This is a genomic window from Pontivivens marinum (assembly GCF_900231835.1).
Classification (GTDB): Bacteria; Pseudomonadota; Alphaproteobacteria; order Rhodobacterales; family Rhodobacteraceae; genus Pontivivens; species Pontivivens marinum.
Genome location: NZ_OCTN01000013.1, coordinates 1 through 41,086, shown reverse-complemented (window position 1 = coordinate 41,086; position 41,086 = coordinate 1). Strand labels below are relative to the sequence as shown.

Here is a 41,086-nt window from a genome sequence, read left to right as displayed (position 1 = left end):
GCTTCATTGAAAGCTTCAATGGCAAGCTGCGAGATGAATGCCTTAACGAAACGCTGTTTGGTAGGTTAGGCGATGCACGGAAAATCCTGGAAGAATGGCAAGAGGATTACAATTGGCGCAGACCACATTCAGCCTTGGGCAACCTGACTCCCACGGAATTCTTGCAGAGAAAGGCAATGGACAAAATGGCCGCCTGAGGTCACAGATTTAACCCCAAGGACTCCGCGCAAGCTGGGGGGAACTTGGGGCACAGGTCAAATCCCGAATGACCACAGATCTCGCTTTGCAAGCACTGTTAGCTGCTGTTTGGCGGCGCAAACCAAAGCAGAAAGTACTGATCCATTCTGATCAAGGCTCCCAGTTCACCAGCGCAGAGTGGCAATCGTTCCTTGATAAGCACAATCTGGATGCCAGCATGAGCAGGCGTGGGAACTGCCATGACAATGCAGCCGCAGAAAGCTTCTTCCACCTATTGAAGCGCGAACGGATCAGGCGGCAGACCTACCTCACACGCGACGCAGCAAGGCAGGACGTGTTCGATTACATCGAGATGTTCTACAACCCAACACGCAAGCATACGAACAACGGTATGCTGTCACCGGTTGACTATGAAATGAAACAGCAAAAAATGAACGAGGCAGGCGTCTGGTAAACTAGGGGCACCTCAACACCCCTTTCATACATTCGGCGGCTTGGAGCATAAGTTCGCGGAACACGTCGTCTGGTTTGTTACCCTTAGCAAAGTTTACCCACTTACAGACGATTTGAACTTTGCCGTCTGCGTATTCGCGATCATCGCTATCGAGCCGATCAGGTGATGGCGCGTTCCACCCACTTGGCTCGAACGGAATGTTTGTGATTTTGCACCGGTGACTTTGTTCATGTGCGAGCCGCTTGATTAAGGTTCCAATATCGCAACCCGCCTTCAACGCGACTGCCTTAACGGTCTTTTGAACTTGAACCTCGCGGTCGCTATCGTGCTTGGTACGATACTTTACACCTGCGGCGATTTTCTCGTACGCGTCGGACAACAAGTCATCCTGCGTTGTGTGCTTTGCAATCCGCTTCTGGTTCATATTGCACCACTGCGACCACGCGCGCGCACCGGTACCCCATTCCACCTCTACGCGACCGACAAACTCCTCGAATTCAGGCAAGCGCTCCAAGTCAAACCGAGAGTGCGGATGATCGTCGTTCTCGCCGAACTCCGCGCGATAGAGAATGTGTTGACGTTGATCTTCAGGGAACTTCCATTGTTCTAGCACCCGATATGCACCAACGAATAAGGCAGTCGCAGAGTTTTCGCTTGGGATGAATTGAAACACGACTTCCGCGTTATGATACGGGTTGGCATTGTCGTCACGCTGATACCCAAAATAATGTTCAAGGTTGGCCCGTGACTTTTTCCAAAGACCGACCGATTTTGGGGAGTGACGAACAAAACGACAGGTGGAGAGAGCATAGCCGGAAGTTTCTTCGATCAGTGCGTTGAAAGTACCGGATTCTGCTTTCTGTATTGGCTCAAGGACCGTGTTGGGATCATCTTGCAGGACCAACCACATCAGGTGATCGAGTTCCCATTGGGTGACGTTCAGTTGCTCCCCTAAATCGCGCAGAATGTCGCTCACGACCTGGTAGCGACCACCAATGGTTAGACCCCGTTCGAAGCTCGGCCAAAGCCCGATTTTTTTCAATGCAGCTTCCGTTGTGCCGTTCCATACTCCCCAACGGCCGTCCATCGTGCAGAGCAGCGCGGACGCGGTCCCAATGCCCACACCCGGAACCTCAGTTGCTTCGTCAATGCGGGCGACAACATCTACTTCGTCGGTAGTAAGCGCGGCCAGAGCGAGACGAAAGTTATCGTTGTCCAGTGAAAGTGCGACCTGCCGATACAACGTGGTCCAATGCTGGTTCACGTCGAAATCCAAGAACCTGCGGTACTGCTGTGGCGTGATCCTTTCGTAATCACGCAGAATAGGTCCCCACGTTTCCTGGACATGTCCAGAATTCTGGCACGCAACCCGATAGGGTTGAGTTCCGGTCAAGTCTTTAAGTATCTCTGTTGCATTCTGCACGTGAGGTTCCTTGTGCCGGATTGGAAAACCGCATTGTTTACTTTCAGAGCTATATTTGCAGAAATTTGCCCCCTAATACAGGCGTTGACCCACTTGGAAACGGCCCACAGCCACCGTTCGCGCCAAGATTGATGCCGCATCGCAGCTTCCCTAGAGCCGCTGTTGACTCGCCAAAAGGAATGCTATACGCAGGCTCGGTCCGTTGATGTTGTCTGGTGATAAAATAGCTCCATCAGCCCAAGTGTGTCCTCGATACTCCTTAAGAACGTTCACATTTTACTAACCTCTCTTGTCTAACGTAAGCTCCGTGTGCATGTATTGTTCACACAAAGGAACCGAAGCAGTGACTTACAATCCACGAAAAGCGGCGCAAACGATTGCATATTTTGCTCTTCAGTCGGGTGGATCAGCTGTATCGGTCTTGAAGGCAGTGAAGTTAGTTTATCTCGCTGATCGTGAAAGTGTGAAGCGCAGGGGGCACCCGATTCAAGATGAAGCCCGGGTATCCATGCCGCATGGTCCAGTAAACTCTATCACCTATGACTACCTTAGCGGCGCATATGATCCCGAGGGCGTGGGATGGGCTGATTTTCTCAAGGACCGCGAAGATCACAACGTGGGCTTGGCCAACACCAACATATCTGTTGATGACCTTGATGAACTCAGCCAAGCGGAGCTGGCTATCCTTGCGGACATCTGGATCCAGTTTGGCAGCATGAACAAGTGGGCTTTGCGTGACTGGACGCATGTGGCCAAGAATGTGCCGGAATGGAAAGATCCTAAAGGATCATCCCGCAAAATCAGTCTGCAAGAGATCATGAAGGCAGTGGGTGTGAACGAATCTGAAAAACGCGCTCGTGAATATCAGAGCCTTCAGAATGCCCAAGATATCCTGGCGTCGCTTTAGAGTTGGTTTATCGGAGAGGAACCCTGCTGGTCCCCTCTGGGCCAGACAAACATCTGTTCATTGTGTGCAATGACACATGTCAGCACGGCCTGAACCTTCTTGTAAATATCAGTTCATTCTATGATGGCTGCGATCGGACGTGTCTCTTGGACGTTGGTGATCATCCGTTTGTGAAGCACTTATCTTATGTCTTTTATGCCCAAGCCAAGATCAGCAAAGCGGACCGAATTCAACGCGGATTTAATAATAATGTCTTAATTCCACAGCCGGACATGGCTATTCAAGTGTTTAACCGCGTTGAGGCTGGCATCACGGTTTCTCCAGACACTCCTGGAAACGTTTTGAAGTATTTCCGGCAACTGTGAACGTTGCGCCTTTTTGTGCGTGTTCCCTTTTACTTCGGCCTCCACCGAATTGCGCAACGGCAGTGAATGGCCGCTCGCCGCCCTACCTGTAGGTGGCCTAGGGTTTCGCGGCGCGATTCTGGCCGAGTGTCCGCTTCCTTCATCTGGCCGAGCTCGGTTCGCACGCGCGGAGAAGGTCCGGAATCCGCCCTTGGTGTCGTCCGACGCGAACGGCCCGAAGCTGGCGTTTAGTCGTGACTAGAGATGTTGCAGCGCGTCTCGCCGAACCGGACATTCGCCGCATGTGTTAATTTAATGCGTTGCTTGAGGTCGGCTCTGCGGACCAAGCCGCCATTTCGCTGCGGCTACCCCTGTAATCCCTCCATTTTCAATGGGGTGCAGAGGTAGAACTTACGTAGATCAGCATCCCTCCGTCTACTTGAGAAGCGCTGGTCACGGCGCAACTGTGGATGAATAACGGCCGATCGATGGAGATATGGGGCTTGCAGCCGGCATCAATTCCTTGGCTAGGGTCAAGGCGTGATCGACAAGCGTGCTACGCTTTGATCGTGGGCGGGCCGCGAGGAGGGGGAGGTCCATCGGCTTGGTTTCCACCTCCACGATGACCAGCGCGCCACTTGCCAGTTCGTTTGCGATTGCGGCGTGGGGTAACAGGGCCAAGCCAGCGCCATCTATGACGAGCCGGATCATCATAAACAGGCTGTCAGTGTGCAGAAAACGGCGATGCCGGGCGACGCTAAATGCAGGCGCATGCGTGTGATCGTGGATCGGCGATTGCCATCCATAGCTGATGATTGGGCTGGCCATCAGTTCGGCATCGGACAGATGGCTGCTTGATAGGCCCGGTTTCGCAACCCAAACCATTTTATAAACGCCGATACGTTCGACACGCAGGCGCGGATCGTGCGGGTCTTCGGACAGAAATCCGAGGTCGAGCTGATCTGTCGCGAGGTGTTGCAGCAATGTGGCCGATTGGTTGACTTCGATTTCAAGGCGCAGGCCCGGTTGGGTTTCCTCCAAGCGAGTGGTCAGCGGCATCAGCCATGTCGCAGTAACTGGTCCGTTCGCGCCGATCCTCAGCCGTGCCTCAGCCGGTTGCGTTCCTTTGTGAAAGGATAGGTCCTCGGTCAGGCGTAAAACCTTGCGAGCATAGTCGAGTAGTTCGTGCCCCTGTTCGGTTAATGTCAGGCTTTGATCCCTGTGCAGCAAGGTCACGCCCAGTTCCTTTTCCAACCCCTGAATGCGTGCAGATACGGTTGGCTGTGAGATGTTGAGCTGTTCAGCCGCGCGTCGAAAACTGGACAAGCGCGAGACCCAGAAGAATGTCTCAAGGCTGTGTGTTTGCATATGTGCGTCCTGCAATCAATATTTTCTATCGCAATGATCAAGTAAATCATGTGGACGGGCAAGCCTATACGGTTGCGTAATAGAGAAAATAAAACTGGATGACGATATGACCTATGCCCTCGACCCGATGCCTGCTGCTATCTCTGCCTCGCTATTGTCGCGGCTTGGCGCGTTTGAAACTGTGCTGTTTGGGCATTTTCTGGATCGTGGAGTGCTTGATCCAAGTGTGGCGCCGGTATTCCCTGTGGGCACCGTCGTGGGAACGGCTGTCACGTTGAGCCTGCCAGCGCTGGATTCAACATTACTGCACCACGCTGCCGGATTATTGCGCCCCAGGGATGTTCTGATGATCGACCGGCGCGGGGACCGCACGGCGGCCTGTCTTGGCGGCGGTGTGGCACGCGCGCTCCTGAATGCGGGTGCCGCCGCTGTAGTCATTGATGGCCGTCACACTGATACGGGTGAGCTTTCTGCAATAGGGTTGCCTGTGTTTAGCCGTGGTCCCTCGATTTTGACCACGCGTTTGCAGGGGCAAGGGGGTGCACTCAATCGCCCCGTATCGGTTGGCGGTGTTCCAATCCTTGCCGGTGATGCGATTCTAGCCGATGCGCTGGGAGTTGTGGCAATCCACGCGGCGGAACTGGAGAGCACATTGACGCGGGCGGATGCCTTATTGGCACTGACCGAGCGTACGATAGTTGGTGTTGAGGCGGGTCAACGCATTGGTGATCTGTCTGGGGCCAGCGCAATTGTGGCCAGCAACATGTCCGCAGAGGGGTAATCGATGGCGCCAGTCTCACAGCTTGTCGATGCGGCTTTTGCTGCCTGCCCCGAGGGCGCATTGGGCCTGATCTATGATTACTCGACGACGCCATTTTCCTCTGATCCTGAGAGATTCACCCTGCCTGATGTGATTGAGGCACGGGGCGCGGCAGAACGATTGGTTGCGGATTGGTGCGGGCGGGCACTGTATCGCACGGATCCGGTTCAAAGCATGGCTGCGGGTATAACGTGTCCTTTTTCATGGAGCTATCACCCGCAGGAACCATCGGTCATTGCAGATGATTTGCAGCGGGGGGAGGTCGGGGACGTAGCCGAACGTCTGCTGGGCTGGGCCCTTGCGCGCGGGATCACGGTGCCGCTGCATTTGCCGGCGCAGGGGTTTGCCACAGTCACCGTCTTTCTGCCCGATAATATGTGTGCGCAAACGATCCTTGCCGATTTTGCCCTTGCGGCGCATCGGTTGCAGGATCAACTTTCTCCCGCTTTGCCACATTTGCGAAATCCGTTGAGCCCGCGTGAGGCACAGTGCCTGTCTCTGACCGCGAACGGTCTCTCAGCCAAGCAGATCGCCTATGCGCTGGATCGGTCCGAGAGCATGGTGGTCAAGCACTTACAGGCAGCAGGTGCGAAGTTGGAGGCGCGGAACCGCAGTCACGCGGTCGCCATCGCCACACGTCGGCGTTGGATTTCCTGATAGGCCTGCGCGGCTGCGTCCCGCATCAACCCCACATCCGAGGTCGCGCTGACCAACGCATAACCACGCGCAAACAGGTCTGCCGGATCCTGATCTGGCAATGCTGCGCCGCCTAACAATTTGTCCGTTGCGAGAATGGCTTGCTCTGCGGTTTGCAACGCTTCTGACAGTTCCGGCGCGCCTAGCTCGCCAAAGGTGCCATAATCAGTTGTGAGATCGAGTGGCCCCAGAAACAGCATGTCGATGCCGGGCGTTGCGGCAATATCGGTGATGGCCTCTAGTCCTGCACGGCTTTCAATCATGACCGCCACTAGCAGGCTGTTATTTGCATGTTCCGAGTGATTTTTATCCGCACCATAACGTGCCGCCCGTGATACGGTGAATTGCGCACCACGCCGACCGATTGGCGCATAGCGTGCGGCCTGTGCAATGGCGCGCGCCTCGTCAGCGGAGCGGACATCCGGCACCATGATCCCGTCAAAACCCGCATCGAGTAGCGGTTTGATTGCAGCAGGCGTGCCGTCCTGCGCACGGGCCATCACAAAAGCATTCGATGTGCTGCGGATCGCGCGCAAACTGTGCAGCGCATTGCCAAGGTCGGTGGCGGCATGTTCACGATCAACAATCATCAAGGGAAAGCCGGCCAACCCGATGATTTCGGCTATGTCGGGCTGATCTAGGAAAAGGAAAGCGGCGGGCAGCGTTTCCCCGGAAAAAAGAGTTTGGCGCAGAGGTTTCATGTGCAGGCTCCATTTTGCAGCCAGCTTAAAACGGCTTCGTATGATCGGCAGGGTGTAAAATGTTGCATCTTATGTGGAGCCTGACCTTGCGGCAAAGTGAAGTGATACTGACGACCGAGGACGCCCAATATGCTCGCTGCCCCCGACATCCAGAATAGGCCTGCTCAACAGGGCTTTTGCCCCTTTGGGGATCACGTGACCTGGTATCGGGTAGTGGGAGACCTGCGCGGCGGACTTGCACCTCTGGTGGTGGCACATGGCGGTCCGGGATGTACGCATGACTATGTAGATGCCTATAAATCAATTGCGAAAACCGGGCGCGCAGTAGTGTTTTACGATCAAATCGGGAATGGGCGATCAACGCATTTGCCGGACGCAGCCGCTGATTTCTGGACTGTTGATCTGTTTCTGGAGGAGCTGGATGGTCTTTTGCGTCATCTGGAGATTCAGGACGACTATTGCCTGCTAGGGCAAAGCTGGGGCGGAATGCTTGCCGCAGAACATGCTGTTTTACGCCCCAACGGGTTAAAGGCGCTGATCATTGCCAATTCGCCCAGCTGCTTTCGCACATGGGTTGAGGAGGCCCTGCGCCTGCGTCGCGATTTGCCGGACGGTTTGCATGAAACGCTGCTGACCTATGAAGAGAAAAGCGCGTTTGAGCATCCTGACTACCTTGCCGCGACGGACGTGTTCTATCGCAATCACGTTTGCCGAATGGACCCGTGGCCAGCGGAGGTGGTGGCGACATTTGATGCAATTGCGGCCTATCCGACAGTTTATCATACGATGAACGGGCCGACAGAATTCCATGTTATCGGCACGCTAAAGGATTGGACCATCGAGGCACGGTTGCACCTTATTGAGGCCCCGACCTTGGTTTTGACAGGGCGCTTTGATGAGGCGACCCCGCGCGCGGCCGAGGCTTATGCCAACAACATCCCCTGTGCGCAGTGGGTGATCCTGGGGAAATCAAGCCATATGCCGCATGTCGAAGAGCACGATTTATGCATGTCTGTCGTCGCTGACTTCCTGAAACGGAGTGCCAAGTGACTGTTTTTGCTGCACTCCAATTATGTACAGCCGACGATGTGGCGCAGAATAACGCTATGATTGAGGCGCTTGTGCGTGATGCGGCCCGGCAGGGCGCGCAGGTCGTCAGCTTACCCGAGGCCGCCAATATTTTGTTGAAAGATCAGATGGCCTATCCGCACCTGTGCCTGCCTGAGGCCGAAGATACGACGTTGGCGTTATGTATCGCGCTGGCTGCGGAATTGGGTATTTGGCTGCACACAGGTTCCTTGCTGGTGCGCACTAAGGATGGAGCGCGGGTTTGGAACCGGGCACATGTAATCTCACCCGAGGGTCGTGTCATTGCTTGCTATGACAAGTTGCACACCTTCGATGTGGCGCTTGGCGGAGCGGGCGATTTTATTGAGAGCCGCGCCGTATCCCCCGGTGAAAGGGGCGCTGTGATTTGTGACGCGGCGGGTCATACGCTGGGCCTGTCGATTTGTTATGATTTGCGGTTTGCCTATCTTTTCCATGCATTGGCGACGGCGGGTGCCGATGTTCTGATGATCCCCGCCTCCTTCTCGCCAATTACAGGCCCCTTGCATTGGGAGGTGCTGCTTAAGGCACGTGCGATTGAAACGGGAAGCTATGTTGTGGCTGCCGCGCAGTGCGGCACGCGCGATGGTGTGGCGACTTACGGGCAGTCGCGGATTATTTCACCGATGGGTGAGGTTCTGGCTACCGCTGAGGATGATCCCTGCGTGATCCTTGCCGATATTGATGTACAGACCGTTGCCAACACGCGCTGCCGTCTGCCCGTATTGTCGCAAACACGTCAGATCGGGCAGGTTACTCATGCTCGCTAAGTGGCCGGTGACGGGAGCAGGAATGCCGCAAAATACTCCATGCCTAAAATTGGCGCCAATTTTAGCGCCGATTGTGGTGCAACTTGCAACCACGAGCTATGGTTCGCAAAAACCGAAGGATTCGCGATGACCTCCGATACATGCGCGCGCGGCAAAAACAGCCCTGAACCTTCGATAGATCCATTGGATGGTCTGCCCACATTTACCTTGTCAAAAACCGATTGGCGCTACGCGTTGCAGCCCGCTACGGCAGAGGAGTCACCATTGCTTATCGCGGTCCATGGCAGCGACAGGCATGTGCGTGGCTTGCTGTCAGGCTTGAATCTGGACGGGGGTGTGTCGCTACTTGCACCGCTATTTCCGGCAAAGATTGGCGACCACGACGCGAGCGATGATTACAAGTTCTTGAACGGCGGCGGCACCGATTACCTGCGCCTGATGGATTGTATCCTTGCCGAGGCATTGGAACATCTGGGTCACAGGCCGCGCCGTATTTGGCTGTTCGGCTTTTCCGGCGGGGCACAATTTGCCCAGCGTTACGCCCTGTTTCGCGCCGCCCAATTGGATGGTCTGGTCCTTGCCGCACCGGGTGGTGTGACCCTGTTGCGTGACGATGTTACGTGGTGGCCGGGTCTAAGCGGTGCAGAGGCGGCAACCGGTGCAACGCTTGACAGGCACGCTATCACCACACTGCGCACCGCGATTTTAGTCGGTAGCGAGGATCGCGCAAAGGGCGTCGTCAATCGTGGTCCCGGAACCCGCTTTGGTTCTGCGCAGGCAGACCTCGCGGGAGAGACGCGCATCGATAAGGTTCATGCACTGCACGATAGCCTGACGGCACTGGGTGCAGACGTGACGCTAACCCTAATTCCAGGTGCGGGACATACGCTTGCTCCCTGCACCAAAGCAGCTTCGCATGTCTTGCGAGGTTGGCTTGATCAAAAACAAGCAAGCACCGTTAAAACACTCAACAGGAGTTCCCAATGAAAAATCTATGGATTGCCAGCGCCTGTGCGTTGCTGATGACCCAGACCGCAAATGCGCAAGCTGTGCCCGAGGGCTATCCCGCCGATTACAGTGATCTGATCGCACAAGCACAGACAGAGGGTTCGCTGCTGATATACACCAATCTGTCCAGCTCCAACCTTGGTCCGGTCATTGAGGCCTTTAACGTGGCTTTCCCTGATATTGAGGTCGAGACGATCGAGATGGGCCCTTCCGAGGCATTTTCACGCTATGATGCGGAAACCGGCACCGGTGTTCAAAGCGCCGACCTTATCATCGCGAATTCCATCCCCGATTGGGTGCGTGCGGTCGATGCGGGCACGCTGGATGACTACATTTCGCCCGAGCAGGCCAATCTGCCGGAATGGTCCTATCCAGAGGCAGGCCTGTATACATTTTCGACCGACCCTATGGTCACGATATACAACAAGCTGACGGTGCCAGAGGACCTGCAAGTATCCTCGATGGAGGAGTATTTTGCCAATATCGTTGCTCATCCTGAGGTGTTTGAGGGCAAAGTTGGTACCTATGATGGGCGCTACGCATTTGGCGGATCGATCGGGTATGCGTTCGCTGGTTATCATGGTGATGCGGCATGGGATTGGTTTGCCTCTGCCGGCCCGATGGTTCGCCCAGGTGGCGGCGCCGGAGGCATGATCGAGCGTACGTTAACAGGTGAGCTGGCCTCGTCGTTCTTTGTTTCCGCGCCGGTTGTGCTGAACCGTATGGACCCAGCGCTGGAACAGGTTTTGGGCTGGACGTTCCCGTCCGACGGCACGCCTGTTTTCCTGCGTGGTATGGGCATCACCAAAGATGCGCCCCACCAGGCCGCTGCCCGCGTATTCCTTGATTATGTCCTCTCGGAGCCGGGGCAATATGCGGTCGCGAACGGCAATCTGACGGCTTATCGTCCTGGCGTCACACCTGCGGATGAGAATGCCTATTCGTTGGACGAGGTTATCGCGGCCATCGGGTCCGAGGAAAAGCTGATCCTGATCGATTACGATGCCGATATGGTTGAGAATTTCGATGCGTTCAACGCTCGCTGGGGCGACGCATTCAAGATGTAAGCCGGACAGGACCGGTTTGCACAAAAGGGTGCAGGCCGGTCAGCGCCGAAAGGGATATTCCATGACATATGCGACCCAACGGGACCGTGCCTATCGCGGTGGCGGTGTGCAACGATCCTTTGACCGGGCGCGTCTGGCGCAATGGTTGATTTTTATCGTAACCGCCGCGCTGATGCTGGCACCGGCCCTGCCGATCTTGCTTCAGGTCTTTGTCGATCGTCCGCTTTATGCCGATGACTGGCAGTTCACCCTGTCTAATATCGGTGACATTTTGCAGTCTGAACGCATCGGGCGGATCGCGCTTACAACCGGTATCTTTGCCGTGTTTAGTGTGATCATCGCCGAAGTGCTGGGGATCGGTGCTGCGCTTCTTATTGGTCGAACCGATTTGCCGGGCCGCCAGATCATGGGCGATGTCTTGATGTGGCCGCTATACCTTTCCCATCTGATTTTCGCACTGGGCTGGGTGGTCATGTATGGCCCGTCAGGGTTTATCACGCAGTCTATCGCGCAGCATGTCGGCGGGACGCCGTGGAACCTGTATTCCATCGCAGGCATGGCCGTTGTTGCGGGGATTTCGCAGGCGCCGCTGGCCTATCTCTATTGCCTTTACGGCGCTGTCCGCTCGGTTGATTCCACATTGGAAAGTGCTGCGCGTACGGTGGGCTGCGGGCCGTTACAGGTGCTGCGTCGGGTTACATTGCCGCTTATGGTGCCGTCGATCATCACCTCGTCAGCGCTGAATCTGGTTATTGCGGTTGAGACCCTGTCTATCCCGCTATTTCTGGCGCGGCCTGCACGGATCGATACTCTGTCTACCTTTCTATACGCCGAAGGGATCGCCGCCTCGAACCCGAACCATGGGCTTGTCGCCGCCTCGTCGCTGCTTTTGATGTTGCTCGTGGGGTCCGCGCTTATGGTACAGCGCATTCTGTTACGCCAAGGGCATCGCTATGAGACCGTCAAGGGTAAGGGGACGCGTCCAATGGTTCTGAGCCTAGGTAAGTTGCGGTGGCCATTGGCGGCTCTCACTGGTCTTATCCTTCTGGTCGCTGTGGTCGTGCCTATTGCGGGTATCCTGTTACGGGCCTTCACCTCGTTCCTGTCGCCCCTTGTGCCGGTTACCAAAGTTCTGACCTTCGCCAATTTCGAGCAACTCCTCGGCAATCCGGCCAACCTGCGGGCGATTAGCAATACGTTCCAGATTTCGTTCGTTTCCGCCGCCCTTGGGACAGTGTTGGCTGTCGCTGTGGCGTTGGTTATCCAGCGCTCCTCGTTCAAATTTACGGGTACGCTTGAGGCGCTGGCCTATTCGCCGCGTGTCATTCCGGGCATGATTACGGGATTGGGGATATTTTATGCAGCGATCATTTTGCCACCGATGGGATGGCTGCGCGGTAATATCGGGATCATGGTTGTGGCCTATGTCATGGCGACGCTGCCACTGGCCCTGGGGGTGATCCAACCGGCGATTATCCAGATCGGTCGAGACCTGGACAAGGCTGCGCGTACGGTGGGCGCGGATTGGGTCAGCTCTATGCGTTTGGTTATGATGCCCCTGCTCAAACCCGCCCTGCTGGGCAGTTTCATCCTGCTCTTTGTGTTCCATCTAAAGTCCTACATTATCGCGATTTTCCTGATCGCGCCCGGTCTGGAAATCATGGGTGTGACGATGCTGTCGCTGTGGACTAACGGCGATGTTGGTGAGCTGGCCGCCTTTGCAACGCTTCAGATTTTGATGGTCGCAGTTCTGCTGATCCTCTCACGTCTGCTTTTCAAGGTTAAGATCTATGACTGAACTCGTTCTCAAAGACGTTTCGCGCCGGTATGGCGATGCCCTTGCCATCGACGGTATCAATCTGAGTGTTACAAATGGTGAGTTCCTGACTCTTTTGGGGCCGTCGGGTTGCGGCAAATCCACGACGCTGTCGGCGATTGCCGGTTTGGATCAGCCCACAGGCGGGCGCATTTCCTTTGGCGATCAGTTGTTGGTGGATGCGACTTCGGGCACCTTCCTGCCACCTGAGGCGCGCGGCTTTGGCGTCGTGTTCCAAAGCTATGCCTTGTGGCCGCATCTATCGGTCGAAGATAACGTCGGCATGGCATTGAAACTGCGTAAAGTGCCCGCGGCAGAGCGGCGAGCCCGCATCGCGCAGGCATTGGAACTGGTTGAGCTAGGGCCATTGGCCGATCGTTACCCCGGTGAACTGTCCGGTGGTCAGCAACAGCGTGTGGCATTGGCGCGCGCAATTGTGTTCCGCCCGCCGCTATTGTTGCTGGACGAACCGCTATCCAACCTTGATGCGCAATTGCGTCAGCAGGCGCGGGTGTGGCTGAAGGATATCCAGCAGGAGCTGGGGCTGACAACGATCTACGTGACCCACGATCAGGATGAGGCATTGGCCATGTCCGACCGCATCGTGGTGATGCGTGGTGGCAAGGTTGTGCAACTGGGCACGCCGCAGGAAATCTACCGCGACCCGATCCACCCGTTCCCGGCTAGCTTTATCGGCAATGCCAATCTGTTGGCAGTGACGGGCGGTGCGGTTTCGGGGGGAGGATCATGTGTGGTCACTTTGGGAGACGGCCAGATTGTTCGGGCACGCACGCCGCTTGCCGATTTACGTGCCGGGGCACAGCTGCTGGCGATCCGTCCGCATCTGATCCGTTGTGTCCCAACCCAAGATGCGTCAGAAATCAATGTTGAGTTCGGTCCCGAAAGCTATCTCGGGGATCATTTCGAACAGGAGGCCCGTGTGGCAGGCTGCACGATCCGGCTGAGGCTCGACGCACCACAGCCGCGCGGCGCAGGCCGGATTTGGGTTCGTGCGCAAGATGCAGTTGTGTTCGGGGTGGATGAATGAGGGCACAGAGATGACCGTGGCGACCTCTGCCTTGATTGACCATATGCATGATGACGTGACTGAACGGTTGCGCAGTGACATTGTTCTGGGCGCGCTGCGCCCGGGCGAATGGCTCCGCCAGATTGATTTGCAGGACCGGTATAACTGTACGCGCAGCGCGGCGCGCACCGCGCTGGCAACGCTGGCCAGTGCGCATATTGTGGAACACACGCCAAATCGCGGGTTCCGCGTGGTGCAGCCGTCGGTTGAGGCGCGCTCAGAAATCACTGACGTGCGTTTAATGCTGGAATTGCCCGCTGCAGTAGAGATCGTGACCAATGCTAGCGCTGCCGATATTGCTGACATCCGTGTGGCGGCTGATGCATTTGACGCGGGTGTAGATGTGCTGTCAGTTCAAAAGATGCGCAGCCTGAATCATAGGTTTCATCGTGCGTTGATTGCCCCGCTGCAAAACACAACGCTTGCTAGTTTGATCCATGAATTACGCGAGCGCGACCTGCCGGGCGATTGGTCGAATTGGACCACCACGTCCAAGGTTCGCCAATCCAGCCGTGATCACCTGGATATGGCAGATGCAATAGAGGCGGGCGATGCGCATGCTTTGCAAGTTATCATCAAGGCACATTTGACACGGTGGCAAACGACCGAGGTAGATTAGGGTCGGAGATCGGGAGGGACCTGATCAAAAGAGAGTGTCGCACTAATTGTTGGATGCTCATGGGATTTTAATTTTGATGCGCTGGATCGTACGGCAGCGAAGGGTTTGTTGATGAACGGAATCGCGCCCGTAGTGCCGGGTTTCTTGTGACGGATTTGGCCATGCCTGATTGTCTGGCTTATTTCGATCCCGCTTAGGGTTGCTTTGGCTGATCGAGTGACCGGAAGCTCTATCGATACGCTTGTGCCTTGCCGGTTACGATTGTTTCTGGAGGATGCTGGCGTACCCGCTCAATTGCCTTGTTCAAAAAGGCTTTGGCGTTTTTTGCATCCCGTCGCGCGGTGAGGCGAAAGCCAACCATTTGACCGTTTGCATCGATTGCGCGCCACAAATAGCGATATTTGCCGCTGCCACTGATGTAGGTCTCATCGACATGCCAATCGACACTGGCGCGACGAAGATGTTTCTCTACTCGCTTGGTCAGCTCCGGGCCAAACTTCTGAACCCAGCGATACACGGTTGATCGATCAATGGTGATCCTGCGCGGAAAGTGATGGAGCTTAAACGGGGATCTGCGCGGCATGGAAGACTTCAAAAATATAAACTTATCATATGGCTGTCATAATGCAGCACTCCCTGATTGCTAGGTCAGCCGGGTTGGCAATCTCTTGCCGTGAAAAAAACGTCTTCGTGGGGCGTCAGATCGGAAGTTTGTCCCGATCCGCACTGTTGAACCTGCATTTAGTACCCGGTATTTTCACATGTGAGACATTCACGCCGTGAAGAGTCTCAGGGTGTTGCTATGTTCTTGCTGGATTGAGGTTGTGGGAGGTCGTGCGAATCCAGCCACCTCAGCCAGAATCTTTCCGATATATGTGAGTGGTGCGCTTGGCTGCCTTCGCAGACTTACGCCGTGTTCTGCGATCTGTGGGTGTCGGGCGATAGCCTTAGCGCTTAGTTCGCGTGATCGGATTGCCTAACTCACGGTTTGCCCAAATGTTGCTTGCGCACGTTTCCTGATGCTGCGGCGATCGCTTACGTTGTTGAGTTTGCTGCGCTGTGGCAACTGGTCGTAACGACCCTGTTCTCACACAATTGTTGGGGTTGGCATGGGGCAGCGGGCATAGGTCGTTAAGTCCTTGTCTATGCTAGCAATTCATCGATTGGGTGGGTAATGCTATCCTACCGTTAACATCCATGACTGCACGCTAAGCGTCGCAGTTTATATGAGTGATGCGCGCCGTCGTTTTGTGCATCGCTCTCGCGGCGTAGCCGCTCAAATTTCCAGCTATTATCAAGTGCGTTGCAATAGCGTACTTTTGTTCGCATGATGAATATCATTGGACAGGGCAAACTTTTCGCGATTAAAATAATTTTACTGAGAGTAAATTTATGCGAATCGTGGTTGCGGCACCCAAGAGCAGAAAAGTGATCTGCCATGCTCCTTCGTTTCACGTTTAGGCGGTCTTCGATCTCTTTCATCCAACACGGAGGACAAACTAGATGAACTTTCTAAAGCCTAGCCTTTTTGTCGCGTCGCTGATGCTGGCCCTGCCAGTGGCCGCGCAAGAGGTGCTAACGATTGGCGTTCGATCCGAAGCCAGTTCACTGGATCCCCACTGGACGCAGCTTTCGGCTGACGTTCAGGTGCATGAGCACATCTTTGAGAAGCTGGTTGCGCTGGATCCTACATCGCAACCTATTCCCGGACTTGCCGTATCCTGGGGTCCGATTGACGATCTGACATGGGAATTCAAGCTGCGCGAAGGCGTGATGTGGCATGATGGCGAGGCATTCACTGCTGACGATGTCATCTTCTCGTTTGATCGTCTGCGGGCCGGAATTTCCGGTGCGCCTGCTTCGCCTGCATTCCAGTTGGAGAAGGGCCTGAAGCAATGGACGCGGATCGATGATTACACGATCCAGATCTCGACATCGGAACCCTATCCTACGGTTGCCGAAGATCTGGCCATGTTGCCTATCATTGCTGAACATGCGGCACAGGGCGTAACGGAATCCGTCGATTTCAACAGTGGTTTGGCGACCATCGGCACCGGCCCCTATATGTTCGAGGAATATAGCCCGGGCAGCCGTGTCACTGTCGTTCAAAACCCGAATTGGTGGGGTGGTGATGTCGAGTGGGATCAGGTGGTGTTCCGTCCGATCACTCAGGATGCATCCCGGCTGGCGGCTTTGCTGAATGGCGATGTCGATATGATCGACTATCCGCCGACCATTGATTTGCCACAACTTCTGGACGATCCCGACTTTACCGTGTCCACGATTGCTGCGGATCGGTTGATCTACCTGATGCCGGGCTACAAGCATATTGAGCGGTTTATCACGGATAATGATGGCAACGTCATGGTGCCGAACCCGATGCGCGACTGGCGTGTGCGTCGCGCGCTGAGTCTGGCGATTGACCGAAATGCGATCCGGGATCGTGTGATGGGGGGCGCGTCGCTGCCAACCCGCAATATCGTTCCGCCGGGCTTCTTTGGCTATGTCGATGCACTGGAAGCTGATCCCTATGATCCTGACGCAGCGCGAGCGTTGTTGGAGCAGGCGGGTTATGGTGACGGGTTCAATATTGTCCTGCACGGGCCGAATGACCGCTACGTAAACGATGCGCGTATCCTTGAGGTTGTCGCCCAGATGTGGAGCCGCGTTGGCATCACGACTGAAGTTGATGCGATGCCGCGCAACATCTTCTTTTCGCGCCTGATCCGTGGTGATGAATTGACGATGCCCGGCTTCGACGTGCCTGAATTTTCCATGTCTCTGACTGGCTGGGGCACTGTGGCGGGTGAGGCGACCTATACGGTTTCCGGTACGCTTGAAACCTATAACGCAGCAACCGGCGGCGGGAACGGCAACTTTGGCCGGTATTCCAACCCTGAAATCGATGCGCGATCCGTGTTGGCCAAGCAGACCGTGGATGGCGAAGAGCGTCTGCGCCTGCTGCAAGAGGCGATCACCATCGGCATGGATGACTACGCTTATATCCCGCTGCATTTCCAGGTGAACAACTGGGCCATGCGTGCCGGTCTGGAGCATCAGCCACGGACCAATGAGCGGACCATGGCGATGGATGTTTCGGCAACCGAGTAAGAAATGATAACGGGTGAGGCAAATTAAAGATGGCTGAATTTATCATCAAACGCGTGTTACAGGCGATGGTTGTCCTGTTGATCATGACGGTACTGGTGTTCTTTGGCGTTAATGTGATCGGTAATCCGGTTTACATATTTGCCTCATCCGAATGCGACCAGGCGTGCCTGACAAAAACCATTGCGGAACTGGGGCTGGACCGCCCGCTTTGGGAGCAATATTTCGTTTTCCTTTCAAATCTGTTGCAGGGTGATCTGGGTAATTCCTTCACGCACGGCATTCCTGCATTATCGCTGATTTTCGAGCGACTGCCTGCAACGCTGGAGTTGGCCATCTGCGCGCTGGCAATGGCGCTGGGGTTCGGTTTGCCACTGGGGATCTGGGCGGGGTTGCATCCAGATACGATCATCAGCCGCTGCATCATGGCCTTTTCGATGATTGCGTTTTCGCTGCCGGTGTTTTGGATCGGGTTGATTATGATCCTGACATTCTCGGTCCAGCTGGGCTGGATGCCTGCTGTCGGGCGTGGTGATACGGTTGATGTGTTTGGAACCGAGCTAAGCGCTCTAACCTTGGACGGTTTGCATCACCTTGTGATGCCCGCATTCACGCTGTCCCTTATCATGATGGCGATTGTTATCCGCCTGACCCGCGCGGGTATGCGCGAGGTGATATTCGCGGATTATATCAAGTTTGCACGCGCCAATGGAATTCGTGAGCGTCGTATTCTGACCACGCATGTCATGAAAAACCTGCTGATCCCGATCGTAACGGTGCTGGGGATGGAGTTCGGCGGGGTGATCGCCTTTGCGGTCGTGGTGGAGTCGATCTTTAGCTGGCCGGGGGTGGGCAAGATGCTGATCGATGCGATTGGCGTGCTCGACCGGCCATTGATCGTGGCCTACCTGATTTTCGTCGTGTTCATGTTCGTGGTTCTGAACCTGCTTGTGGATATCCTGTATTCGCTGCTCGACCCGCGCGTTCGCCTAGGGGGTAACCAGACATGAGCAGTGTCTCTCAAACTCCTACGGCAGGATCACCGCGCGAATTGGCCCGTCGCTTTGTGTCCGTGCCAAGTGCGGTAATTGCCTTGGTTGTGTTCATCCTGTTTTGCATCATTGGTTTTGGCGCGCCGCTGATTGCACCGCAAAACCCATACGATCTGCGGCAGGTTGATATCTTGGACAGTCTGATGCCGCCCGGTAGCCAGAGCTACACGGGGCTGACCTATTGGCTGGGCACGGACGGTCAGGGGCGCGATATGTTGAGCGCGATGCTGTACGGCATCCGCATTTCCCTGATCGTGGGTCTGCTATCTGGATTCCTCGCCTTGGTTGTTGGTACGTTTGTGGGGTTGATCGCTGCCTATCGCCGGGGTTGGGTCGATACCCTGCTGATGCGGATCGTCGATTTGCAGTTGTCCTTTCCGACCATACTCGTCGCGCTGATCCTGCTGGTGATCCTTGGTCGCGGGGTGGACAAGATCATCTTTGCCTTGGTCGTTGTGCAATGGGCCTATTTTGCGCGCACCGTGCGCGGGGTCGCGCTGGTCGAGGGGGCGCGGGAATATGTCGATGCCGCGCGGGGGCTGCGGCTTGGCGGTATGCGGATTTTGTTCCGCCATATCCTGCCCAATTGCCTGCCCACAATTCTGGTCGTTGCAACGGTGCAAATGGCGATGGCCATCTCGCTGGAGGCAACGCTTTCCTTTCTCGGGCTGGGGCTGCCACCGACCCGACCCTCGCTTGGTCTGCTGATCGCCAACGGGTTCGATTACCTGCAATCGGGCCGCTACTGGATCAGTGTTCTGCCGGGGATCGTACTGCTGGGCATCATTATCAGCGCCAATGTGCTGGGCGATCGCCTGCGCGACATTTTGAATCCGCGACTGTGAGGGGCGCATTATGACAAGTGTATTAAACGTCAAAGACTTGCATACCTCGTTTGTCATGCCTGACCTGACCATTGCGGCTTTGCAGGGGGTCTCTCTGTCAGTGGATAAGGGGGAAATCCTCGGGCTGGTGGGTGAGAGCGGGTCGGGCAAGACGCTGACCGGGTTCTCCATCAACCGCTTGCTCAGCGCCCCCGGTCGGGTTGTTCAGGGTGAGGTGCTGCTGCACGGGCAGGACGTCCTCTCATTAGGTGAGGAGGACATGCGCCATCTGCGCGGTCGTCGCATTGCGATGATTTTTCAGGACCCGATGATGACGCTAAATCCCGTTTTGCGGATCGAAACGCAGATGCGCGATGCGTTACGCGCCCATGAGAAGATGAGCAAAGCGATGGCTCGTACGCGCGCAATTGCCGCATTGGACGAGGTCGGTATTCCTGCGCCTGAGAGCCGTCTGCGCAGCTATCCGCATGAATTGTCCGGCGGTATGCGCCAGCGTGTCGCCATCGCCATTGCTCTGTTGCATCAGCCCGACGTTATCATCGCGGATGAGCCTACGACGGCGCTGGATGTGACCATTCAGGGGCAAATCCTGTCATTGGTGCAGAACCTTTGCCGCGATCGTGGCACGGCGCTGATCTGGATTACCCATGACCTTGCCGTGGTGGCGGGTATCGCGGACCGTTTGGCGGTTATGTATGCGGGGCGGGTGGTTGAGATCGGGCCGGTTGATGATCTGCTTGATGCGCCTGCACATCCCTATACGCGAGGTTTGATCGATTCCGTTCCAGCGCGTGGGCAACGGGGGCAGCGGCTAAAGCAAATCCCGGGGCGTATGCCTGCGCTTACGGAATTGCCGGTCGGGTGTTCCTTCGCACCGCGCTGCGAACATGCGAAGGCCGCATGTGCCGCACTGCCTGACATGACAGCACTGGATGCGGAACGCTCCGTGCGCTGCTTTTATCCATTGGCGGAGGGTTCGGCATGACGTCTGATGCTATTCTATCCGTTCGCAATGTGACGAAACGCTTTGGCGGACGCGGCGATTTCATCGCGCGGGGATTGAGCCGGATCGGTTTGGCAGAACCCAATGCCGTGGTGCATGCGGTTGAGGATGTCTCGTTCGACCTGCGCAAGGGCGAGGTCCTTGGTGTCGTTGGGGAATCCGGTTGCGGAAAGTCTACGCTGGGGCGGATGGTGGCGGGTCTGCTTGATCCGTCCGAAGGAGAAATCGTCGCGCAGGCGAGTGGTGCGACCACTGGCGCCCTGCCAATGCAGATGATTTTTCAGGACCCGTTTTCATCTCTGAACCCGCGCAAAAGGGTGTCCGAGCTGATTGGTGAGGCGCCTCGCGTTCACGGGATCGTGCCGCCGGATGCCCTCGACGCCTATGTCGCGGATATGATGGATCGTTGCGGCGTTGACGGGAACTATCGTGATCGTTTCGCGCATCAGTTTTCGGGCGGGCAACGCCAGCGGATTGGCATTGCGCGCGCGCTGGCGGTGCGACCTGAAATACTGGTCTGTGATGAGGCCGTTTCGGCGCTGGATGTCTCGATTCAGGCGCAGATCGTCAATTTATTCATGGACCTGCGCGATGAGCTGGGGCTGACCTATATCTTCATCAGTCATGATCTGGGCGTGGTCGAGCATATCTCGGATCGCATTCTGGTGATGTATCTGGGGCGCATTGTCGAAAGCGGCCCTGCTGAACAGATTTTTGCCGATCCACAACATCCCTATACCCGCGCATTGATCGAGGGTGTGCCGCGGCTGGAACGCCGTCGCACTGTTTACGCGCCGATCAAGGGGGACATTCCATCCCCGATCGACCCGCCAAAGGGGTGTCATTTTCACCCCCGCTGCCCGTTGGCGCAGCCACAGTGCAAGGTGGAACGACCTGCCTTGCGCGACATTGCAGGGGGTCGACAGGCCGCCTGCCATCTTATCGAGAGACCCGCCAAAAAGGAGATTTCAATTGGCTAGTTATGCAGAACGTATGAAAAAATTTCTCGGAATGATCGAGGGAAAGGCTGACCTGATCTTTTTCCCGATGGGTACCGATCTGGATTATCTAACCGGTATTCATCGTGAAATTCCGACCTATGGACGTAACCTGCATCCTGGCATGTGGCTGGAGGGCATGTGGATCGCGCCCGGTCGTGACCCCATCCTGACGCTGCCCCGCATGACCGCTGAATTTGGCCAGATCGGCGGCACTGATGGCATGGATGTGCGTGTTCTGGGCGACTGGGATGATCCACAGGAAATGGTGCGGCGGATTATCAAGGATCTGAGCGTCAAGGATGGTGCCACAGTTGCCGTCAGTGACGATGCGGAGGCGGAATCCCTGATCGAGCTTCAAGGTCTGATTTCCGGCGTACGTTTTGCATCGGGCACGGACCTGTTGCGCCCCATGCGCGTTGTGAAGGATGCGGATGAGATCGAAAAGCTGCGGGCGGCTGGTGTGATTACCGAGAAGGCATTTGCAGCGACCGTAGCGCAGATGAAGATCGGGATGACCGAGTTGGATGCGGTGTCGGAGATCGATTACCAGATGAAAAAGCACGGTTCGCTTGGGCCGTCATTCACAACTTCGCTTTACAATACGGGGCCAAATCACCCGCTGAAATTCGGTGATAAGCTGGCCAGCTGGCCGCGTGTTCTGACGCCGCCAGTATCGGTGCTGTTTGACTTTGGCGCGATCCTGGACGGCATGTGCTACGATTTCGGCCGCACAGTCTGCTTTGGTCAGCCGAGTGACGAGCAGGTTCTGGTGCACAAGCTGATTATGGACAGCCAGCGTGCCGGGATCGAGGCCCTGAAGTCCGGCTCCGTTACCTGTGAAGCGGTCGATAAAGCTGCTCGTGATGTTATTGATGATGCGGGTTACGGCGCGGCCTTCCGTCACCGTCTTGGCCACGGCATCGGTTGGGATGTGCATGAGCCACCCTTCCTGACTCGTGACGACAAGACGATGGTCGAGGAAGGTATGATCTTCACGATCGAGCCGTCCATCTTCCAGGATGGATCGGTCAGCGCACGTGTCGAGGATTGTATCGTTGCACGCCCGAATGGTGGTGAGGCCCTGACATCCGGCTTTCAGGATCTGATCATTATCGAATGATCTAGGGTCGCGCAGCCGCACGAACCGCAACTGACCGTGCGCACCTTTCACAGCATGAAAGGTGCGCACGGTTTTTCAATTTTTACCGAGAGGACATTCTATGATCAGTTTCTATTTCAATGCAGCGCCAAATCCGATGAAGGTTGCTCTGTTCCTTGAGGAAAGCGGATTGGAATATCGCCCTGTGCCGTTGGATACCAAGCTGGGTCAGCAGCACACGCCGGAATTTCTGTCGATCAATCCGAATGCAAAGGTGCCTGCACTGGTTGATGACGGGGTTTCGCTGTTCGATAGCAACGCAATTTTGCTGTATCTGGCCGAAAAGACAGGCGCGTTCCTGCCGCAGGATCCCGCATTACGCGGACCTCTATTGTCGTGGTTGTTCTTCGTGGCGTCAGGTGTCGGTCCCTATTCAGGGCAGGCGGTGCATTTCCAGCATTTTGCCGCCGATAAAAGCCCCTATGCGGTAAAACGTTACCGTTTTGAGGCGCGGCGTCATTGGCAGATCATCGACGATCAGCTCGCCAAGGGCCGCTATATGATGGGCGATGACTACTCGGTTGTCGATATGGCGGTTTGGGGATGGGCACCGCGTATCCCGTTCATGCTGGATGATGAAACCGCAGCGGGTTTCACGAATATCAACCGTCTGATGGAGGAGTTGAACGCGCGTCCTGCGGCGCAGCGCGCCCTTGCTTTGCCTAGCCAGCATGCGTTCAAGATGGAAATGGACGATGCCGCAATCCGGTACATGTACCCGCATATCTACAGCGATGAATAATCGCAGCGATGCGGTTGGTCACAAAGCAAAACAGCCGCCGGTGATCCGGCGGCTGTTTCGGTTTTCAGGGAGTTGGGATCAGTCCTTTTCGACCAAGCGGTAGAACACCAGATCAGAACTGGCACCGTGCACGTAGCCCTCTACATTATCGGCCATGCCGATCTGCAACGTACCCTGGAACATGATAAAGAACGGTGCCGTCTGCTGAACATCGCGCTGAAGGTCCAGATACATTTCGTTGCGTACCTCTGGATCGGCTTCTGTAAGGGCAGCCATAGTGCGCTCGTTCATCTCCTCCGGAACTTCCCATGCATTGCGCCATGTTGTGGTGGAGATATAGGCCTCGTCCGAGTTGTCAGCGTTATATGCAAACGCCTTTGCGTTGGAGTGGGGATCGTTAAAGTCCGGCCCCCAATACAGCATGATCGCCTCATGTTCGCGCGCGCGGTACTTCGTGATGATGCCGGCAGTGGTGCCGGGGGTGATCTCAAAGTTGATGCCGGCTTCGGCAAAGCTGGCCTGAATCGACTGTGCCACATCGGTGAACGGGGCGAAGTTGAACACATCCAGCTCAACCGTAATTGGCAGTTCGACATCTGCATCTTCCAGAATCTGGATGGCCCGCTCTGGATCATAGCTGAAAGGCGTTTCCTCCAGCGCACCGGGGAAGCCGGCCGGCCAGAACGCCTGATGCTTCTCCATTTGGCCCAGCAGCAGCGTGTCGGCCAGACCGTCATAATCGATGAGGTAACGGGATGCCTCCCATAGGGCAGGGTTGTTCAGCTCTGGCACTTTGAGGTTATAGGAGATGAAGTGAACGGTGGCCTGTTTGTACGTTCCAACCTCAAAGCCCTCATCCGGCAGGCTGGCGATTTGTTCCGGCGTCATGTTGCGCGCAATATCTACGTCGCCTTGCTGCAACAGCAACTGCTGTGTCGCTGCCTCTGCTACGTGGCGCACAATGATGGAATCCATCGCCGGGGCGCCGCGGTAATAGTCGGCATTCGCGGCAAAGCGCAGCAATTCTGATGGGCGATATGCGTCGAGAGTGAATGCGCCTGATCCAGCAGTGTTCTGGTTCAGCCAAGCATTGCCGAGATCGCCATCGGTCTCATTCTCCATGACCAGTTCGCGGTCAACGATGGATGCAGGGCGGGCCGCCAATACATTGAGCACGAAGTTGGGGGAGTAATCGCCCGCATAGCGGATGGTAATGGTGTTGCCGTCAGCGGTGATCATCTCGCCGATATTTTCAGGGGTCCAGCCCAGCTGCGTCAGGATAAATGCAGGGTTTTTGGCCAACGTCACAACGCGGCTAAAGGAAAAGATCACGTCCTCCGCGCGCACAGGATTGCCGGAGTGGAACGACACGCCGTCTCGCAACGTGAAGGTGATCGTCTTGTTTTCCGGGTCTGTTTCCCAGCTTTCAGCAAGGCCGCCAACCAGTAGCGTGGTGTCTTCGGCCTCGTACTGGACCAGTCGGTCATAGACATTGGCCATGATTTCGCTGGACGTAAATTCATAGGCCTGTGCCGGATCAATCGCGACGATATCGTCGATATTCTGCGCCACGACCAACACGTTGGGAGGTGTATCCGCCAGCGCGCTGCTTGCAAGCAACGGCACCGCGAGTAGGGCTGCTACGACGTTGCGGGTGAATTGGTTCATACCTGAATCTCCTGTTGGTTTTTTGCGCATTTGAACCTTTTGATTCATGCGAATTTTACTGTCGCGCTGGACGTAGGCAGTAAAACTTCTTTAACGTTAGCAAAGGCGGCTTTACATTCAAAGAACTTTTGTTCGTAATGCGTACATCGAAGTTTTGCAGGAGATCTGCCAAATATGATTGCCCCCACCCTAGACAGCATTTTGCGGCGCGGATCCCTGCTGGTTGCAGGTTCGCGAACGGCCTTACGGTTCGGTTTTGTAACGGCAATGACTTTTCTGGGGCTGCTGGCGATCACGTTTTTCATTGGCCGTGTCGTGCCGATTGATCCGGTCGTGGCGGTTGTCGGCGACCGTGCCTCGCAGGCGGTTTATGATGCGACGTTCATTGAAATGGGTCTGGATCGTCCGCTGGTCGAACAGTTTGCCCTATATGTCAGGGACGTGGTGACCGGTGATTTTGGCATCTCCCTGTCCACGGGGCGTCCTGTCATGGATGACCTGATCCGCTTTTTCCCCGCCACGTTTGAAATGGCGACCTTCGGAATTTTGATCGGCGTATTACTCGGCGTGCCGATGGGCGTCGTGGCCGCGGCAAATGCCGGAAGTTGGCTGGATCAGATGATCCGCGTGCTTGGGCTGTTGGGCTATGCGGTGCCTGCATTCTGGATGGGTTTGGTGGCGCTGGCTGTGTTCTACGCGGGGCTGGGTTGGACGGCGGGGCCGGGCAGGATCGACATCTTTTATGACGGGCTGGTGCCCACAATAACCGGCTTGCTGACGGTGGATGCAATCATTGCAGGAGATTGGGTGGTGCTGAAAAGCGCGCTGTCACATCTGGTGCTGCCATCGGCAATCCTCGGGTTTTTCAGCTTGGCCTATATTGCGCGCATGACCCGATCCTTCATGTTGGATCAATTGCAGCAGGAATTTGTCACCACTGCGCGTGTTAAGGGGGCCAGTGAATGGGCGGTCATCTGGAAGCACGCATTTTACCCGATCCGCGTGCACCTGATCACAGTCATCGGGTTGTCCTATGCGGTGCTGTTGGAGGGGTCTGTCATGGTGGAGATCGTGTTCTCATGGCCGGGGATTGGTAACTATCTGACAACGGCGCTGTTATCGGCAGATATGAACGCCGTCCTGGGGGCGACCATTTTGATCGGCACCGTCTTTATCGTGATCAACCGAACGTCGGATGTTCTTTATCACATATTTGACCCAAGGAGCCGCTGAAATGACGTCTCTGAAGCTATGGCTAACTGCGGATGCACCGGATTCCCTATGGCAGGCACAGGCAGGACAAGCCTATGCGATTTCAAGAAATTTTGCCCGAAACCCCTTGGCGATGTTGGGAGCTGTCATTGTCGGTGTGCTGGTGTTGGTTGCTATATTTGCGCCATGGCTGGCACCGTATTCACCGACCGGTCAAAACCTGTCTATGCGCTTGATGCCTCCAAGTGCTGAAAACTGGTTGGGCACGGATGAGTTGGGGCGCGATATTCTAAGCCGTATCATTCATGGATCTCGTATCACATTGCTGATCGTGGTGATGGTCGCTGTTATCTCCGCGCCATTGGGGCTGATTATCGGGGCCGTTGCGGGCTATTTCGGTGGCTGGACCGACCGTATTCTGATGGCGGTGACGGATGTGTTTCTGTCATTGCCCAAGCTGATCATGGCGTTGGCCTTTGTGGCTGCGCTGGGTGCAGGACTGCAAAACGCGATTATTGCAATTGCCGTAACGGCGTGGCCTGCCTATGCGCGCATTGCGCGGGCGGAGACGCTGACATTTCGTAATTCGGAATTTATCGCAGCGGTTCAATTGCAGGGCGCATCCCATATGCGAGTGATCGGGCTGCATGTGCTGCCGCTTTGTATTTCTTCAACAATTATTCGCGTTACGCTGGATATGGCCGGGATCATTCTGACGGCTGCCGGGCTCGGTTTTTTGGGGCTGGGCGCGCAACCGCCGCTGCCGGAATGGGGTGCCATGATTTCACGCGGGCGGTCATTCATTCTGGATCAATGGTGGGTCGCAACTATGCCCGGGCTTGCAATTATCATCATCAGCCTTGGTTTTTGTTTTCTAGGGGACGGGTTGCGCGATGTGCTTGATCCTCGACAGAGGGATGGACGATGAGCACGCCTTTGCTTCAACTGCGTAATCTACGCGTTACATTTCCCAGCCCCCGTGGACCGGTGGAGGTCGTCAAAGGCGTTTCCTTCGATCTTGGCCGTGAGCGATTGGGGATCGTCGGGGAAAGCGGGTCTGGCAAATCGCTGACGGGACGCTCGTTGTTGAGGCTGTTAAAGCCACCCGCGCATGTCACGATGGACAAGCTGATTTTCGACGGCATGGATATTCCAAGCCTGAGTGAACGCCAAATGCGGGCTGTTCGGGGCGCGCGGATTTCCTTGGTCATGCAGGACCCAAAATACTCTCTGAATCCGGTCATGACGATTGGTGTCCAGATTGCCGAGGCGCTGCGCTTGCATGAAAATCTGCCTCGCCGTGAAATCCATGCCCGTGTATGTGACATGCTGCAACAGGTGCGGATTGATGATCCGGAGCATGTGATGAAGCTGTATCCGCATCAGGTTTCTGGTGGGATGGGGCAACGTGTGATGATCGCGATGATGTTGATCCCGCAGCCTGATATCCTGATCGCAGACGAACCCACATCGGCATTGGATGTCAGTGTGCAGGCGCAGGTACTGCATCTGATCGAGCAGATGATCCTGAAAAACGGCATGGGGTTAATCCTGATCAGCCATGATCTGGAGCTGGTGGCGCGTTATTGCGACCGTGTTCTGGTGATGCGCCAAGGTGAGGTGGTGGAGGAGCTGGCCGCAGATCAACTGCACGCCGCGCAGCACCCCTATACCAAGGGTCTACTGGCCGCGGTGCCACGCATGGATGAGACTCGTGAAGTGCTTCCCGTTATGGATCGCGCAGAGGTATATGAGACATGAGCGCAGCACTGAATATCGAAAACCTGTTCGTGCGGTATGGCCGGATCGACGTGGTCAAGGACGTCTCATTCTCGGTCGCGAAGGGCGAGAGCTATGCCTTGGTCGGGGAGAGTGGATCAGGCAAATCAACGATCCTGCGGGCGATTGTGGGCATGGCACCGGATGTGCGTGGAACTGTCGAGATTGATGGGGCTGAGCGGGCCACATATCGCGATCTGGAATTCGCTCGCCATTGCCAGATGGTGTTTCAGGACCCTTACGCATCCCTGCATCCGCGCCGGATTGTGGATGCGACCCTGCAAGAGCCATTGAAAATTCACGGCATTTCCGGCGGCTCTGCCAAAGTCGCCGAGATGATGGATGCGGTCGGGCTGGACCAGCGGTTCCGCTACCGGTTTCCGCATCAGCTGTCAGGTGGACAGCGCCAACGCGTTGCCATCGCGCGGGCATTGATGCTGGAGCCCCAGCTACTCTTGCTGGATGAGCCGACATCAGCGCTGGATGTCAGCGTACAGGCCGAGATTTTGAACCTGCTGGTCCGTTTGCGAAAGGATCGCGGCTTGACCTACCTGCTGGTGACGCATTCGCTGCCAGTGGTTAGCTTCCTATGTGATCGCTTGGGCGTTTTGCGTCAGGGTGGCATGGTGGAGCAGGTGGATGTTGATGTCTTGCGCCGTGGCACATTTGCCAAACCCTATGCCCAGGAGCTATACGCATCCAGTCTGGGGGCGGGGGACCGTGAGCGCCAGTCGGGGCCATCTGCGGCCGTCTGACGGAGAATGTTGGGTGACCGAAGCCTCTGAAATAACCGGTTTGAAGATGGGCCAGACGATCCGTGCCCGTCGTAAAAAGCTGAAGCTGACGTTGAATGACGTGGCCGATGCAGCCGGTATTTCGATCGGGTATGTCAGCCTGATTGAGCGGGACAAGGCCATTCCCACGCTGATTACATTGTCCAGCATCGCCAAGGCGCTGGGTGTTGGGATCGAGTTTTTTGTGTCGCGCCCGACGCCAAATGAATGCGTTAGCCACAGTGCTGGCCGCCAGCAATTCCTGATGGGAAAGTCGCAGTTACGATATGAGCGGTTGGGCGCAAATTTCGCCGGGCATGAGCTATCTTCATTCATCATGATCCTCGAACCGGGCTACACCTCGGAGATTGTGACGCATAGCGGCGAGGAAGTGGTCTTTGTTCTGAGTGGCCAGCTGGAGCTAACGATTGATGGTGACAAAATGATGCTGGGTGAGGGCGATAGCGCGCATTATGATGCCGCCCGCCCTCATGGTTGGTCCAACCCGTCTGATCAGGCAAACCGGCTGTTATGGACCGGAACGATCGACCTTTTCGAGGATCGCTCCAGGTCCGATTAATGCTGTAAGCTCAGCCCTGCAATTCCGCTGCGCGTTGTATTGTCCGTGCTGCCGGATCTGACAATTCTGTTTCACAAAATGCGACGCGCTCTGGTGTGTAGTGATGTTCAGCGTCTGAAATATTCACCGTGGCAATCAGCGTTCCGTTTTCGCGGACGGGAATATTGACCACGGATCCAAGCCCCATACTGCCAACCAGATTTGCATCCGGAAACACCTTGGCAATGTCTTCTAGGGTATTTGCCACAAAGGTTTTTTCTTCAGTCACAACGTGATTGTACCAGCTATCCTTGGTTATCTCCTTGGTGCCGGTTACAGGATATTTTTCCTCATCCGAGGTGAATATGCGGCGGGCCTGCATCGCATGTAAATCCATCGTCATGATGGTGAACAGGTTCACGCCCACCGTATCACGAACGAGTTTATCCATTGCGCCATAGGCCTCGTCTGGCGTCTGCGCGGCAGCAAGGTCGTGATCAAAACGTGCGAAATTCTCTTGAGTCATAGGGTTATCCATTTTCCTTTGCATGGGCGGCAATCGCTGCGTGGCTGCCAATAAATACGTCACCTCGCGCGCGGGCATGGCGTAACAGTTCATCCAGTATCCAGATGCGCGATCGATAGCCGATTACGAACGGGTGCATGACCAGTTGGCACACACCGCCTTCGTCATAGGCGGCATCAAACTCACGCAGAAATATCTGAAGCACATCATCCGCTGTGAGGGTCGGTCGCGTGGGGGGTGTTCGGTTGAACAGCAGATAAACGGCATCATCGCGGACCCAATCGACCGGAACTTCGACAAGGCCAGTCGGCGTGCCGTCGCAGATCAGTTCGTAGCAACTATCATCCGCCATCATGGAGGAATCATATTCAAAACCGGCTTCAGCAACCAATCGGATCGTATTATCGCTAAGATCCCAATGCGCCGCGCGATGCCCGACAGGGCGCTGACCTGACAGGCGCTGCAATGTATCGCGAGAGCGATTCAACAGGTCGCGCTCCTCCGTTTCACTTAGGGTTGCGTTAGGCTCATGTATCCATCCGTGAACGCCGATTTCGTGACCTGCATCCGCTATGCGACGGGGTTCATCAGGGTCGATCAGCGCGGAGACGGCAGGGATAAAAAAGGAGGCCTGCGCATCATATTTATGCAATGTGTCCAATATGCGTGGTACACCGACGCGCCGTCCGAATTCGCCCCAGCCTAACCGTCCGACTGCGTGTTTGCCGCCGCCCATTTCAAACGTTTCATGATCGCAGTCAAAGGACAGGGCGAGGGCGGCTTTGCCCCCGTTTGGCCAAGTGCCCGGTGTCAGTCGGTCGCCCGCGCGGACGCGGTTTACGTAGCCCCGCCAGACGTTTTCGGGCCAGTTTTGTGGTGCGGTGTCATGCATGTGTAAAGCTCGGATTGCCGCTGCTGCGTGGTGCGATGACGATGCGCGCAGGGCGTCTATGCTGCGCCGGATTGTAGTAATCGGGCCTATATGCAGGTGGCCCAACGGGGGCGCGGTGCAGGTGGTTTTCGGTAACTGGACTGAAGTTCATCACTGTTTGCCTTTCAGTCAGGTATATTCGTCAATTCATTTTGCGGACAAAAGTTCGCAATTTGATATTGGCACGTTAATGCGATCCGAGAAAGCAGATATTTACGGAAATTTTCTTCTGCTGATCGCAGCAACGGAGAGCGCCATCCAACTAAACAGCTGATTTCGCCATCCGGCCGCATAGCAATCAAATGGCGGCAGCATTTTTTTCGGAGCGTTGTGTCTCAATATCATGCCGCCACCGGATGACACGGTTCAGTAAAACCGTATCAATCAGCTGGCTAGGTTAACCACTTCGCGAACGGCAACAGCGACTTGCGCGACGAGATCCGGCGTCATGTTGTAGCCGGAGGGCAGGTTCACGCCATAGGTCGCAGGCACGGTCCCTGACGGGGTTTCCGGCAAGAAGCGGCGCAGCCTTGGCTGGTCCGAATAAGCATCCAACGTTGAGAGTTGTGAGAAAAACGGGCGGCTGTCTACGTTACGCGCGCGCAGTTCCGCCTGAACGCGGTATTTATCCATGCCTAATGCAGGGTCGAGCACGATCGTGTTCATCCAGAATGAGTTCTGCACGTTTGGGGGTTCCGCGTTGAGTGTAATACCCTTGAGGCCCTTGAGTTCTGCAGCGTACCACGAGAATATTTCGCGCTTATGCGCGATCATCGGGCCCAGACGTTCGCATTGCGCGATGCCCAGGGCGGCCTGTACCGCGCTCATCTTATACTTGAAGGCGACCTCTGTGTTGCGAAAGAAGCGGTCCCCGGGCGGGCGGCCGTGATCGCGCAATTGTTGAACACGTGCGAGCAAAGCCTCGTCATCGGTTACCAGCATGCCACCTTCGCCGGTCACCATGGTTTTGGAGCCATGGAAGGAGAATACCGCCAAATCCCCGAATGTGCCCGCCTGATATCCGTTGAGCGTTGAGCCAAGGGCTTCGGCTGCATCTTCGATCAGGACAAGGTTGTGGGCATCGGCGATTGCACGCAATGCTGGCCAGTCGCACATCGACCCATACAGATCGACGCCAATTATCGCCCGCGCCCGTGGTGTGATCGCGGCACGAACTGCCTCGGGATCAATGCACCATGTGTCCGGCAGGATATCCACGAAAACAGGCTCCGCACCAACATAGTTTACCGGTGCGACGCTGGCGATCCATGTAACATCCGGAACAATAACCTCATCGCCGGGGCCGACGCCCGCTGCGGCCAGTGCGAGGTGAAGTGCGGATGTCGCATGGGGCAGTGAGACGGCGTGGGAAACGCCGACATATTGCGCGAACATCTCCTCAAACTGCCGGTTAAAGGCATAGTGGTCCGGGCCCCATGCTGTAAGCGCGGCCTGTTGCGCCAGTTCACCCTCTCGCGGTGTAATCGAGGGGGCTGCAACCGGGATCATTTCGCTTGGCAGTTGTGGCATCGCGCTTTCCTCGTTTCGTTGGATAGTATAGGCAGCAATAAAAGCGATAGAGAAGGGCTCTTCACATGGCAACACGCGACGATCGCGCCGAATTCGCGCAACACCAGAAGACACAGAGCCGAGAGCTTGGGAAAGATGACCAAGCGTTCGCAAAATCGCTGGATACGGTTCTTGATCTGGATCGTTATGACTACTCCTATCTATGGAATTGGATGGGCGTACCTATCATTCAGATGCCCGCTGATATTATGGCCACGCAAGAGGTGGTTTGGGACACGAAACCAACCGTTATCATCGAAACCGGTGTTGCCCGGGGCGGTTCCGTCCTGTTCATGGCGGGCCTGTTGAAAATGATGGGGATCGAGGGGAAGGTGATCGGTGTCGATATCGACATCCGCGCGCATAACCGTGAGACGATTGAGAGCCACCCCCTGTCAGATAACGTGGTGCTGATCGAGGGTGGTTCGGTGGATGAGGATACGCTGGCACGTGTTCGTGCCGAAATCCCCGAAGGTGCCCGCGTGATGGCTGTGCTCGACAGTGATCATAGCCGCGCACATGTATTGGCAGAATGCCGGGCCTATGGCGCGTTGGTGACCGAGGGGTGCTTCTTGGTCGTCGCGGATACGTTAGCGGGCCATGTGACGGAGGAAAACGCCCCTAAAAGGCGCTCCAAGCTGTGGTTCGCGGGTGATGAGCCGCTCTCCGCGCGCGATGACTACCTCGCCGAAACGGATCGGTTCGAGGTGGATGAGGTGTTGAACGGAAAGCTGGTGATTTCATCCTCGCCCGGGGGCTATCTGCGTTGCGTGAAGGCGTGATCGCACTTCGCAAAAGAAGACCTGATGATTTTCCTGTGCTCGCGCAGATGCGTGCTGATCGCGCCCTTCAGCATATGCTGCTTGCCTATCCGGAAGATCAACCTGATGAGGTGGAGGTTGAACGGTGGCTAACTAGGCGTGAGCAGCACGGCGAGCTGCGCGTACTGACTGATGCGCGGGATGTTTGCGTCGGCTTTGCGCAACTTCACAACATTCATATGCGGGGGGGGCATGCAATGATGGCGATCGCGTTGACCCCCGCCATGCGCGGACAGGGCTTGGGCCATAAGGCGATGCGTCTGATCCATGATTTAGCGTCTGCCATGGAGTTGCGTAAGCTGATGTTGGAGGTGCGAGCCGATAATGCTCCTGCTATCGCGCTATATCTTTCGACGGGATATCGGGCGGTCGGGACGTTGGTTGCGCATTACGACGATGGCGACATGTTACACGATGTGATCGTGATGGAGCGGATGCTGCCATGACGCGGGTCGTGATCTCACAGCCGATGTACTTTCCCTGGCCGGGGTTCCTTGCGCAAATGGCACTGGCGGACGTGTATATCTGGCTGGATGATGCGCAATTTTCGAAGGGTTCATTCACCAATCGTGTGCAGGTTAAAGTCGGCGCAGAGCGTAAATGGATGAGTGTTCCGCTTGCAGGTAAGGGTTCGGGGCAGTTCATCGGTTCACTCAGTGCAAATGGTAACACGTGGGAGCAAGGGCATCGCGCGCTGCTGACCCAAAGCTTGCGCGGGAAGCCGTATGTGGCGGATGCGCTGGCACTTTTTGATAGCGTGATGGCTGGGACTACGTTGTGCGATCGTATGATCGAGAGCGCACAGGCAATGGCGAAACCCCTCGGTATTTTGCCGAAACGTATCCTGCGCAGTTCGAATATGGGTGTAGAGGGCACAGGCTGGTCGCGAGTTCTGGATATGGTGCGTGCCGTCGATGGCACAACCTATATTACGGGGCATGGTGCGGCATCCTATTTGGATCACGCAGCATTTGAGGCGGCTGATATCGCGGTCGAATATATGTCCTATGATGTGGCGCCATGGCCGCAAACCGGTGAGTTTACGCCATATGTAACGGCGTTGGACTTGCTTGCCTCTTGTACACCGACGGTGGCCCGTACGGGGCTGAATCCTGCCACTGTATCGTGGCGAAGCTTTTTGAAAGAACGGAGCGGTTCATGAATATTACTTCGGTTCAGCGCGATGCCTTCGCACGGGACGGGTTCCTCGTTCTGCGTGGTTTCTATGATGTCGATCAGGAGGTTGCCCCAATCCGTGAGGGCGCCCGCCAGATCGTGGAGGCACTGGCAGCCGAGCATGGCGTTGATGCTCCATGCGCCACGGCTGAGGAGGCGATGGGGCCGGGCCTGATGGCCTTGGCGCAGGCGGATCGTGCCTTTGCGGGTGAGGTTTATGATGCCGTCAAACAAATACCGGCCTTTATGCAATTGGTCAGTGATCGCCGCAATTCCACAGTTTTCGAGGCGCTGCGCGAGGGATCAACAGCCGGACTTGCCGCCGGTGGATATGGCGTTCGCATTGATCTACCCGCCGAGAACAAGTTCCGTGCATTGTGGCATCAGGAATTTCCGGCACAGCTGCGCAGCCCCGATGGTATTGTGTTCTGGTCGCCATTGCTGGAAATCACACAGGAGCTGGGGCCGGTACAAATCGGCAAGGGGTCACATCAAGGTGGCATTGCGCCCGTTTACGAAGATGATGGCGGTGTCGGCAAGAGTGGCGCCTATGCATTGCGCCTAGCAAACGAAGAGGCGTTGCTGGCGAAATATGAGCACGTTGCACCGCTTAGCCAGCCGGGCGATCTGATCCTCATGGATTTCCTGACCTTGCATCAGTCCGGGGTAAACCGATCCGCAGGGCCGAGGTGGTCGATGCAATTTCGATATTTCAACTTTGCGCATCCTGTCGGTCGTAGGATCGCATGGAAGGGCTCATTCGCCGCTGGCGTCGATTTCGCGACAGTAATGCCGGAGCTGGCCGCAACGAAAGACCCAGAATGAAAAGCTGCCGTATCTGTTTGTCTGCGTTGGGGGAGCCGTTGCTGTCGGTGTCGGCGCCGGCACTAAGTTCGCTTTCAACACTCCTTGATCTGCCGACTACGATTTTTGCGTGCACCACGTGCGGACATGCGCAATCGCCTGACCTGCCTGATTTGCAGGCCTTTTACGATACTGACTATAAGATATCGCTACAGTCCGATGGTCACGATCAACTGTACGAACTGACCGATGATGGCCCTGTTTTCCGGACGCAACATCAGGCGCGCTTGGTGCTGGATGGTGATGTGCCGCAAGGCGGGCGCGTTCTGGATTTCGGGTCGGGTAAGGCTGCAACCCTACAGGCAATCATGGCGCAGCGTCCCGATCTGTCGCCGCATGTCTTTGATGTGTCCCGCGATTATGTCGAACATTGGCGAGGGTGGATTTCGGAGAAGTCACAGGCCAGTTACGATCTGCCCGCATCGTGGGATGGGACAATGGACCTCGTCACGGCGCATTTCGTGCTGGAACATGTTGCTGATCCTGTCGCTGTTCTGCGCGACATGGCAAGGATGTTGAAGCTGGGGGGGGAGGCATTCTTCCTCGTGCCGGACCCCGAGGCAAATTCGGGTGACTTGCTCGTCGTGGATCATATCAACCATTTCACGCGCCCTGCGCTGGAACGGTTGGTTTCGCTGTCCGGGCTTGAGGTTCGGTCGATCGAGAGTGGCGGATTCCGCGGTGCGTGGACTGTGCGTGCGGTGCGTAGCGCTCCGGCGGATTTGGCCAATGCGAGTGGAGCGCAAGCAGCGGCAAGCATTGGTGCATTGACGGATCTGTGGGCGGGTATTCTGGATGCGATGACGGCAGCTGCCCCGGATTTGGCGGGGCAACGCTATGCCATTTATGGCGCGGGCTTTTACGGAACCCTCGCGCTGAGCCGGATGCAGGAGCAACCCGTTTGCTTCATAGATTCCAATCCGCATCTGGCCGGAGGAACACATTTGGGCATTCCTGTGGTCATGCCTGGGTCACAGCCGAGCGATCTGACCCAGATTGTTGTTGCGCTGAATCCCGCAATCGCCAAGGAGGCGATGAAGGGGGCCGCCGATTGGGCTGCCGACGTTCCGCTGCGCTTTTTCACCGCAGATTAAGTCGCCTTTTGAGTATGCGGAACCGTGAGTGAATCCGTTTGTCCAGCCAGCGTTGCGCGATGGCGCTGGCCGCTGCGCGATCTGTGGGGGATATGTTTGCCTCTGCGATCTGCCGTGCCAGCAGCGCACCTGTGGTTTGACGACGTTGCCGCATCTGCTGCCAGCTCTCGTTTGAGGGGCCTTGGGTCTGTCCAATGCGCTGAATAAACCGTGTCTCCGGCGCGCCGCGAACGCTATCCTCAAGCAGTGGCGGCACCAGAGTAAGATGATCTGAACCCCATCCTTCAGGATAGGCGGCCCAAACATCCCCGAAGGTGAAGGACAGTGTTTCGCGGTGCCACATGCCGTAAAACCAGCTTTGATGTGCGCCCATCAGCCGTGCCTGCATGGCGCTGGCCGTTCCTTCACCATTCAACCCTGCGGGTAGGTCGTGTTGTCGTATTTTCACCTCGCCATTCTCACGAATGCGGCGCGTTTCTACGGGAGAGACGGCCAAACGGCAGGCGGGATCAGCGAATAGCGCCATCAGCTTTTCTATTTGGTCGTTCGAGCCAAGATCGTCATGCGCACGCCACATGAACAGATCATCCTCGCAGCGATTTAAAAGCCACAGGAAGTTCGTTGTCGCATCCGATGTTTGTTCGTGGCGGTAATGTTCAACATTCGGGTGATTTCGGGCGAATTCCGCGCAAATTTCCGAAGTTCCGTCAGTCGATGCGTTGTCGGATATAACAATGCGAAATGCATCCGTTGTTTGCCTTACTATGCAGGACAGGCATTCCTCAATATCCCCCACGCCATTATAGACGGGGACGCCGACAGTTAGACGCATAGATTTGCTCCTTCAAGCTGTTCGATGGCCTATCATTTCGGCGACTGACCTCTATAAGGTTAAGGTTAAAAAGTATAGGTACGGCATCGTATCTTGAAAAGGGAGAATGCTATTGAAGGTCGTCATCCTCGCTGGTGGACTCGGGACGCGAATCTCGGAGGAAAGCCATCTACGGCCTAAACCGATGATCGAGATCGGCGGGAAGCCTATCTTGTGGCATATCATGAAATCCTACTCCCATCATGGCCTATGGGAGTTCATCATTTGCCTTGGCTATCGTGGGTATATGATCAAGGAATATTTTGCCAATTATGTGCTGCATTCCTCTGATGTAACGCTGGATGCCACCACGGGTGAGATCACCTATCATCAATCCGCAGCGGAGCCGTGGAAGGTGACGTTGATCGATACGGGCCCGGAAACCATGACGGGCGGCAGGCTGAAGCGTGTGGCACCCTATTTGGATGATGCGTTCTGCATGACCTATGGCGACGGTGTGTCCGACGTGGATATCAAGTCACAGATAGCGTTCCATGAAAATCATGGCCGTGAAGCGACTGTGACCAGCGTCGTGCCACCGGGCCGATATGGTGCGTTGGATATCAATTCTGACGGAGAGGTGGAGCGTTTCACCGAAAAACCACCCGGTGATCTGGGGATGATCAATGGCGGCTATTTCGTGCTCAATCGCAGCGTGATCGACCGCATTGACGGCGATGGAACGTCGTTCGAGGGTGATCCTTTGCTGGGGTTAGCGGCAGATCGGCAGTTGATGAGCTGGCCGCATAAGGGATTCTGGCACCCGATGGACACGTTGCGTGACCGCAACCATCTTGAGGATATATGGGCCAGCGGTAAGGCTCCGTGGGCGGTCTGGACATGACACCTGAAATTTGGGCCGGTCGGCGTGTTTTGCTTACGGGGCATACAGGGTTCAAGGGCGTTTGGGCCGGTCTAATGCTGCGTCGTATGGGGGCAGAGGTCACGGGGTTTTCCCTAGCCCCCGATACAGATCCTGCTCTGCACAATATGGTGGGTACGGGGCATTTGGCGGGGTCGGTTATCGCTGACCTCGGTGATCGGGACGCCTTGCGTGATTGTATCTCTGCCGCGCGCCCGCAGGCGGTTTTGCATATGGCGGCCCAGCCGTTGGTCCGGCGCTCCTACCGTGCGCCGGTTGAGACTTTTGCGACAAATGTGATGGGGACAGTGCATTTGCTCGACGCCTTGCGCGAAGCGGTGGACCTGCAAGCGGCCTTGGTTGTCACGACGGATAAGGTCTATGCCAATGCCGAAGATGGCCGCGCCTTTGTCGAGAGTGACCCCTTGGGTGGGCACGATCCCTATGCGGCGTCAAAGGCCGCATGCGAGATTGCTGTACGCTCCTTCGCGTTAAGCTATTTTGATTTAAGATCGGTGCCTGTCATGACTGCGCGCGGCGGCAACGTCATCGGTGGGGGGGACTTTTCCGAGGATCGTTTGATCCCTGATATTGTGCGCGCCCAAGGCGCAGAAGCCGCGCCGATGCTGCGCAACCCTGATGCGACACGCCCTTGGCAACATGTACTGGATTGCCTGTCTGGGTACTTTGCCTATCTGGAGCGCGCATTGCGAGGGGATCAGGTTCCTCACGCCCTGAATTTCGGCCCACATGATCCGACGGATGTAATGACAGTGGCGCAGGTGCAGGCTGCCTTTACTGACGGTGCGAGCTGGCAACTGGATGGCTCTGCCGCCGAACATGAGATGGCTACGCTTGCGATAGATGCCGGTCTGGCTGATCGTGTGCTTGGATGGCGAGGCGTTATGCGTTCGGGTCAGGCGGTGGGCCTGACTGCGCAATGGTATCGCGCGTGGCGTGCCGGTCAGGACCCGCTTGCGCTGACCCAAGGCCAGATCGCTGACTACTTTGATAAGAAAGTCCTTAAAAAATGACCAAGTGTAGGTTTTGCGATGCCCCGTTGGCGCGCGAATTTGTTGATCTAGGCGCCACGCCTTTGGCGAACTCTTACCTGCCCGACACGCCGGAGGCGAAGCAGGCAGAGTGCGCTTTCCCGTTGCGGGTCATGGTTTGCGAAGACTGCTGGCTGGTGCAAACGACGGAAACCGTTCCGGCAGATGCTATCTTTGATCACGACTACGCCTATCTATCGTCATTCTCGTCGGGCTGGGTGGAGCATGCGCGAAAATATGCGGATGCGATGATCGCGCGGTTCGATCTTGGCGCTCAATCGCGGGTGGTAGAGATAGCGTCCAATGATGGCTATCTGCTGCAATGGTTCGTCAAGGCGGGTATCCCCGTTTTGGGAATTGAGCCTGCCGGTCACGCCGCCGAACTGGCCGAACAAAAGGGCGTCACGACGCGAGTTGCCTTTTTTGGAACGCAGACAGCGCGTGAGGTTTTAGGCGAGCATGGCCCCGTTAACCTGATCGCGGCCAATAACGTGTTGGCGCATGTTCCTGATATCCGCGATTTTGCCAAAGGCTTTGCCACATTGTTGGCAAAGCGCGGTGTCGTGACCTTCGAGTTTCCACATTTGGCGAACCTGATCCGGTTGGGGCAATTCGACACGATTTATCACGAGCACTACTCGTATCTGTCGCTGTTATTTGTGGAGCGGCTTTTGGGTGAGGTTGGCTTACAGCTCTTTGACGTTGAAGCCCTGCCAACCCATGGTGGCAGTCTGCGTGTGTTTGCAGGCTTCCCAAATGTGCATGACCGGACGGGTGCTCTCGACACTATGCGCACGCAGGAAGCCGCGATGGGCCTTGCCAGTGCCGCTCCTTATAAGGCGTTTCAGTCCACGGTTGCCGGCCTGACCGCAGATCTGCGCAGCTTTCTGGATCGGGCGCATGCGGAGGGAAAGGTTGTCGCTGCCTATGGTGCTCCGGCAAAGGGCAACACGTTCCTGAACGTCGCGGGGATTACGGCTGAGGACATCGCCTTTACGGTTGATCGCAATCCAGAAAAACAGGGAACGTTACTGCCGGGCAGCCACATACCTGTGCGTGCTCCAGATCACATCGCCCAGGTCCGGCCAGATTATGTGCTGATCCTGCCATGGAACTTATCGGACGAGATCGCAGAGCAGCAGGCCGGCATTCGCGACTGGGGTGGGCAGTTTGTCACTGCCGTGCCGGAGCTGCGGGTTTTTTGATGCAGTTACGTGGGACGCCCCTTGCAGGCTTGTACGAGATAGATGCAACGCCACAGAGTGATGCGCGGGGTTCATTTGCCAGACTGCATTGCCCTGATGCATTCGCTGAAGCGGGCATTGCCGGTTTCGATCCACTTCAAACAAGTCTGTCGCGCAATGTACGGGCAGGAACGTTGCGCGGGTTACACTGGCAGAATCCCCCCTATGCGGAGTCTAAGCTGGTCCGATGTGTGCGTGGTGCGATTTGGGATGTCGCTGTGGATCTGCGGCATGGTTCACCGACCTATCTGCATTGGCATGGTGTTGTGCTGGACGCGACCGCACTGAATGCCTTCTTTGTGCCTGAGGGGTTTGCACATGGATTTATCACGCTGACCGATGATGCGGATGTCATGTACCAGATCGGGCGGATGTTTACCCCGGGCAAAGGGCAGGGCGCGCGTTGGAACGACCCCGCCTTTGGTATCAAGTGGCCGATCACACCAAAGGTTCTGTCAGAGCGTGACGCGACCTATCCTGATTTCGCTGATTGATCTGCCACTGTGAGTGCGATCGTTCCGCTTTCTGACTACTCCGTTGCGATTCTCCGTTTGATTCTGATTTTTGGTTGTGTCTGAGCGAGGCTGAACGATCGTGTGTGGTGTTTCGTGCGATAATATGTGTGCGATATCATGGTCTTACATTGAATTTTGAGATTTTTGTGAATTTGATGTCGAATTGGGTTGCGGGAGTTTGTGAGTTTGCCTAGAACCCCTTTCACCGGCGGCGGGAACGACAACGAACGCGGCGCCGGGTACTACTGGAGACAAGGAATGATCGGACGCTGAAG

At 56.1% G+C, this 41,086-nt stretch carries 41 protein-coding genes and 2 pseudogenes; 34 read left to right on the top strand and 9 right to left on the bottom strand.

What is annotated here, in order from left to right; all coding sequences use genetic code 11:
• On the top strand, positions 1 to 197 hold a 197-nt coding region (locus CR254_RS17390), incomplete at its 5' end, for an integrase core domain-containing protein (RefSeq protein WP_145996776.1).
• Between the two features lie 56 nt (positions 198 to 253).
• Positions 254 to 652: pseudogene (locus CR254_RS17385) on the top strand (IS3 family transposase); the annotation flags it as partial.
• A gap of 1 nt (position 653) precedes the next feature.
• Here CR254_RS17385 and CR254_RS17380 read toward each other — a convergent pair.
• Positions 654 to 2,075, bottom strand: coding sequence for a hypothetical protein (locus CR254_RS17380; RefSeq protein WP_097932274.1), 1,422 nt, complete (start codon positions 2,073 to 2,075; stop codon positions 654 to 656).
• Between the two features lie 343 nt (positions 2,076 to 2,418).
• Between CR254_RS17380 and CR254_RS17375 the strand changes: the two genes are divergently transcribed.
• Positions 2,419 to 2,982, top strand: a complete 564-nt coding sequence (locus CR254_RS17375; RefSeq protein WP_097932272.1) for a Panacea domain-containing protein — start codon at positions 2,419 to 2,421, stop codon at positions 2,980 to 2,982.
• A 146-nt stretch (positions 2,983 to 3,128) separates the two neighbouring features.
• The gene (locus CR254_RS17950) at positions 3,129 to 3,347 is read left to right on the top strand and encodes a hypothetical protein (protein WP_145996775.1); all 219 of its coding nucleotides are present in this window, start codon (positions 3,129 to 3,131) and stop codon (positions 3,345 to 3,347) included.
• Between the two features lie 432 nt (positions 3,348 to 3,779).
• Here CR254_RS17950 and CR254_RS17370 read toward each other — a convergent pair whose 3' ends face one another.
• Entirely contained in the window at positions 3,780 to 4,694 is a 915-nt protein-coding gene (locus tag CR254_RS17370) for a LysR family transcriptional regulator (protein ID WP_097932270.1), read from the bottom strand.
• Between the two features lie 106 nt (positions 4,695 to 4,800).
• On the opposite strand from CR254_RS17370, the gene CR254_RS17365 reads away from it, so the two are divergent.
• Positions 4,801 to 5,475 carry an RraA family protein gene (locus tag CR254_RS17365; protein ID WP_097932268.1) on the top strand — a complete coding sequence of 225 codons (675 nt, stop codon included), beginning with the start codon at positions 4,801 to 4,803 and terminating at the stop codon, positions 5,473 to 5,475.
• Between the two features lie 3 nt (positions 5,476 to 5,478).
• Positions 5,479 to 6,171: a helix-turn-helix transcriptional regulator gene (locus CR254_RS17360; protein ID WP_097932266.1), complete on the top strand. Its 693-nt coding sequence runs from the start codon at positions 5,479 to 5,481 to the stop codon at positions 6,169 to 6,171.
• On the opposite strand, the gene CR254_RS17355 is transcribed toward CR254_RS17360, so the two are convergent.
• Complete coding sequence (locus CR254_RS17355; RefSeq protein WP_097932264.1) at positions 6,129 to 6,911, bottom strand: HpcH/HpaI aldolase family protein; 783 nt, start codon at positions 6,909 to 6,911, stop codon at positions 6,129 to 6,131. The genes CR254_RS17360 and CR254_RS17355 overlap by 43 nt on opposite strands.
• A 195-nt stretch (positions 6,912 to 7,106) precedes the next feature.
• Between CR254_RS17355 and CR254_RS17350 the strand changes: the two genes are divergently transcribed.
• From CR254_RS17350 to CR254_RS17320, 7 genes are all read left to right on the top strand, one after another.
• Positions 7,107 to 7,961, top strand: a complete 855-nt coding sequence (locus CR254_RS17350) for a proline iminopeptidase-family hydrolase (protein WP_245851732.1) — start codon at positions 7,107 to 7,109, stop codon at positions 7,959 to 7,961.
• Positions 7,958 to 8,788, top strand: coding sequence for a nitrilase-related carbon-nitrogen hydrolase (locus CR254_RS17345; protein WP_097932260.1), 831 nt, complete (start codon positions 7,958 to 7,960; stop codon positions 8,786 to 8,788). Before CR254_RS17350 ends, CR254_RS17345 begins: the two co-directional genes overlap by 4 nt.
• A 264-nt stretch (positions 8,789 to 9,052) precedes the next feature.
• Positions 9,053 to 9,775 carry an alpha/beta hydrolase gene (locus tag CR254_RS17340; RefSeq protein WP_245851729.1) on the top strand — a complete coding sequence of 241 codons (723 nt, stop codon included), beginning with the start codon at positions 9,053 to 9,055 and terminating at the stop codon, positions 9,773 to 9,775.
• Positions 9,772 to 10,863, top strand: coding sequence for an ABC transporter substrate-binding protein (locus tag CR254_RS17335; protein WP_097932258.1), 1,092 nt, complete (start codon positions 9,772 to 9,774; stop codon positions 10,861 to 10,863). The genes CR254_RS17340 and CR254_RS17335 overlap by 4 nt, the downstream gene beginning before the upstream one ends.
• 61 nt (positions 10,864 to 10,924) lie before the next feature.
• Entirely contained in the window at positions 10,925 to 12,661 is a 1,737-nt protein-coding gene (locus tag CR254_RS17330) for an ABC transporter permease (RefSeq protein WP_097932257.1), read from the top strand.
• Entirely contained in the window at positions 12,654 to 13,727 is a 1,074-nt protein-coding gene (locus CR254_RS17325) for an ABC transporter ATP-binding protein (RefSeq protein ID WP_097932255.1), read from the top strand. Before CR254_RS17330 ends, CR254_RS17325 begins: the two co-directional genes overlap by 8 nt.
• Positions 13,720 to 14,385 carry a GntR family transcriptional regulator gene (locus tag CR254_RS17320; RefSeq protein ID WP_245851727.1) on the top strand — a complete coding sequence of 222 codons (666 nt, stop codon included), beginning with the start codon at positions 13,720 to 13,722 and terminating at the stop codon, positions 14,383 to 14,385. Before CR254_RS17325 ends, CR254_RS17320 begins: the two co-directional genes overlap by 8 nt.
• Before the next feature lie 98 nt (positions 14,386 to 14,483).
• On the opposite strand, the pseudogene CR254_RS17315 reads toward CR254_RS17320, so the two are convergent.
• Positions 14,484 to 14,968, bottom strand: a pseudogene (locus tag CR254_RS17315) (IS6 family transposase); the annotation flags it as partial.
• Between the two features lie 920 nt (positions 14,969 to 15,888).
• Between CR254_RS17315 and CR254_RS17310 the strand changes: the two are divergent.
• The 7 genes from CR254_RS17310 to CR254_RS17280 all read left to right on the top strand — a co-directional run bounded on the left by CR254_RS17310 (position 15,889) and on the right by CR254_RS17280 (position 23,295).
• The gene (locus CR254_RS17310) at positions 15,889 to 17,496 is read left to right on the top strand and encodes an ABC transporter substrate-binding protein (RefSeq protein ID WP_097932251.1); all 1,608 of its coding nucleotides are present in this window, start codon (positions 15,889 to 15,891) and stop codon (positions 17,494 to 17,496) included.
• 29 nt (positions 17,497 to 17,525) lie between these two features.
• On the top strand, positions 17,526 to 18,503 hold the full coding sequence (locus tag CR254_RS17305; RefSeq protein WP_097932250.1) for an ABC transporter permease: 978 nt from the start codon (positions 17,526 to 17,528) through the stop codon (positions 18,501 to 18,503).
• Positions 18,500 to 19,390, top strand: a complete 891-nt coding sequence (locus CR254_RS17300) for an ABC transporter permease (protein WP_097932248.1) — start codon at positions 18,500 to 18,502, stop codon at positions 19,388 to 19,390. Before CR254_RS17305 ends, CR254_RS17300 begins: the two co-directional genes overlap by 4 nt.
• 10 nt (positions 19,391 to 19,400) lie before the next feature.
• Positions 19,401 to 20,375, top strand: a complete 975-nt coding sequence (locus CR254_RS17295; protein WP_097932246.1) for an ABC transporter ATP-binding protein — start codon at positions 19,401 to 19,403, stop codon at positions 20,373 to 20,375.
• Positions 20,372 to 21,373, top strand: coding sequence for an ABC transporter ATP-binding protein (locus tag CR254_RS17290; protein ID WP_097932244.1), 1,002 nt, complete (start codon positions 20,372 to 20,374; stop codon positions 21,371 to 21,373). Before CR254_RS17295 ends, CR254_RS17290 begins: the two co-directional genes overlap by 4 nt.
• 13 nt (positions 21,374 to 21,386) lie before the next feature.
• The gene (locus tag CR254_RS17285; RefSeq protein ID WP_097932242.1) at positions 21,387 to 22,514 is read left to right on the top strand and encodes a M24 family metallopeptidase; all 1,128 of its coding nucleotides are present in this window, start codon (positions 21,387 to 21,389) and stop codon (positions 22,512 to 22,514) included.
• A 100-nt stretch (positions 22,515 to 22,614) separates the two neighbouring features.
• Positions 22,615 to 23,295, top strand: coding sequence for a glutathione S-transferase family protein (locus tag CR254_RS17280; RefSeq protein ID WP_097932240.1), 681 nt, complete (start codon positions 22,615 to 22,617; stop codon positions 23,293 to 23,295).
• Between the two features lie 78 nt (positions 23,296 to 23,373).
• Here the strand turns inward: CR254_RS17280 and CR254_RS17275 are convergent, their stop codons facing one another.
• Positions 23,374 to 24,963, bottom strand: coding sequence for an ABC transporter substrate-binding protein (locus CR254_RS17275; RefSeq protein ID WP_097932238.1), 1,590 nt, complete (start codon positions 24,961 to 24,963; stop codon positions 23,374 to 23,376).
• A gap of 174 nt (positions 24,964 to 25,137) precedes the next feature.
• Here CR254_RS17275 and CR254_RS17270 point away from each other — a divergent pair, with 174 nt between their 5' ends.
• From CR254_RS17270 to CR254_RS17250, 5 genes are read left to right on the top strand one after another with little or no spacing between them, the layout of a single operon-like run.
• Positions 25,138 to 26,196 carry an ABC transporter permease gene (locus CR254_RS17270; RefSeq protein WP_097932236.1) on the top strand — a complete coding sequence of 353 codons (1,059 nt, stop codon included), beginning with the start codon at positions 25,138 to 25,140 and terminating at the stop codon, positions 26,194 to 26,196.
• Position 26,197: 1 nt separating this feature from the next.
• The gene (locus CR254_RS17265) at positions 26,198 to 27,103 is read left to right on the top strand and encodes an ABC transporter permease (protein WP_097932234.1); all 906 of its coding nucleotides are present in this window, start codon (positions 26,198 to 26,200) and stop codon (positions 27,101 to 27,103) included.
• Positions 27,100 to 27,936 carry an ABC transporter ATP-binding protein gene (locus tag CR254_RS17260; protein ID WP_097932231.1) on the top strand — a complete coding sequence of 279 codons (837 nt, stop codon included), beginning with the start codon at positions 27,100 to 27,102 and terminating at the stop codon, positions 27,934 to 27,936. The genes CR254_RS17265 and CR254_RS17260 overlap by 4 nt, the downstream gene beginning before the upstream one ends.
• Positions 27,933 to 28,709 (top strand): ABC transporter ATP-binding protein, encoded by a 777-nt coding sequence (locus tag CR254_RS17255; protein WP_097932229.1) that lies wholly within the window; start codon positions 27,933 to 27,935, stop codon positions 28,707 to 28,709. Before CR254_RS17260 ends, CR254_RS17255 begins: the two co-directional genes overlap by 4 nt.
• Before the next feature lie 13 nt (positions 28,710 to 28,722).
• Entirely contained in the window at positions 28,723 to 29,307 is a 585-nt protein-coding gene (locus CR254_RS17250) for a cupin domain-containing protein (protein WP_180956061.1), read from the top strand.
• Between the two features lie 10 nt (positions 29,308 to 29,317).
• On the opposite strand, the gene CR254_RS17245 is transcribed toward CR254_RS17250, so the two are convergent.
• The 3 genes from CR254_RS17245 to CR254_RS17235 all read right to left on the bottom strand — a co-directional run bounded on the left by CR254_RS17245 (position 29,318) and on the right by CR254_RS17235 (position 32,273).
• Positions 29,318 to 29,824 carry a GAF domain-containing protein gene (locus CR254_RS17245; protein ID WP_245851724.1) on the bottom strand — a complete coding sequence of 169 codons (507 nt, stop codon included), beginning with the start codon at positions 29,822 to 29,824 and terminating at the stop codon, positions 29,318 to 29,320.
• Positions 29,817 to 30,704: a polysaccharide deacetylase family protein gene (locus CR254_RS17240; RefSeq protein WP_097932224.1), complete on the bottom strand. Its 888-nt coding sequence runs from the start codon at positions 30,702 to 30,704 to the stop codon at positions 29,817 to 29,819. Before CR254_RS17240 ends, CR254_RS17245 begins: the two co-directional genes overlap by 8 nt.
• Before the next feature lie 423 nt (positions 30,705 to 31,127).
• Positions 31,128 to 32,273 (bottom strand): DegT/DnrJ/EryC1/StrS family aminotransferase, encoded by a 1,146-nt coding sequence (locus CR254_RS17235; RefSeq protein ID WP_097932222.1) that lies wholly within the window; start codon positions 32,271 to 32,273, stop codon positions 31,128 to 31,130.
• Between the two features lie 65 nt (positions 32,274 to 32,338).
• Here CR254_RS17235 and CR254_RS17230 point away from each other — a divergent pair, with 65 nt between their 5' ends.
• The 5 genes from CR254_RS17230 (at position 32,339) to CR254_RS17210 (ending at position 36,267) form a co-directional block, all read left to right on the top strand.
• A complete protein-coding gene (locus CR254_RS17230) occupies positions 32,339 to 33,094 on the top strand; it encodes a cephalosporin hydroxylase family protein (protein WP_097932220.1) in 756 nt (251 codons plus the stop codon).
• Positions 33,091 to 33,579, top strand: coding sequence for a GNAT family N-acetyltransferase (locus CR254_RS17225; protein ID WP_281253015.1), 489 nt, complete (start codon positions 33,091 to 33,093; stop codon positions 33,577 to 33,579). The genes CR254_RS17230 and CR254_RS17225 overlap by 4 nt, the downstream gene beginning before the upstream one ends.
• Complete coding sequence (locus tag CR254_RS17220) at positions 33,576 to 34,295, top strand: WbqC family protein (RefSeq protein WP_097932216.1); 720 nt, start codon at positions 33,576 to 33,578, stop codon at positions 34,293 to 34,295. Before CR254_RS17225 ends, CR254_RS17220 begins: the two co-directional genes overlap by 4 nt.
• The gene (locus CR254_RS17215; RefSeq protein ID WP_097932214.1) at positions 34,292 to 35,134 is read left to right on the top strand and encodes a phytanoyl-CoA dioxygenase family protein; all 843 of its coding nucleotides are present in this window, start codon (positions 34,292 to 34,294) and stop codon (positions 35,132 to 35,134) included. The genes CR254_RS17220 and CR254_RS17215 overlap by 4 nt, the downstream gene beginning before the upstream one ends.
• 152 nt (positions 35,135 to 35,286) lie before the next feature.
• Positions 35,287 to 36,267, top strand: a complete 981-nt coding sequence (locus CR254_RS17210; protein ID WP_180956060.1) for a class I SAM-dependent methyltransferase — start codon at positions 35,287 to 35,289, stop codon at positions 36,265 to 36,267.
• Here the strand turns inward: CR254_RS17210 and CR254_RS17205 are convergent.
• Positions 36,254 to 37,099: a glycosyltransferase family 2 protein gene (locus tag CR254_RS17205; protein ID WP_097932210.1), complete on the bottom strand. Its 846-nt coding sequence runs from the start codon at positions 37,097 to 37,099 to the stop codon at positions 36,254 to 36,256. The genes CR254_RS17210 and CR254_RS17205 overlap by 14 nt on opposite strands.
• 112 nt (positions 37,100 to 37,211) lie before the next feature.
• Between CR254_RS17205 and rfbF the strand changes: the two genes are divergently transcribed.
• The 4 genes from rfbF to CR254_RS17185 are packed head-to-tail and all read left to right on the top strand — an operon-like array spanning position 37,212 to position 40,790.
• On the top strand, positions 37,212 to 37,982 hold the full coding sequence (gene rfbF / locus CR254_RS17200) for a glucose-1-phosphate cytidylyltransferase (RefSeq protein ID WP_145996774.1): 771 nt from the start codon (positions 37,212 to 37,214) through the stop codon (positions 37,980 to 37,982).
• Positions 37,979 to 39,034 carry a CDP-glucose 4,6-dehydratase gene (rfbG, locus tag CR254_RS17195; protein WP_097932276.1) on the top strand — a complete coding sequence of 352 codons (1,056 nt, stop codon included), beginning with the start codon at positions 37,979 to 37,981 and terminating at the stop codon, positions 39,032 to 39,034. Before rfbF ends, rfbG begins: the two co-directional genes overlap by 4 nt.
• Positions 39,031 to 40,257, top strand: coding sequence for a class I SAM-dependent methyltransferase (locus tag CR254_RS17190; RefSeq protein WP_097932206.1), 1,227 nt, complete (start codon positions 39,031 to 39,033; stop codon positions 40,255 to 40,257). The genes rfbG and CR254_RS17190 overlap by 4 nt, the downstream gene beginning before the upstream one ends.
• Positions 40,161 to 40,790: a dTDP-4-dehydrorhamnose 3,5-epimerase family protein gene (locus CR254_RS17185; RefSeq protein WP_342744486.1), complete on the top strand. Its 630-nt coding sequence runs from the start codon at positions 40,161 to 40,163 to the stop codon at positions 40,788 to 40,790. Before CR254_RS17190 ends, CR254_RS17185 begins: the two co-directional genes overlap by 97 nt.
• The last annotated feature ends 296 nt before the right edge of the window (positions 40,791 to 41,086 follow it).

Excerpts from the sequence above, each read along its gene's own strand:
- CR254_RS17370 (WP_097932270.1), bottom strand. The coding sequence starts at position 4,694 with ATGCAAACACACAGCCTTGAGACATTCTTCTGGGTCTCGCGCTTGTCC.
- CR254_RS17365 (WP_097932268.1), top strand. The coding sequence starts at position 4,801 with ATGACCTATGCCCTCGACCCGATGCCTGCTGCTATCTCTGCCTCGCTA.
- CR254_RS17360 (WP_097932266.1), top strand. The coding sequence starts at position 5,479 with ATGGCGCCAGTCTCACAGCTTGTCGATGCGGCTTTTGCTGCCTGCCCC.
- CR254_RS17355 (WP_097932264.1), bottom strand. The coding sequence starts at position 6,911 with ATGAAACCTCTGCGCCAAACTCTTTTTTCCGGGGAAACGCTGCCCGCC.
- CR254_RS17335 (WP_097932258.1), top strand. The coding sequence starts at position 9,772 with ATGAAAAATCTATGGATTGCCAGCGCCTGTGCGTTGCTGATGACCCAG.
- CR254_RS17330 (WP_097932257.1), top strand. The coding sequence starts at position 10,925 with ATGACATATGCGACCCAACGGGACCGTGCCTATCGCGGTGGCGGTGTG.
- CR254_RS17325 (WP_097932255.1), top strand. The coding sequence starts at position 12,654 with ATGACTGAACTCGTTCTCAAAGACGTTTCGCGCCGGTATGGCGATGCC.
- CR254_RS17320 (WP_245851727.1), top strand. The coding sequence starts at position 13,720 with ATGAATGAGGGCACAGAGATGACCGTGGCGACCTCTGCCTTGATTGAC.
- CR254_RS17310 (WP_097932251.1), top strand. The coding sequence starts at position 15,889 with ATGAACTTTCTAAAGCCTAGCCTTTTTGTCGCGTCGCTGATGCTGGCC.
- CR254_RS17305 (WP_097932250.1), top strand. The coding sequence starts at position 17,526 with ATGGCTGAATTTATCATCAAACGCGTGTTACAGGCGATGGTTGTCCTG.
- CR254_RS17300 (WP_097932248.1), top strand. The coding sequence starts at position 18,500 with ATGAGCAGTGTCTCTCAAACTCCTACGGCAGGATCACCGCGCGAATTG.
- CR254_RS17295 (WP_097932246.1), top strand. The coding sequence starts at position 19,401 with ATGACAAGTGTATTAAACGTCAAAGACTTGCATACCTCGTTTGTCATG.
- CR254_RS17290 (WP_097932244.1), top strand. The coding sequence starts at position 20,372 with ATGACGTCTGATGCTATTCTATCCGTTCGCAATGTGACGAAACGCTTT.
- CR254_RS17285 (WP_097932242.1), top strand. The coding sequence starts at position 21,387 with ATGAAAAAATTTCTCGGAATGATCGAGGGAAAGGCTGACCTGATCTTT.
- CR254_RS17280 (WP_097932240.1), top strand. The coding sequence starts at position 22,615 with ATGATCAGTTTCTATTTCAATGCAGCGCCAAATCCGATGAAGGTTGCT.
- CR254_RS17275 (WP_097932238.1), bottom strand. The coding sequence starts at position 24,963 with ATGAACCAATTCACCCGCAACGTCGTAGCAGCCCTACTCGCGGTGCCG.
- CR254_RS17270 (WP_097932236.1), top strand. The coding sequence starts at position 25,138 with ATGATTGCCCCCACCCTAGACAGCATTTTGCGGCGCGGATCCCTGCTG.
- CR254_RS17265 (WP_097932234.1), top strand. The coding sequence starts at position 26,198 with ATGACGTCTCTGAAGCTATGGCTAACTGCGGATGCACCGGATTCCCTA.
- CR254_RS17260 (WP_097932231.1), top strand. The coding sequence starts at position 27,100 with ATGAGCACGCCTTTGCTTCAACTGCGTAATCTACGCGTTACATTTCCC.
- CR254_RS17255 (WP_097932229.1), top strand. The coding sequence starts at position 27,933 with ATGAGCGCAGCACTGAATATCGAAAACCTGTTCGTGCGGTATGGCCGG.
- CR254_RS17245 (WP_245851724.1), bottom strand. The coding sequence starts at position 29,824 with ATGGATAACCCTATGACTCAAGAGAATTTCGCACGTTTTGATCACGAC.
- CR254_RS17240 (WP_097932224.1), bottom strand. The coding sequence starts at position 30,704 with ATGCATGACACCGCACCACAAAACTGGCCCGAAAACGTCTGGCGGGGC.
- CR254_RS17235 (WP_097932222.1), bottom strand. The coding sequence starts at position 32,273 with ATGCCACAACTGCCAAGCGAAATGATCCCGGTTGCAGCCCCCTCGATT.
- CR254_RS17230 (WP_097932220.1), top strand. The coding sequence starts at position 32,339 with ATGGCAACACGCGACGATCGCGCCGAATTCGCGCAACACCAGAAGACA.
- CR254_RS17220 (WP_097932216.1), top strand. The coding sequence starts at position 33,576 with ATGACGCGGGTCGTGATCTCACAGCCGATGTACTTTCCCTGGCCGGGG.
- CR254_RS17215 (WP_097932214.1), top strand. The coding sequence starts at position 34,292 with ATGAATATTACTTCGGTTCAGCGCGATGCCTTCGCACGGGACGGGTTC.
- CR254_RS17205 (WP_097932210.1), bottom strand. The coding sequence starts at position 37,099 with ATGCGTCTAACTGTCGGCGTCCCCGTCTATAATGGCGTGGGGGATATT.
- rfbG (WP_097932276.1), top strand. The coding sequence starts at position 37,979 with ATGACACCTGAAATTTGGGCCGGTCGGCGTGTTTTGCTTACGGGGCAT.
- CR254_RS17190 (WP_097932206.1), top strand. The coding sequence starts at position 39,031 with ATGACCAAGTGTAGGTTTTGCGATGCCCCGTTGGCGCGCGAATTTGTT.
- CR254_RS17185 (WP_342744486.1), top strand. The coding sequence starts at position 40,161 with ATGGAACTTATCGGACGAGATCGCAGAGCAGCAGGCCGGCATTCGCGA.